Raw genomic sequence first — 56,238 nt, 5'->3', positions numbered from 1 at the left:
CTGCGGGGGAGGCCGCGCGGAGGTCCGTACGGGTGCGCGCGCGGAGGTTCGTGCGCGAGTCTGCGCGGAGGTTCGTGCGGAGGTTCATGCGGGAGCCTGCGCGGAGGTGCGTGCGGAGGTTCATGCGGGGGCCTGCGCGGAGGTGCGTGCGGAGGTCTGCGCGGAGGGCAGCCAGACCGTGAAGAGCGTGCCCGGCCGCTGCGGGCGCACCGAGATCGTGCCGCCGTGCAACTGGGCGTTGGAGCGGGCGATGGAGAGCCCCAGTCCGCTGCCGTCGCCTCTCCGGCCGGCCTTGTAGAAGCGGTTGAACACGTGCGGCAGGTCCGTCGGGGGGATCCCTCCGCCGTGGTCGCGCACCTTCACCTCCAGGCCGTGGGCGGTGGCGCGGGCGGCGACCACGACCGGGGGCTCGCCGTGACGCAGGGCGTTGCCGACCAGGTTGGCGAGGATCACGTCGAAGCGCGGGGGGTCGACGGAGAAGGCGAGTCCCGCCGGGACCTCCACCTCCACCTGCTCCGACCAGCCCCGGATCTCCAGGCAGTCGTGGACCGCCTCGGCGACGCTCACGGTCTCCAGGTTGAGGACGGCCGTGCCCGAGTCGAACCGGCTCGCCTCGATGAGCTGCTCCACGAGGGTGCGGAGCCGTTCGATCTCGCGCAGCACCAGCCGTACGGCCGTGGCGGGTTCGCGGGGCAGCCGCTCGGCCTCCTCGGAGAGCATGTCCGTCACCGCGGTCATCGCGGTCAGCGGGGTCCGCAGCTCGTGGGAGACGTCGGCCACGAACCGGCGGGACATCGCCTCCAGCGCCCGCAGCTCGGACACGCTCCGCTCCAGCGCGGCGGCGGTGTCGTTGAACGTCGCGGTGAGCTCGGCGAGCTCGTCCTGGCCGCGTACGGGGAGCCGGGTGTCCAGGTGCCCGGCGCCGAGCGCGCGGGCGGCCGAGCCGAGCCGCCGGACCGGGAGCAGCACGCGCTGGGCCGAGAGCAGGGCCACGGCGAGCGCGATGGCGAGCATGATGGCGCCCGCCGTGGCGAGCGGCCGGCGCATGCCGCCCAGGAGCTGCTCCTCCTGCGCCAGGGGGACGAACACGAAGACGCTCATGCCGGTGGGCTGGGCGATGTGGATGGGCTCCACCCGCCACACGGGGGTGCCGATCACCAGCCACATGCCGCCCCGCATCTCCTGTCTCTTGGTCACCATGCGGCCGGCGGCCCGGGCGCGCAGGTCGGCGGGGACGTCGGCGAGGCCGAAGTCCCCGTCGGGGTACAGGTAGTCCTCGTAGAGGACCACCACGGCCCGGTTCTGCGCCCGCAGGCTCATCTGCAGGGCGGAGATCTCCAGGTCGGTCGGAGGGCCGTCCCCCGGCCAGAGCGCGCCGATCGGCACCCGGGTGCCCTGGAGGGTCTCGCGCACGTCGGCCACGGCCACCTCCTCGGCGCGTTCGATGACCCGGTTCTTGACGAGCTCGTAACCGATGCCCGCGACCAGCGCGGACGCCGTGACGGCGATCACGGTGAAGGCGATGACCAGCCGCCCGCGCAGCCCGGTGTAGATCCGCTTCACGGCGGGCTGAACCGGTAGCCGAAGCCCCGCACGGTGTGGATGAACACGGGCTCGGCGGGCACGGGCTCGATCTTGGCGCGGATCCGCTGCACGCAGGCGTCCACTAGCCGGGAGTCCGCGGCGTGGGTGTGGTCCCACACGGCCCGGAGCAGATATCTGCGGTTGAGCACCTGGCCGGGGTGGCGGACCAGCTCCAGCAGCAGGCGCAGTTCGGTGGGGGTCAGGTGGATCTCGTGACCGGCGAGTGAGACCTTCAGCGCACCCTTGTCGATGACCAGGTCGCCGAAGGTGACGCGGTCGGAGGAGACGGACTCGGCCCGGCGCAGGACCGCCCGGATCCGGGCGTCCAGCACCCGCGGTTCCACGGGCTTGACCACGTAGTCGTCGGCTCCCGCCTCCAGGCCCACCACCACGTCGAGGTCGTCACCCCGGGCGGTGAGGAGGATCACCGGCAGCTGGTCCATCCTGCGGATCCGGCGGCACACCTCGACGCCGTCGATCCCGGGCAGCATGACGTCCAGGACGGCGATCTCCGGGCGGCGCGACCGGATGTGGTCGAGCGCCTCCTCGCCGGTGGCGTAGGAGGTCACGGAGTGCCCCTGACGGGCCAGGGCCAGTTCGAGACCGGTCCGGACGGAGGGGTCGTCTTCGACGAGGAGTATGCCGGCCACCCGGTCATTATTCTTCCAACACCCCATAAGCCCCTACTTGTCATGAAAATGTGACGTGGTCGGCGAGGGGACGGGAAGGGCCGAGGCGAGGCCGGAGCGGGCGGGGAGCGCCGGGTTCGCGGGGCCGTGGAGGGTGCTGGGGCAGGTTGTCATTTATGTGACCAAAGTCACATCTCTGGCCTTGATATCGGGAAAGTCCCCGGTAATCAGGCAATCGGTAATGAAAAGGTCATGGGACTCTCCGGGGAAAACCATCCGGATCTTCCGTTCCGGTTGCGGACCACCCCCCTGGTCAAGGCAAGCTCATAGGTCGTGAGTCCAGGATCGTCGCAACCCGAGGGAGAGCGCCCGCAGGACACGGGGCGCCAGGCCCGCCGCTCCCGCCGCGCGTCCGGGAGACCGGCCAGGAGCGCGTCCGCCGGCGCCGCGCCGGCCGGCGGCACGTCCGCGGGCGGTGAGCCGCCCAGGAGCGGGAGGCGGGGAGGGCCGGGGCCCGGCGGGAAGCGCGGCGGCCTGACGCCCAAGCGCATCGCCGTCATCGCCGCGGTGACCGTGGTCCTCGTCGGAGGCGGCGCCTACACCGCGCACACCGCGATCCAGAACGCCTCCGCCCCCGCGCAGGAGCCGCTCGCCCTGGACGAACTGGCCAGGGCGCTCGGCGGCGACCCGTTCGGGCCCGACCCCGCGGCCGACGCGCTGAAGGCCCAGGCGGCCCAGGCGCTCAAGGAGGACGCCCTCCGGCGCAAGCGCGAGGGCCGGGAGCCGCTCGACCACATCAAGATCGTCAAAGAGGCGCCGGGCGGCGGCGGGTTCGACCCCAAGCAGCTCCCGGCGGGCACCGCGAACCCGACCGGCAACAAGGCCCTGGGCAAGCAGATGCTGGAGGCCCGCGGCTGGGGCGACCAGTGGGGCTGCCTGGAGAAGCTGTGGATGAAGGAGAGCGGCTGGAACGAGCGGGCGATGAACCGCTCCAGCGGCGCCTACGGCATCCCCCAGTCGCTGCCCGGCCACAAGATGGCCAGCGCCGGCGCCGACTGGCAGACCAACCCCGCCACCCAGATCGAGTGGGGGCTGACCTACATCAAGGGCCGGTACGGCAGTCCCTGTGGAGCGTGGGGCCACTCCCAGGCCAAGGGCTGGTACTGACGCGCGGGACCACTCCCGGGCCAAGGGCCGGTACTGAAACGCCAGAAAGCGGCACGTCTGACCGGCCAGGGGCGGTAAGCACCGCATCCTGGCCGCATGGGTGTGAAGGTCAGCGTGGTGGTGCCGGTCCGCAACCCCGGTGATACCGCCAACGCGTGTATCCACTCGGCGGTCGAGCAGTCGATGTCCCCGGAGGAGTTCGAGGTCATCTTCGCCGACGACGGATCGGACGACGGGACACGGCAGCGCCTGGCCATGGTCGCCGGAGCCTGGCCGAACGTCCGCGTGCTCCACCTGCCGCCCACCGGCTCGCCGATGCGGGGCCGCAACGCCGCCCTGGAGGTCGCCAAGGGCGAGTACGTCTACCTGATGGGCCAGACGGACCGCCTGGAGCGCACGGCCCTGGAGCGGATGTACGAGCGCGCGATGGCGACCGACGCCGACATCCTCGTCGGGCGGCTGGAAGGGGGCGACGGCCCGCCGCCCCGGGCGTTCGACGCCGACCGGGAGCACGCCGACATCCTCACCGACGGGCTGCTCTCCCTGCTCACCCCGCACAAGCTCTACCGCAGGGCGTTCCTCGCGACCGAGCGGCTCACCTTCCCCGAGCCCGGCGGGACCCTGTCGGAGCAGGCCTTCGCCGTCCGGGCCTACCTGCGGGCGGAGAACATCACCGTCATGGCCGGCGAGGTCTGCTGCCACCTGGGGGAGCGGCCGGAGCCGCCGGTCCCCCCGGCCGTCCAGGCGGCGGAGCTGCGCGCGCTGCTCGACGCCGTCGACGAGGCCGTGCCCGACGGGCGCAGGCGCGACCGCATGTACGCGCACTGGTTCCGCACCGCGATCCTGCCGCAGCTCGGCGGGGACGTCTTCAGCCTGTCCTCGCGGGAGCGGTCCGCCGTCTTCACCGCCCTGCGGGAGCTGGTCCTGGCGCGCTTCCCCGAGCGGCTCGACGACCGTCTCCCGGTCCACCTGCGCATGCGCGCGGCGCTGCTGCGCGCCGGGCGGCCCGACCAGCTCGTCATGCTCTCGCAGGCCACCCGCGAGACCCACCTGAAGGCCGACCTGAAGGAGCTCGCCTGGAACGGCGGTGTGCTGGAGCTGGGCATCACGATGGAGCTGATGTGGACCGGCGACACCCCCACCTGCTTCGTGCCGCACGGAGACCGCCTGCTCTGGAAGCCCCCGATCCCGCTGGAGGGGCTCGGTTCCGCGGAACGGGTGACCGACGTCACCGAGGCGGTGGCAGCCGCCGGGTTCGACGCCTACCTCCGGCACCGCGACACCGGGATGGTCCACATGATCCCGGTGACGTCGTCGGTGGTCCTCCTGCCGCACCGCGACCGGATGCGGGTGCAGGTCACCGGGACGGCCTCGTTCGACGTCACCTCCACGTTCCTCGGCCAGCCGCTGCCGTCCGGGTTCTGGGAGATCCACGTCCGCATGCACGGCGGGCCGCACCGGGCCCGCGCCCGGGTGACCGGGGAGCCGTTCGAGCACTCCGGGGCGCTGGCCGACTATCCCGGACGGCCGGTCGTCCCCTGGTGGTGCGACGAGGGGCTGCCCGGCGTCTGCGTGGAGCCCCGGCTGCTGTCCGACGCGATCGCCCTCGTCTCGCAGGACACCACGAGCGTGCGCCGCCGTGACCACGTCTTCTTCGTGGTGCCCGTGCCGTACCTGCCGGAGGGGGGCGGGCCCCCCGGCGAGCTGGTGCTGCGCCGGGCCGGCGGGCGGCGGGAGATCTCCGTCCCGGCCCTGGTCGAGCCGGGCGAGCCCGGCATGATCGGCGGGAGCCTGGTCGCGAAGGTCCCGACCAGGCGGCTGCCCCAGCGCGACCTGCTGGTCCCCGGCCGCTGGACGCCGTTCCTGCGGATGGAGGGGCAGGAGATCGGGCTCCGCTTCCGGGTGCGGATGAACCGCTTCGGCGGGGTGGAGGTCCACCCCGCCGCCGCGGCCCGTCTCCCCGAACGGCGCTACCCGCTGCTGCGGCGCATCGCGACGCGCATCCCGGGGGCCCGCAACATGATGCGGTTCACCCGGACCCTGCAGCGGCGCTACCTGCCCAGCTGACAGCCGTTCGCGAGGTCGCCGCCCGCCGGACGGGGCAGGGTGGCGCTCGGCGGCGGGCTCTGCCGCCGCTCCACCCACCCTTCCAGGGCCTCGAAGGCGCTCCGGAAACACGGCAGGATCGGGCGGATCCGGTCGGGGTACGCCGCGTACAGGCCGTCGACGTGGTTGCCGCCCTCGATCCGGTAGTAGCGGAAGGGCCGGCGCGCGCCGACCATGCCCGCGTAGACGTCCCCGGAGCGGGAGATCGGCAGCAGGGTGTCCAGCGTGCCGTGCAGCGTGATCAGCGGCTTGCCGATCCTGCCGGTCAGCGCGATCTTCCTGACCGCCTCGTACGGCCTGCGCGCGGCGTAGTCGTAGTCCGCGTCGCAGGCCGGGGTGCCCGGGACCCCCGGGGCACAGTACGGCGTGCCCGCCTCGGCGGCGCCGTCGTAGCCCGGATCGATCTCCTCCCGGTAGATCCGCTGGGTGAGGTCCCAGTAGACCTGGTGGTGGTAGGGCCAGAGGAACTCCGAGCCGCGCGCGAACCCGGCGGCGTACATCGCCTCGGCGTCCCCCTGCGGGTAGGCCCGGAGCGCCGGCGGGAGGAAGGTCAGCAGGTTGTCGCCCCTGACCCGCCAGAGCGTGCCCTCCCAGTCGATCCCGCCGTCGTACAGCCACGGCCGGTTCTCCAGCTGCCAGCGGACCAGGTAGCCGCCGTTGGAGACGCCCGCGGCGTAGGTGCGGCGCGGGGCCGTGCCGTACCGCTGCCGGACGGCGGACCCGGCCGCGACGGCGAGCTGCGTGACGCGCTCGTTCCACTCGGCGATCGCGTCCCCCGGCTCGCGCCCGTCCCTGAAGAAGGCGAGACCGGTGTTGCCCTTGTCGGTCGCCGCGTAGGCGTAGCCCCGGGCCAGCGCCCAGTCGGAGATCGTGAAGTCGTTGGCGTACTGCTCGCGGTTGCCCGGCGTGCCCGCGACGACCAGCCCGCCGTTCCAGGCGTCCGGGAGGCGGAGCACGAACTGCGCGTCGTGGTTCCAGCCGTGGTTGGTGTTGGTGGTGGAGGTGTCGGGGAAGTAGCCGTCGATCTGGATGCCGGGCACGCCGGTCGGGCTGACGGCCCCGGCCGGGTGGAGCCCGGCCCAGTCCGCGGGGTCGGTGTGCCCGGTGGCGGTCGTCCCGGCCGTGGTCAGGTCGTCCAGGCAGGCCGCGACCTGGTGCTCGGCCCCGGGAACCTTGATCCGTTCCTGGCGGGCGCAGTGCCTGCCCGCGGGCCTGTCCCCGGGTTCGCCGTCCGCGGACCTGCTCCCGGGTTCGCCCGCGGGCCCGTCCGGTGACGCGTTCGCGGCCGGGGCGGTCAGGGCAGCCGGGGTTGCCGGAGGTTTCGAAGCGGCCGGGGCGGCCGGGGTCGCCTGGGCCGCCGGGGCGGCCGCGGTCAGCGCGGCGGTGGCCGCGGCGGTGACCGCCAGGCCGGAGGCGAGCAGGTGGCGGAGTACGGGACGGAGTCCCGGTCGGAGTCCCATCGGGTGGCCTCTCGTCCGGCTCAGCCGCGGGAGGCGGGCTCGGCGGCGGTTCCGGTGGTTCCGGCGGTGCCGGGGGACCGGGGGGCGTCGCCCAGGGTGGCCAGGTCGCGGCCCCTGGTCTCCTTCGCCGCGAACACGGTGGCCAGGGTGAGCACGGCGGCTCCGGCCACGTAGAGCATGACCGGCAGCGCCGAGCCGTAGGACTGCAGCAGGGCCACCGCGATCAGCGGGGCGAGGCCGCCGGCCACGATCGAGGCGAGCTGGGCGCCGATGGACACGCCCGAGTAGCGCATCCGGGTGGCGAACAGCTCGGAGAAGAACGCCGCCTGCGGGCCGTACATCGCGCCGTGCAGGATCAGGCCGACCGTGACGGCGAGGGTGATCGCGGCGAAGTTCCCGGTGTCGATCAGCGGGAAGAAGGCGAACGCCCACAGGCCGACCCCGGCCGCGCCGAGCAGGTAGACCGGGCGCCGGCCGAGCCGGTCGGAGAGCGCGCCCCACATCGGGATCGACACGAAGTGCACGGCGGAGCCGATCAGCACCGCGTTGAGCACGAAGCCCTTCTCCAGCTCGGCCGCCTCCGTGGCGTAGACCAGGACGAACGCGGTGATCACGTAGTAGGAGACGTTCTCGGCGAAGCGGGCGCCGATGGCGGTGAGCACGTCCCGCCAGTGGTGGCGGAAGACGTCCACGATGGGCATGGTCTTCTTCGGCCCGGCGTGGGCGACGGCCTGCTGGAAGACCGGCGACTCGCTGATGCTCAGCCGGATCCACAGGCCGACCAGGACCAGCACGCCGGAGAGCAGGAACGGCACTCGCCAGCCCCAGCTCGTGAAGGCCTCGTCGGACTGGACCGCGGCCAGCAGCGCGAGCACGGCGGTGGCCAGCAGGTTGCCGCCGGGGGCCCCGGCCTGCGGCCAGGAGGCCCAGAAGCCGCGCCGCCCGGCGTCGCCGTGCTCGGAGACGATGAGCACCGCGCCGCCCCACTCGCCGCCGAGCGCGAAGCCCTGGACGAGCCGGAGCGCGGTCAGCAGCAGCGGGGCCGCCGCGCCGATCGCCGCGTGGGTGGGCAGGCATCCGATCAGGAAGGTCGCACCGCCCATCAGCAGCAGGCTGAGCACCAGCAGCTTCTTGCGGCCGAGCCGGTCGCCGTAGTGACCGAAGACCAGGGCGCCCAGCGGGCGGGCGACGAAGCCGACCGCGTAGGTGAGGAAGGCCAGCAGGGTGCCGGTGAGCGGATCGGACTTGGGGAAGAACAGCGCGGGGAAGACCAGCGCGGCGGCCGAACCGTACAGGAAGAAGTCGTACCACTCGATCGTGGTGCCGATGAGGCTGGCGCCGACGATCTTGCCGATGGGGGTGCGGGTTTTCTCTGCCATCATCTTCACTCACCAGGGAGAGACGCCGTTGGGGGATGTCGGCTCACCGTACGTAGTGACCGGCGTCACTCCTATGGGGCGCGGCACCATACCCCGCGGACGGCCTGTGTGGGTCCCGCTCAGGCGGTGGGGTGGCTGATCCGGTGGAGCCGGAGGGCGAGCTGGAGCTCCAGGGCGCGTTCGGGCTCCTGCCAGCCCGCTCCCAGGAGCCGGCCGATCCGGTCCAGGCGCTGGGTGACGGTGTTGACGTGGATGTGCAGGGCCTCCGCCGTACGCGACAGCGAGCCGCCGGTGCCGAAATAGGCGGTGAGCGTGCCGACCAGCGAGGTGCCCCGGCGGGCGTCGTAGTCGATCACCGGACCGAGGGCCGAGTCGAGGAACGTCCCGATGTCGCGTCCCTCCCCGACCAGCAGGCCGACGAAGCCCAGCTCGGCCGCGCCGGCGCCCTCTCCGGCCCGGCCCAGCGCCCGCAGCGCGTCGGCGCAGCGCCGGGCCTCGCGGTGGGCGGCGGCGACCCCGGCGATGCCGCGCACGGGGCCGCAGGCGCCGGCCGTGGCGGGATGGCCGAGGGAGGCGCTCAGCTCGGCCGCCACCCGCTTGGCCAGCAGCCCGGGATCACCTCCGGGCAGCAGCAGCACCACCTCGTCCCCGCGCTGGGCGGCGAGCCCGTGCTCCAGCGTGGCCCGGGAGGAGGCCCAGAAGGCCGCCCGCTCGCGTCCGCCGTCGTGCCGGACCACGATCACCACGTGGTCGCCGTCCAGGTCCACGCCCACCCGCCGGGCCCGCTCGCCCAGCCCGCCGAGGCCGGGACGGGAGATCAGGTCGTCGAGCAGCTCGCCGCGGACCCGGCCCTCGGCCTCGGCCACCGTACGGCGGAAGAGCAGCAGCAGGGCGGTGACCAGCGCGGCCCGTTCCAGGATGCGGTGGTCGGTGTCGGAGACCTGGCGGCCGGTCCGCAGGACGAGCGTGCACAGCGGCTCGCCGCCGACGTCCACCGAGGCGACGAGCAGGTCGCCCCGCCGGACGGTACGGCCCAGCGTCCGGGACGACTGCGCGGCCTCGGCGATCGCGGCGGCGTCGAGCCGTCCGGGCCCGTCCGCCCGGTCCGCGCCGTCCATCCGGTCCGCATCGCCCGAGGGGGCCGTGCGACCTGCGCTGGCCCGGACGGCGTGCTCGCCGGGCCCGCCGAGGTCGCCGGTGATGGGCCGCCCGGCGTCGTCCAGCACCGCCAGGGAGCCGCCGAGCACCTCGGTGACCACGGCCGCCACGTCCTCCACACCCCCGCCGCGCAGCACCAGCCCGGTCATCCGGTCGTGCGCGAGCGCGGCCCGCTCCACGGCCTCGCTGTGCGCGTTGAGGCGCCGGTTGGCCTCGCTGAGCTCCTCCAGCGCGTTGCGGGTCTCCTGCAGCAGCCGGGCGTTGTCGATGGCCACCGCGGCGTGCGCGGCCAGCGAGCCGAGCAGCACCACCTCGTCCTGGGTGAACGGCCGCACGCTCCGGTTGGCGGCGAACAGCACCCCGATGACCCGCCCGCCGAGCTTGAGCGGGACGCCGAGGATGGCGACCAGCCCCTCCTCCTGCACGGCGTCGTCGATGTCGTGCATGTGGCGGAAGCGCTCGTCGGCGAAGTAGTCGGCCGTGGAGTACGGCGTGGCGGTCTGCGCCACCAGTCCGCCCAGCCCGGCGCCCATGGCCAGCCGGAGCGAGCGGAACTTGGCCGAGACGGAGCCGTCGGTCACCCGCATCCGGGTGTCGCCCCGGTCGGGGTCGTGCAGCGTCATGTAGGCGGCGTCGGTGCCGAGCAGCTGCCGGGCCCGGTGCACGATGGCCTCCAGCACCGCGTCCAGGTCGCGCAGCGCGGCCAGGTCGCCCGCCGTGTCGAACAGCGCCGACAGCTCCGCCTCGCGCCGGGCCCGGCGCCGCAGCAGCGCCCGGACCTTCAGCGCCGCGAGCTTTGCCTCCTCCAGCTCGGCGAGCGTGGCGGCGTCGGCCCCGGCGGTCCTGGCCGCCAGCACGGGCCCCTCGAACTCGACCGCGGAGGCCTCCCTGGCCAGGAGTTCGAGGAAGACCCGCGTGCTCATACCGTTCATTGTCGCGGGGCCGCTCAGCGGGCGGTCCAGCCGCCGTCCACCGGCAGGGAGACCCCCGTCATGAACGAGCCGTGCGGACCGCACAGGTAGGCGACGAGCTCGGCGACCTCCTCCGGCTCGACCAGCCGTTTCACCGCGGCGGGCGCGAGCATGACGCGTTCGACGACCTCGTCCGCGCCGATGCCGTGGGCCTCGGCCTGGGCGGCGATCTGCCGCTCCACCAGCGGGGTGCGCACGTAGCCCGGGCTCACGCAGACGGAGGTCACCCCGTGCTCGGCGCCCTCCAGGGCGATCACCTTCGACAGCCCCTCCAGCGCGTGCTTCGCGGTGACATAGGCGGACTTGTACGGCGAGGCGCGCAGGCCGTGGACCGAGGAGATGTTGACGATCCGGCCCCACCCCCGCCCGTACATGCCGGGCAGGACCGCCCGGGCCAGCAGGAACGGCGCCTCGACCATGACCTTGAGGATCCGGGAGAAGACCTCGGGCGGGAACTCCTCGATGGGCGCCACGTGCTGGAACCCGGCGTTGTTCACCACGACGTCCGCGCCCGCCAGGAGGCCGTCCGGGAACGCCCCGGTGAAGTCCGGCGCCGACAGGTCCGCCGCCACCGGGGTCCCCGACACGTCCGCGGCCGTCTTCTCCGCGGCCTCGGCGTCCACGTCGACCACCACCACGTGCGCTCCGGCGGCGGCGAGCCGCAGCGCGCAGGCGCGCCCGATCCCGCTGCCCGCTCCGGTCACCACGGCCCGCCGCCCCGTCAGGTCAGTCATGTCAGTGAATCTAGGCAATCACCTGGATCCCTCACATGTCCCCCGTCGACATACCGCCCTCGCGGGTTATGTGACGGCCGCACGCGAGCCCTTCCCGGCGCGGATTCGGGTGCGGCGTCCTCCGGGCGGCGGCGTCCCGCGGGCCGAGGGAAGGGATTCCCGGCCGCCGCGGTTCGGAGAAATGTCGTAAGCGCGATCTAGGGTCGGACGGGTCCGAGCCGATCGCTCCCGACGCCCAGGACATCCAGGACACGAGGACACCGAGGACGCCGATGACCGCGAACCCGCTGCGACTGATGGCCGTGCACGCCCACCCCGACGACGAGTCCAGCAAGGCGGCGGCGACGACGGCCCGCTACGTCTCCGAGGGGGTGGACGTGCTGGTCTGCACCTGCACCGGGGGAGAGCGCGGCGACGTGCTCAACCCCGCGATGGACCGCCCCGGCGTGCTGGAGAACATGGCGGAGATCCGTCGCAAGGAGATGGCCGAGGCCGCCGCGATCCTCGGGGTCGGCCACCGCTGGCTCGGCTTCGTCGACTCGGGGCTGCCGGGCGAGGGGGAGCCGCTGCCGGACGGGTGCTTCGCCGTGCAGGACCTGGCGGTGGCGGCGGAGCCGCTGGTGGCGGCGGTCCGGGAGTTCCGGCCGCACGTGATCGTCACCTACGACGAGAGCGGGGGCTACCCGCACCCCGACCACATCATGACCAACCGGGTGGCCGTCGAGGCCTTCGAGGCGGCGGGCGACCCGGACCGCTACCCCGGCACCGGGGAGCCCTGGCAGCCGCTCAAGCTGTACTACATCGCGTCATTCACCCGCGAGTGGTTCACCGCGATCCACGAAGGGCTGCTGGCCCGGGGGCTCCCGTCTCCGCTGGCGGAGATGGTGACCGACGACTGGTTCGAGGGCATGCCGGAGCTGCCGGTGACCACCCGGGTGACCTGCGACGACCACTTCGAGATCCGCGACCGGGCGATGAAGGCCCACGCCACCCAGATCGACCCGGACGGCCCCTGGTTCGCCCACCCCCGCGACCTGGAGCGCGAGGTGTGGCCGACGGAGGACTACCACCTCGCCCGCTCGCTGGTGGAGACGGAGCTGCCCGAGACCGACCTGTTCGCCGGGCTCCGGGGGTGACGGGGCGGTTTCGGACGGCCCCGTTCGCGGAGGTCAGGGGATGACCCGGCGGCCCGGGGCGGAGCGGAGCCTGGCCTGCAGGCCGTCGAGGACGCGTTCCAGGCCGTAGGCGAAGTTCTCCTCACGGACCCGCTCCGGGTCTTCGTACGGCTGGGCGGCGTGCTCCTCGCGCAGGAGGGGGTGCTCCCGCATGGCCCGCTCAGCGGCCGACCGCAGGCCGTCGGCCCATTCCTGCTCGGTCCGGCCGCTGCGGGCGAGCAGCGACAGGTAGGCCGCCTCACTGGTGGCGATGCCGATGACGTAGGCGATGAGCGTGTTCATGGCCCGATCGGCCTCACCCGGGGCGAAGCCCGCGGCCCGGAACAGGGCGATCATGCGTTCCGAGCGGCCCATCAGGTTCGGCCCGAGTGAGGCCAGCCCGGTCTGGCCGAGCACGGAGGCGACCCAGGGGTGGCGCAGGATCATCGCGCGCAGGCTGCGGGCGCACTGGGCGAGGTCCTCCCGCCAGGCGTCCGGGTCGTCGGCGCCGGGCACCCGGACCTCGCCGTAGACCTCGTCCACGACGAGCTCGATCAGCTCGTCCTTGCTGGCCACGTGCCGGTAGAGCGAGGTGGCCCCGGCACCCAGACGGGCGCCGAGGCTGCGCATGCTCAGGGCCTCGACGCCTTCCTCGTCCAGGAGACGGACGGCCTCGGAGACGATCCGGTCCTGGCTCAGCGCCGGCTGCTCCCGCTTCGCCCGCCGACGGGCCCACACCGAGGGGATGGGCGGCTCGTCCGTCTGCATGGGGCCTCCTTTTTCGATCACGTTAGCGCACATCGTGCGCTTCTGCGCACATCTGATCCATCGACTCGCGGCCGCATCGGTTCGTGCGCACAGAATCCTCCGTTGCGCACATCGATCCCTCTGCGTACAGTGTTCGCGTACAGGGCACGCCGTACGCGGCAAATGAGGGCTCCAGGGCGGCGGCGCATTTCCGCCGTTCGTGGCACCGGCCTGTTCCGGGGGTGCCGCGCGCCCGGACGTGAGCCGCCGTCCTCCGAGACCCCGGTTCCGAACCGCACCGCACCGCCCCGACCGCACGCACCATCCGAACGCACGAGGAGAAGACATGACCGAGAAGCAGTACTGGAACGCCGAGGGAGCCTGGAAGGCGGAGGGCGCCCGGGGAACCACGGACTCCACGGGCCGGGGCTTCCCGCTGTCCCGCTGGCAGGCGCGGCTGGACGAGCTGCGCGCCGCCCACCGCGTGCCGGGCGCGTCACTGGCCGTGCTGGTCGACGGTGAGGTGCACGAGCTGGCCAGCGGCGTGTTACACCGCGGTACGGGGGTGGAGGCGACCACCGACTCGGTTTTCCTGTCCGGATCGGTGGCCAAGGTCTACACCGCGACCCTGATCATGCAGTTGGTCGACTCCGGCGCGCTGGACCTGGACGCGCCGGTGGTGAGCGTGCTGCCGGAGTTCGCCACTCCCGACCCCGAGGCCACGAAGGCGATCACGGTCCGGCGGCTGCTGTCGCACACCGGCGGCGTGACCAACGACTTCAACCACGACTCCGGCCGGGGCGACGACTGCCTGGCCGGATATGTCGAGGCCGCACGAGACGTGGCGCTGGACTGCCCGCCGGGGACCGCGCTCTCGTACGGCAGCCTCGGATACGTCGTGCTCGGCCGCGTCGTCGAGGTGCTGACCGGTAAGACCTGGGACCGGGCGCTGAAGGACATGCTTTTCACGCCGCTCGGGCTGGAGCACTCGATGACGCTGCCCGAGGAGGCTCTGCGCTTCCGGGTGGCCATGAGCCACCTGGGCGGTCCGGGTGCCGATCCCGATCCGGCGCCGGCCTGGGACCTGATGCCGCGCTCCGCCGGGCCGGCCGGCCGGGTCATCGTCTCCGCCGGAGACCTCGCCCGCTTCGCCCGCATGCATCTGGCCGGGGGCGCCGCGCCGGACGGCACCCGGGTGCTGTCCGAGGAGGCGGCCGCGGCCATGCAGCGGCACGAGGCCGACAGCCCCGACAAGTGGACCGTCAGTGCCGACGGCTGGGGACTGGGCTGGACCCTGTACGACTGGAACGGGGTCGCCGGTTTCGGCCACGACGGCGCCGCCATCGGCCAGTACGCCTACCTGCGCGTCGTTCCAGGGGCGGGCGTCGCCGTGGCCCTGCTCACCAACGGCGGCAGCGCCCGCCTGCTCTACGCCGACCTGTTCCGCGAACTCCTCACCGAACTCGCCGGGGTGACGATGCCCGCCCCCTTCGGCCCGCCCGCGCAACCGCTCGCCGTCGACATCGCGCCGTTCCTCGGGACCTACCGGCGGGAGGGCGTCGTCATCACCGTCGGCCGGAAGGACGACGGCACGCCGCACCTGCGGTACGAGTTCGTCGACGGCATGAAGGACCTGTCCCCGCCGCTGGAGGCGGATCTGATCCCGGTGTCGGAGACGGTGTTCGCGGCCTCCGGGGCAGGCCCCTCCTTCAGTGAGGACCACATGCCCGTGGTCTTCTCCACCTTGGCCGACGGCACCGCGTGCTGCTACGTCGGCATGCGGGCGACACCGAAGGTCGCGTGAGATGCGCCCGCCGACGGGGACGGGTCACCCGGGACCGGCCCGGGTGCCGGGATCAGACCTTGACCGGGTAGGTCAGCGCCAGCTCGTCGCCGGGGACGCCCCGGATGCCCCAGTTCACCTGGGGCGACTCCAGGATCACGATCTCCAGGTCGTCGGCGGGGAGGCCGAGCGCATCGCCGGTCCAGGCGAAGAGCGTCCGGATCAGCTCGCGCCTGGCCTCCTCCGACCGGCCCTCGAAGCAGACGATCTCCACGATCAGATAGCGATCGCTCCGCTGCGGGCAGACGAGGTCCTCGGCGTCCAGCAGCAGGAACCGGTGGAACCTCTTGTCCTCGGGGAGCTTCCACGCCTGGACCAGGCAGCCGTGCACGAGGTCGGAGAGCTCCTGGCGGAGCGGACCCCAGACGTCGCGGCGGCCGTAGAACTTGATCTGTGCCATGGCGCCGAGTCTCGCAGATCACCTTCCACGGCGCCCGGCCGGGCCGAAAACGCCCCGTCGCCTCTGCCCGCCCGCCCCGCCCACGGAGCCGGTGACGCGGGCGGGGCGGGCGGGCAGATGGGACCCTCAAGCGGGACGGTCAGGCGGGCGGGTCATGGAGAGCACGTCGAGCAGGGCGTCGAGCTGCTCCTCGGTGATGGTGCCGTCCGCGACGTGCCCGCGCTCGACGACGACCTCGCGGATGGTCTTCCGCTCGGCCAGCGACTGCTTGGCGATCTTCGCCGCCTCCTCGTAGCCGACGTACCGGTTGAGCGGGGTGACGATGGACGGCGACGACTCGGCGTACTCCCGCAGGCGCCCGGTGTTGGCGGTGATGCCGTGCACGCAGCGGTCGGCCAGCAGCCGGGAGACGTTGGCCAGCAGCCGGATGGACTCCAGGACGTTGCGGGCGATGACCGGCAGGGCCACGTTGAGCTCGAAGGTGCCCGAGGCGCCGGCGAAGGCGATGGCCGCGTCGTTCCCGATGACCTGCGCGGCGACCATGCACACGGCCTCGGGGATGACGGGGTTGACCTTGCCGGGCATGATCGAGGACCCCGGCTGGAGGTCGGGCAGGTTGATCTCACCGAGCCCCGCGCGCGGTCCCGATCCCATCCAGCGGAGATCGTTCGCGATCTTGTTGAGGGAGACCGCGACCGTCCGGAGCTGCCCGGAGAGCTCCACGACCGCGTCCCGGGCGCTCTGCGCCTCGAAGTGGTCGGGGGCCTCGCAGAAGGGGAGGTCGGTGACGTCGCGGAGCTTCGCGATGACCTTCGTGGCGAAACCCGGCGGGGTGTTGATCCCGGTTCCGACGGCCGTGCCGCCCAGGGGGAGCTGGGCGAGGTGGGGGAGCGCGCTCCGCACCCGGGCGACGGCGTTGTCGATCTGGGTGGCGTACCCCCCGAACTCCTGGCCGAGCGTGACCGGCGTGGCGTCCATCAGGTGCGTACGGCCCGCCTTGACCACCTCGTCGAACTCGATCGACTTCTCGCGCAGCGCGGTGGCCAGGTGCCGCAGGGAGGGGATGAGGTGGTAGGTCACCTCGGTCAGGGCGGCGACGTGGATGGAGGTGGGGAACACGTCGTTGGACGACTGGGAGGCGTTGACGTGGTCGTTGGGATGGACCGGGCGGCCAAGCCGTTCCTCGGCGAGCGTGGCGATGACCTCGTTGGCGTTCATGTTGGAGGAGGTCCCCGAACCCGTCTGGAAGACGTCGACCGGAAACTCCCCGTCCCACTCGTTCTCCGCGATGTCGGTGGCGGCCTCGGCGATCGCCTGGGCCAGCTCCTTGTCGAGCACCCCCAGCTCGGCGTTGACCTCGGCGGCCACCGCCTTGATCAGGCCGAGGGCCGCGATGTGGGGACTCTCCAGGCCGCGCCCCGAGACGGGGAAGTTCTCTATCGCCCGCTGGGTCTGAGCCCGCCACTTCGCGCCCGCCGGAACGTGCACTTCGCCCATCGAGTCATGTTCGATCCGATACTCGCTCATGGACCCAGTCTGCAACGCGAAGGATAAGGCGGATGTTCCAGGCGGGATCCGGCCGTCGTCCGGGCCGGTGCCGGGGCCCGTCCGGGCGGCATCCGCGCCGTCGCGTGGATGCCGCCGTGCGGTCACCGGGCGTAGAGGAGCGCCAGGACGAGGACGATGATGACCACCAGGGCGGCGGTCGCCACGCCCATCAGGAGGAGCGCCCCGGCCCGCTTCTTCTGCTGCTGCGCGACCTGCTGCTCACCCGGTCCGACGATCGAGAACAGCTCGGTCCCCAGGCCGGGTGCGGAGTCGTCGTCACCGGGCCACCTCTGACCGGGCCCCTGCGGGAGCGGGCCCGGCCGGTCTCCCGGTGATCCCGGCCCTCCGGGCCCGCCCGGGCCGTTCGGCCCACCGGGTGCGTCGAATCCGCCCGCTCCCCCGAACGAGCCGGGTCCTCCGGGCCTGCCGGGGCCGTTCGGTCCGCCGGGTCCACCTAACCCGCCGGGGCCCGGGAGCGCCCCGGTCTCCGTCGGAGCGTCACCCGGGGCGAACCCTCCCGGACCCGCCGGCGACGCGCCGTGGAACGGCGGGCCCGGGGGGTTCCACCCTCCGGTGCCCGGTGCTCCGGGGCCCTGCCCGCCGGAGAACCCCGGCGGAGACGCAGGAGGGCCGCCGACCGGCGGACCGCCCGGGCCTGCGGATCCCGGGCCCCCGGATCCGGGACCCGTGGGCGCGGAGGTTCCGGACCCCGGGACCGCCGGGCCACCGGGCCCTCCCCGGCGGTCCGGAGCGGACGGCCCCCGGGCCACCGGGGTGCCCAGGCCGGCGACGACGCCGGAGCCGGCCTCGGGGCGGGGTGCGGGCGGGGCCGGGGGAGTCCGGCCGGCACCGGGGAGGGGGAGCCCGATCGTGGGACGCGCGACCATCATCGTCCGGTTGGCGTCGAACTCCTCGTCCGGCCCCGTGCCGTTCCCGGGACCGCTCCCCGTGCCGTTCCCGGGGCCGCTCCCCGCGCCGTCCCCGGCGCATGCCCCCGCCCGGCCCTCGGAGCCGGGGCCGGCGGCGTGATGGAACGGGGAACCGGCCCCGCCGTCCGCCGCGGGAGCGGGCGCCGGGGGCCGGAACGCCTCAGGGGGCGCCGACGAGGCCAGGGGGGTGTCGGCCACCGCCCGGAGCATGGCGATCGCCTGGGAGGGCGTGAGCCGTACCGTGTGGTCCTTCTCCAGCAGCTGCTCCAGGACCGGGCGGAGCGGGCCCGCCTGGACCGGCGGGTCGACGCTCTCGGTCATCAGCGCGGCGAGCGTCTCGGCCATCGTGGACCGTTCGTACGCCGGACGGCCTTCGACCGCGAAGTACAGCGTGGCCCCGAGCGACCAGAGGTCGGACTCCGGCCCGGTGTGCTCCCCGCGGGCCCGTTCGGGCGCGGTGTACCCCGGGGAGCCGATCACCATGCCGGTCTGGGTGAGGCTCGTGTCCCCCTCGGCCTTGGCGATGCCGAAGTCGGTCAGGACCACCCGGCCGCTCTCGGTGATCAGCACGTTCCCGGGCTTCACGTCGCGGTGGAGCACGCCCTGGGCGTGGGCGGCGCGCAGCGCGTCCAGCAGGTCCACCCCGATCGCGGCCACGAGCCGGGGCGGGAGGGGACCCTCCTCCTCGACCACCTGCTCCAGGGAGCGGGCCTGGACCAGCTCCATGATGATCCACGGGCTGCCGTCCTCGATGATCGCATCGTGGACGGTGGCGACTGAAGGGTGGCTGATGCGGGCGGCCGTACGACCCTCACGGATCATGCGCTCCCGCAGTTCGGCGCGCTGTGCCTCGCTGAGCCCGGGCTCCTGGCGGATCTCCTTGATCGCCACCTCGCGGCCCAGGGAACGGTCGTGGGCACGCCAAACGGTGCCCATCGTCCCCCGGCCGAGCGGGGTGATCAGCTCATAACGGCCAGCGAGCACGCGCGTCTGCTGTTCCGGCATGAGAAGAAGATAAGCGATTACTCCTTGAGGAACGCTTTAGCCTCGCTTGCGGAGTTCCTTGGGCCAGAGACTGCGGGGCAGCATCAGCCGGATGACCGGCGACATGAGGCGGACCAGGGGGCGCGGCGCGGGCCTCGGCGCCAGCGGCGGTTTGCGGTGGTTCCCCTCGGCGGGGCGCCGGTGTCCGCGCGGCGGCGGCACCGGGGTCGCGACCGGCGGCGGAGGCGGAATCGGCGCGGCGCCCGCCCGGTGCAGGCCGCGGTGCTGGGGCCTGCGGTTGAACGAGGGCACGGCGATCGCCGGGGCGGGCCGCGCCGGCTTGCCCGCGGGACGGCTCAGCGGCTCCTCGGCGATCCCGCCGGCCGCCACCCGGGCCAGCATCAGCGAGGCCCGGACCGGGTCGAGCCGGGTGGCCGGGTCGATCGTGAGCAGCCCGCGGAGCACCGGGGCGAGGGGGCCCGCCTTCTCCATCGGGATCGGCTCGCCGCTGGTCAGCGCGGCCAGCGCGGCGGCTGCCGTGCGCCGCCCGTGCAGGCCCCGGCCCTCGACGGCGGTGTAGAGGGTCGCCCCGAGGGACCACAGGTCGGCGGCCGGGCTCGCCTTGGAGCCCAGCACCCGCTCCGGCGCGATGTAGCCGGCGGAGCCGAGCACGATGCCCGCCTGGGTGATCGAGACCTCGCCCTCCAGCGCGGCGAGGCCGAAGTCGGTGAGGACGGCCCGCTCGCCGGTCACCAGGACGTTGCTGGGCTTCACGTCGCGGTGCAGGATGCCCTTGGCGTGTACGGCGCGCAGCGCGCCCAGCACCTGCCGCCCGATCTCGGCGGCCTGGCGCGGGGGCAGCGGCCCCTCCTGCTGGACCAGCTGCTCCAGGGACCTGGCTCTGAGCAGCTCCATGACAATCCAGGGGCGCTCGTCCTCGGTGACGACGTCGAAGACGGTGATCACCGAAGGGTGCGCGACCATCGCGGTCGCCCGCCCCTCGCGCTCGGTCCTCGCACAGAGCTCGGCCCGCAGCTCCTCGTCGAGGACCAGCGGCAGCCGCACCTCCTTGACCGCCACCTCGCGGCCGAGCAACTCGTCGTGCGCTCGCCAAACGGTGCCCATGCCGCCGCGCCCGACCGGCTCGGCAAGCCGGTAGCGCGCGGCAAGAAGGTATCCGGACGGCGCACGCATGATGGGCAGCTTACCGATTTGCGTAGTGCGACCAGTAGAGACAGGGCCGAAAGTTCTTGTCCATTGCGGTCAGATTCTCTCGCAGGTGACAGTCGGGACACGTACGGTCACCGTTTTCACTCCCTCCGCCGGGACCGTGCGGGAGGCCGGAGGCGCGGGACCGCTCGGGAGACCGGGGGTGCGGGGCGGTCCCGGAACCCGGTGCCGGAACCCGGTCCCGGAACCCGAGGCCTAAGGGCGGGGCGGTGTCGGAGCCCGGTGCGGGAGGGCGGGGCCGAGGCGTCAGTGCGCCGTGCGGGCCGTACCGGCCGAGGCGCGGGCCGCGTACGCGGTGGCGGAGTCGGCGATGGTGCGCAGGACGCCCTGGAGCCCGGCGACGGTCTCGCCGTCGATGCCCATGGCCTCGCCGATGGCGTCCGGGATGTGCAGGGTCCGCTCCCGCAGGGCCCGTCCCTCCTCGGTGAGGGTGACGGCGACGGAGCGCTCGTCGTCGGCGCGGCGGCGCCGCGCCAGCAGGCCGTTCGCCTCCAGCCGCTTGAGCAGGGGGGAGACGGTGTTGTAGTCGAGCCGCAGCTCGTCGACGATCGCGCGGACCGTGCTCTCCTCGTGCCGCCAGAGCACGGCCATCACGAGGTACTGCGGATATGTCAGGCCGAGGGGGTCGAGCAGGGTGCGGTAGACGGAGGTGACGCTGCGCGAGGCGGCGTACAGGTCGAAGCAGAGCATCGCGGCCAGCGGCCCGGAGCCGTCGTCCCGCGGGGCGTCCGCCCGGCGGCGGTTCGCGTCCGAATCCATGGACGGAGTCTAGGCGGAAAGAGCGGTGACGACCAGATCGCACGCGATTCGATCGCATGTGATCCAGATCGGCGGCCCGGTCCCCCGGGACATCTCGGAGATCTTGCAACGGAAGCGGCAATCCGCTCCGCTCCGCCGGACCCGGGACGTGCCCGCGACCGTCATCGGCGCGGGAGCGGCCGGGCGCCACCGCGACCCACGTGGAGCCACCGCGACCCACGCGGACCGGTCGCCGCAAGTCATCGGAGTGGCGTAGATCACGTCGCTCTCGACTATCTCGTACGCGATGTAATCGAGTACGGTTCAACCACTTCGAAAAACGACTTCCCCGGAGGATCCGATGGCCCGCTTCGCCCGCCCCCTCACCGCCCTGCTCGCCACGGCCGCCGCGGCCTCCGCGCTCACCACCGCCGCCCCGGCGGCCTCCGCTGCGACCGCGAGCCCGGCCAAGCCCACCATCGTGCTCGTGCACGGCGCGTTCGCCGACGCCTCCAGCTGGAACGGCGTGGCCGAGCGGCTCCAGCGCCGCGGCTACACCGTGATCGCGTCGGCCAACCCGCTGCGCGGCCTGGCCGACGACGCCGCCGCCACCGCCGCCCTGCTCAAGAGCATCAAGGGCCCCGTCGTCCTGGCCGGCCACTCCTACGGCGGTGCGGTCATCACCAACGCGGCCCGGGGCAACGACGAGGTCAAGGCCCTCGTGTACATCGCCGCCTTCATCCCGGAGAAGGGCGAGAGCGCCGCGGACCTGGCCGGCAGACACCCCGGCAGCACCCTCGGCGAGACCCTGCGGGAGGTGCCGCTGCCCGGCGGCGGGACCGACCTCTACGTCCGCCAGGAGAAGTTCCGCAAGCAGTTCGCCCACGACGTCCCCGCCCGCGACGCGAAGCTGATGGCCGCCACCCAGCGCCCCGTCACCGCCGCGGCGCTCAACGAGCCCTCCGGTGCCCCCGCCTGGAAGGACATCGCCTCCTGGGCGCTCGTCCCCACCGGCGACAAGAACATCCCGCCGGCCGCGCTGCGCTTCATGGCGAAGCGTGCCGAGGCCCGCGCCACCGTGGAGATCGAGGGCGCCTCGCACGCGGTCCTGGTCTCCCGCCCCGACGCGGTGGCCGACCTGATCGAGCGCGCCGCCGCCGGCCGCCGCTAGAGGGCCGCCGCTGGAGGGGCCGCCGGACGGCACGTCCGGGGCGGGGGCGAACGGCCCTCCCGATCTTCCGCGGTCGTCGGCGGGCCGCTCCCGGGCCCCGTCCCGTTCACCTCTGCGCAGCACGCGATCCGTACGTTCACCCCAGCAGTGACCTCACACCACGCAAAGGAACGAAAATGGCCTACATCACCGTCGGCACCGAGAACTCCACCTCCATCGAGATCTACTACGAGGACCACGGCGCCGGCCGGCCGGTCGTGCTCATCCACGGCTACCCCCTCGACGGCCACTCCTGGGAGAAGCAGCTCCCCGCCCTGCTGGAGACCGGTCACCGGGTCATCACCTACGACCGGCGCGGTTTCGGCCGCTCCAGCCGGCCCACCACCGGCTACGACTACGACACCTTCGCCACCGACCTCGACGTCCTGATGCGCACCCTCGACCTGCGCGACGCCGTACTCGTCGGGTTCTCCATGGGCAGCGGCGAGGTCGCCCGCTACCTGAGCACCTACGGCACCGAGCGGGTGGGCAAGGCGGCCTTCCTGGCCCTGCTCCAGCCGTTCCTGCTCAAGACCGACGACAACCCCGGCGGCGTCGACCGGTCCGTCTTCGACGGGATCCTCCAGGCCGTCACCGCCGACCGCTACGCCTACTTCGACGCCTTCTACGCCGACTTCTACAACACCGACGAGAACCTCGGCGGGCGCCTCAGCGAGGCGGCCCTGCGGTCCAGCTGGAACGTGGCCGCCGGGGCGTCGGCCCACGCCTCGGCCGCGTGCGTGCCGACCTGGGTCACCGACTTCCGCGCCGACGTCGCCGCCGTCGCCGCCTCCGGGGTGCCCGCGCTGATCCTGCACGGCACCGCCGACCGCATCCTGCCCATCGACGCCACCGCCCGCCTGCTGCGCAAGGCGCTGCCCGAGGCGACCTACGTCGAGATCGAAGGCGCTCCGCACGGCCTGCTGTGGACCCACGCCCAGGAGGTCAACGAGGCGCTCGTCGCGTTCCTCACCGGCTGAGCGCCTCCCCGGAAGGACCACGGGCGCCGGCCGCCCCGCCGCACGGCGGAGCGGCCGGCGCCCGCGGCGGTGGAGCGCGGCTCTCCCGGTCACCGAGTCCCACGCGGGGCTCCTCTCCCCGCCGCGGTCTCCCGCTCCGCCGGCCCCTCCCCGAACCGCGCGGCGACCAGGTCGTCGGCCCAGCGCCGGAGGGCCTGCCCGACCGGCGGCATCCGCAGCCCGATCCGCTCCGCGAAGGCCAGGGCCGGGGCGGTGTCGTAGCGGTCCTTCGAGAGGAACGACAGCGTCTCCGGGTCGACGCCGGTCAGCGCGCGGGGCAGCCGCCGCACCAGCCCGACGGGGACCGACCACCGCGGTGCGGGCACGCCCAGGTGGGCCGCGAGCAGCGCGACCAGCTCCGGGAGCTCGGGCGTCTCGTCGTCGAGCACCCAGTACGCCCTGCCCGCGGTCTCCGGATGCTCGGGCAGGGCGGCCATGAACCGGGCCAGGTAGCCGATGTCGACCACGGGGACGAAGACGCCGGGCCCGCCGGGGAGGACGGGCAGCCGCCGGTGCCGGAGGTCCCGGACGAGCGAGGCGAGGCCGATGAACTGGCCGGGGCCGATCACGGTGGCGGGGTTGACCACGCTCAGCGGGAGGCCGAGCTCGGCGGCCCGGGCGCGCACCGCCGCGTCGCCCTCCTTCTTGGAGGCCTCGTAGGGCCCTTCGCGCCGGTGGTCGGGGCTCCCGCCGCTCACCCGGTAGCCGCTGACGTGGACCAGGCGGCGCAGGCCGGGGCGGGTGGCGGCCCAGTCGGCCGCGTTGAGCGCGCCGGTGACGTTGACCGACCGCGCCTCCTGCACGGTCAGCCCGAAGGCGAACCGGCCGGCGGCGTTGTAGACGTCGCGCACGGCCTCCAGGCCGGCGTTCTCCCGCAGGCCGAGGCCGGGCACGGTGACGTCGCAGGTGACGGCGGTCAACCGGGAGGACTCCACCCCCTGCCCGGCGAGCCAGGCGGTCAGCCGGTCCCCGGAGCCGCGTACGGCGGCGGCGACCGTACGCCCCTGGCGGAGCAGCTCGGCCACCAGGGAGCGGCCGACGAACCCGGTGGCACCGAGGACGAGGGAGTCGGGGGTCATACGATCACTCCTGTTTATAGATCGGTCTACATATTTTCGAGGCGCGAAGAGGTCCCCGGAGGGGAACCGGGGACTCCTACAGCAGTGCGACGATCCGGCGGGTGACGCGGTCCAGCGGCTCCCGACTCCGGTGTGCCCGGGCCAGCAGCAGTGCGCCCTCGACCAGGGCGAGCACGGTGGCCGCGGTGTCGTCCGGCTCGGGGTGGCCGTCGGCGGCCAGGCGCAGGCGGAGCGCCTCCTCCCAGGATCCGTAGACGTCGGAGCAGGCCCGGTGGAGGGGGTCGCTGGTGGCCGCCGTCTCCAGTGCCACGGTCGCCACCGGGCAGCCCTTGCGCCAGCCGGACTCCTCCAGCCGATCGCCCAGCAGCCGGATCACCCCGGCGACCAGGCCGGCCGCGTCGGGCGCGGTCTCCGCCAGCGCGTGCAGCGTCTCGCCGATCTCCCGCCCGGCACGCCGCACGGACTCGGCCACCAGCTGGTCCTTGCCGCCGGGGAAGTGGAAGTAGAGCGAGCCGCGCGGCGCCCCGCTCGCGGCGACCACCTGGTTCAGCCCCGTGCCGAAGTAACCGCCGGTCTCGATCAGGTCCCGCGTCGCGTCGAGCAGGCGGCCGCGGGTCTCCTCGCCTTTCTGGCCCATGAGGAAAAAGTAGACCGGTCTTCCTATTTTTGCAAGGCGGCCGTGGCCCGGGGAAGCGCTCCCCGGGCCACGGCGCGGCCTGCGGTCAGCTCCGGCGGCCGATGGAAAGGGCCGGGCCGGTGCGGTCGGTGAAGAAGTCGTCGCCCTTGTCGTCCACCACGATGAAGGCGGGGAAGTCCTCGACCTCGATCTTCCAGACGGCCTCCATGCCGAGCTCCGGGTACTCCAGGACCTCGACCTTCCGGATGCAGTCCTGGGCCAGGCGGGCGGCCGGGCCGCCGATGGAGCCCAGGTAGAAGCCGCCGTACTTCTGGCACGCCTCGGTGACCTGCCTGGACCGGTTGCCCTTGGCGAGCATCACCATGGAGCCGCCCGCGGCCTGGAAGCGCTCGACGTAGGAGTCCATCCGCCCGGCGGTGGTCGGACCGAAGGAGCCGGAGGCGTAGCCCTCGGGGGTCTTGGCGGGACCGGCGTAGTAGACGGCGTGGTCCTTCATGTACTGCGGCATCTCGCCGCCCGCGTCGAGCAGCTCGCCGATCTTGGCGTGCGCGATGTCGCGGGCGACGACCAGCGGACCGGTCAGCGAGAGGCGGGTCTTGACCGGGTACTTGGTCAGCTCGGCGAGGATCTCCGCCATCGGCCGGTTGAGGTCGATCTTCACGACGTCGTCCGACAGGTGCTCGTCGGTGGTGTCCGGCAGGAAGCGGGCCGGGTCGGTCTCCAGCTTCTCCAGGAAGATCCCCTCAGGAGTGATCTTCGCCAGGGCCTGGCGGTCGGCGCTGCAGGAGACCGCGATGGCGACCGGGCAGGAGGCGCCGTGCCGGGGCAGGCGGATCACCCGGACGTCGTGGCAGAAGTACTTGCCGCCGAACTGGGCGCCGATGCCGAGCTTCTGGGTGAGCTCGAAGACCTTGGCCTCCAGCTCGGTGTCGCGGAAGCCGTGCCCGCTGGGGGAGCCCTCGGTCGGGATCGAGTCCAGGTAACGGGCGCTGGCGTACTTCGCGGTCTTCAGCGCGAACTCGGCCGAGGTGCCGCCCACCACGATCGCCAGGTGGTACGGCGGGCAGGCGGCCGTGCCGAGGGAGCGGATCTTCTCCTCCAGGAAGGCCAGCATGCGCTTCTCGTTGAGGACGGCCTTGGTCTCCTGGTACAGGAACGACTTGTTGGCGCTGCCGCCGCCCTTGGCCATGAACAGCAGCTTGTACTCGTCCGGGTGGCCGTGCGGGTCCTCGGCGTACAGCTCGATCTGGGCGGGGAGGTTGGAGCCGGTGTTCTTCTCCTCCCACATGGTGAGCGGGGCCATCTGGGAGTAGCGCAGGTTCAGCCGGGTGTAGGCGTCGTAGACGCCGCGGGAGATGTGCTCGGCGTCGGCGCCGTCGGTCAGCACGTGCCGGCCGCGCTTGCCCATCACGATGGCGGTGCCGGTGTCCTGGCACATCGGGAGCACGCCGCCGGCCGAGATGGACGCGTTCTTGAGCAGGTCGAGGGCGACGAAGCGGTCGTTGCCGCTGGACTCGGGGTCATCGATGATCTTACGGAGCTGGGCGAGGTGCGACGACCGCAGGTAGTGCGAGATGTCGTGGATCGCGGTCTCGGTGAGCAGCCGCAGCGCCTCGGGGGCGACCTCCAGGAACCTGCGGCCCGCGGCCTCGACCACCCGCACCCCCTCGCTGCTGACCAGGCGGTATTCCGTCTCGTCCGTTCCCAGGGGGAGCAGGTCGGTGTAGTCGAACTCGGGCATCGTCTTCGATCCTCCGTGCCGGGGGCCTTCTGCCGGTTCTCGCCGGTTCCTGCTAGAGGGTACGGCCTCCCGGCGGGCGTTCCGGAAGGCGCCCGCCGTACGGCTCCGCGGGGCAGGGCCGCTTCTTGGGCGAACCGTGGCGCGTCCGGGACGTCCGCTTGCCCGCCGGGCGACGGAGAGACGGGTGAACGCATCCGCTCCGCTTCACGAGGAGGAAGCCATGGAAGCCGCTCAGATCATGATGCTGGGGTTCGGTCTCCTGGTGCTCGCCGGGCTGCTCGTCCCGTTGATCGGGCTCGTGCTGCACGAGCTCGGGCTCCGGGACCAGGAGTGGCCGATCAGCCACCGCTGAGGGCGGCGGGCCGGATCCGGGCGCTCCTCCCCGCGCCCGGCCTCCGCGAGTCCGGGCGCTCGGCGTCCGCGCGTCCGGCGTCCGCGCGTCCGGCCTCCGTGCGCCAGGCCTCCGCCTGCCCGTGCGTCCGGTGTCCGTACGGGCGAAACGCCCTTGACGGGAACATGCGGTTTCCGTGACGTCCCTTGCCCGTGCGGGGGAGGCCGTCGGCGCAGGATGGACATGAGGCCGTACGCACCGGATGACCGGCATCTCAGGGGAAGATCATGGAAATCGGTTCTTATGTGCTGTTCGCCATCGGCTTGCTCATCATCGGCGGGCTCGTGGGGTCGCTGCTCACCATCGTGCTCCACATGGTCGCCGAGGAGAACAAGAACCAGCGTCCGCTGCGCCACTGACGGCGGGGCGACGGCCGGCCGCCACCGGGCGCCGCGCCGTCCCCCGCGGTTCAGGCCGGTTCAGCGGCGGTGACCGCGGCCGCCGGTCGGCCGGGGACACCCTCCCCGCGCCCGGGTCCCGCCGGGTCCGGGACGTCTCTTCCGCGCCCGGGTCCGGCCGTGAGCCCGACGGCGATCCCGGCGATCACCAGCCCGGCCCCGGCCAGGTCGGCGGCGGACGGCGCGCCCAGACCGAGCGCCGCGCCCGTGACCATCGCGCCGACCGGGATCAGCCCGGCGAACAGCCCTGCCGCGGCCGCGCCGAGCCGGGGCAGCGCGTCGTACCAGAGGAAGAACGCCACGGCGGTGACGACGACCGCCTGGTAGCCCAGGCCCGCCGCCTCGGCGCCGGTCGGCACGCGCAGCGCCGCGGACCCGTCGGCCAGCAGCCCGATCACCCCCAGCAGCGGTACGGCCAGCGCGGCGGAGTAGGCCGAGACCCGTAGCGCGCCCAGCCGGGGCAGCAGCGGGATGGCCAGCACCGAGAAGCAGACCTCGCAGGCCAGGGCGCCCAGCGACCACAGCAGCCCGGCCGGGTCGCCGCTGCCCAGGCCGGTGGCCACGGTGGCCCCGGCGACCACGATCGCCGCCGCCGCCAGCATCCGGGGGGAGGGGCGCCCGCCGATCAGGGCGAGCGCCAGCGGGACGGTGCCGAGCACGGTGCCGACCAGTGCGGGGCCCCCGTGCCGGGTGGCCTCGATCACGCACACGTTGAAGATCGCCAGCCCGGTGAGGGCGAGGGCGGCCAGCAGGGCGGCCTCGCGGGGCGACGGCCGGAAGAACCGCAGGCCCGACAGCCGGACGACGGCCAGCAGGATCACCGCGGCCAGCAGGTAGCGCAGCGCCTGCCCGCCGTAGATCGGATAGTCCTCGATCAGCCCGGAGACCCCGGCCAGGGTGCCCACCAGGAACATCGCCCCGGCCGCCTGGACGGGACCGCGGAACCGGGCCGCGCGGGTGGTGACAACATCGCTCATGCCCGGAATGCTAGGGAGACAATGGTTTCCCGGTTCAGTCCAATCACCGAGCAGAACAGAGGACCAATTGGCCGATCTCCATCTGAGCGTCGACCGGGCCGCGGGCGGGATCGCCGGGCAGATCACCCGCGAGCTGCGCGAAGCCGTACGGCAGGGCAGGCTGGCCGCCGGGGTGCGGCTGCCCGCGAGCCGGGAGCTGGCCAGGGATCTCGGTCTGTCGCGGGGCGTCGTCGTCGAGGCGTACGAGCAGCTGGTCGCCGAGGGGTTCCTGGTCGCGAAGGTGGGAGCCGGGACCCGGGTGGCACCCGCCGCGAGCCGCGCTCCCGGCTCCGGCCCCGGCCCTGTCACCGGCCCCGGCCCTGTCACCGGTCCCGGCCCTGTCACCGGCCCCGGCCCTGTCACCGGCCCCCGCTCTGACTCCGGCTCCGGTCCCGCCCCCGGTTCCAGTCTCGGCCCCGGTTCCGGTTCCGGTTCCGGTTCCGGTCCCGGTTCCGGTCTCGGCTCCGGTCCTGGTCCTGGTCCCGGTTCCGCTCCCGTTCCCGGGGCCGACGGTGTCCTCCGCCGGGGTTCTCCGGGTGCGGGAGCGGAGCGCCCCGTTCCCGCGGATGCGGGGACGCCGGTCCACGAGTGCGACTACGGGCGCCGCCCCACCTCCCCCGACCTGCGGACCTTCCCCCGGGAGCGGTGGCTGGCCGCGACCAGGCGGGTGCTCGCGTCCCTCCCCGCCGGAGCCCTGGACTACGGCGATCCCGGCGGCGTCCGGGAGCTGCGCGAGGAACTGGCCGCCTACCTGCGCCGGGTCCGGGGGGCCGACGCGACCGCGGACGAACTGGTGATCGTGGGCGGGGTCGCCCAGGGGCTCAGCCTCACCGTCCAGGTGCTCGCCGGGCGCTTCCCCGAGCCGGGGGAGCACCCCGGCCGCGACCTCGGCTGGTTCACCGGCCGGGCCGCGCACCCGGCGGACCGCGAGCGCGGCCTGCGGCTCGCGGTGGAGGACCCGACCGGCCTGCGCCAGCTGCCGCTGCTGCGGGCCGCGGGCGCCGACCTGGTCGCGGTCCCGGCCGACGAGGAGGGCATCGACGTGGCGGCGCTGGCCGCGGCGGAGGTCCGGGCGGTGCTGCTCACCCCGGCCCACCACTACCCGACCGGGGTCGTGCTCTCCCCTCGCCGCCGCGCGGAGCTGACCGAGTGGGCCGCGGCGACGGGCGCGGTGGTCCTGGAGGACGACTACGACGCGGAGTTCCGGTTCGACCGTGACCCGGTGGGCTGCCTGCAGGGGCTCGCCCCGGGCCGGGTGGTCCTCGCCGGGAGCGTCAGCAAGTCCCTGGCCCCGGGGCTCCGGCTCGGCTGGGTGGTGGCCCCGCCGCACATCGCCGGGGCGGTACGGCGGGCACGGGCGGAGCAGGACATGGGATCGCCGGTGCTGGAGCAGCACGTGCTGGCGGACCTCCTGCGGACCGGAGCCTACGACCGGCACCTGCGGCGGATGCGCCGGGAGTACCGTGCCCGGCGGGACGCCCTCGTGCGAGCCCTGGCCGAGCACCTCCCCGAGGTCGCCGTGTGGGGCGTCTCCGCCGGGCTGCACCTGTTCGCCGAGCTGCCCGGCGGCTGGGACGAGCGGGCCGTCGCGGCGGCGGCCCGGGCCCGGGGCCTGGCGGTCGAGCCGGTGGCTCCGATGCGCCATCGGCCTGGTCCGCCCGCCCTGGTCATGGGGTTCGCCCGGCTCCCCGCCCAGCGCGCGGGGGAGATCGTCGCCGCGGTCGCCGGTGACCTCGCCCGCTGACGGCCGCCGTCCGGAGGAGCCCCGTCCCGGACGTCGTGAGCCGTCCGAGCCGATCCTCCCGTCCCGTGTCTCCCGCGTCGGGCTCCGCCCCGTCGGTCCCGGCCCCAGGGCCGGGACCGGGGGAGGTCAGGAGACCGCCGGAGCGGGCGCGGTCCTCGGCCGGAACCCCCCGGCCAGCGGCACGATCAGGGCGATCAGCACCACCGCGGGCACGAACGCCGCCCGCACGTCCACGGTGTCGTTGATCGTGCCGACCACGGCGGCGCCGACGACGAACCCGACGTAGTTGAACAGGTTGACCCGCGCGATCGCCGTCTCGGCCCCGGCGCCGAGCCGCCCCGCCGCCGAGAACGACTGCGGGGCGATGACGGACAGGCCCACCCCGACCAGGCCGAACGCCAGCACGGCCACGACCGGGCCGGGCGCGGCGACGACGCCGATCGCGCCCAGCGCCCCGACCACCGCGCCCGCGCGGACCACGGGGGCCGGACCGTGGCGGCGGACGGCGAGGTCGCCGGGGACCCGCGCCAGGAGCATGGCGGCCTGGTAGGCGAAGTAGGCCATCGGCACCAGCCATCCGCTCGCGGCCAGCGCCTTCTCCATGTAGACCGTGCTGTAGTTGGAGACCGCCGCGTCGCCGACGTAGAGGAACGCCATCGCCAGGCAGAGCGGGACGACCGGCCGCCACGGCACCCGGGCGGGCGCCGTCCCGTCCCGCGGGGGCGACCCGGCCGGCGCGTCCGCCCCCGGGTGCTCTCCGGCGTCCTCCGCGGTGCTCCCCGCGGCCTTACCCGCCGCGTGCTCCGCGGCCTTACCCGCCGCGTGCTCCGCGGCCGCCCGCTGCGGGAACCGCTCCTCGGCGGCGCCGTACAGGCGGGGGAGCAGGGCCAGCGAGACGAGCGCGCCGAACACCACCGGGACGGAGAACGCCCAGACCAGATCCACCTCCAGGGCGCTGAAGGCGGAGTTGAGTCCGGCGCCCAGCATCGAGCCGACGCTCCAGACCGCGTGGAAGCCGGTCAGCACGCTCATGCCGTACCGGCGCTCGACCGCGACCGCCTGCATGTTCATCGCCGCGTCGACCGCCCCGACGAAGAGCCCGAAGGCGGCGCTGAGCACGTAGAGCCCGGCGAGCTGGCCGTTCCAGCCCATCAGGACCACGACGGCGCAGACGGCGAGCTGGGAGAGCCTCAGGACCGGGGCGCTGCCGTACCGCGCGGCCAGGGGGGCGGCGGCGACGCTCCCGACGCCCGCGATCAGCGGCACCAGCAGCAGGACCAGCGTGAGGTCGCCGTCGCTCAGCCCGAACGCGCGCTGCAGGTCGGCCACGTGGGTGAGCAGGGTGGCGAAGCACAGGCCCTGGACGAAGAAGGCGGCCCAGGTCGCCACCCGTGCCTGCCGGTCACGCGGGGTCGGCATCGCGACCTCCAGAGAACATGAGGGGGGTTCAAGTTCTCGTCAGGCTAGGCGCGTCTCCCCTCCGGGTCAACGGTCGTCCGCGGGCCGGGCGCATCCGGGTCCGGCAGGGATTATCGTCGAGGCGTGGACGATTCCAGGCCCCCCGCGACGCCGGCCGTGCCGCCTCCGGTGCGTCCCCCCGCGACCAGGGGGAGAGCGCCGGAACCGCGCCCCGGCGACCTGAGGGCGGGCGACTCCGACCGGGAGCGGGTGGCCGCGGTCCTGGGCGACGCGCTCGCCGACGGCAGGCTGGCCCACGACGAGCACGAGGAGCGGCTGGAGGCGGTCTACCGCGCCCGCACGCTGGGCGAGCTCGCCGCGATCACCGCCGATCTGCTCCCGCCCGAGGCCCAGCCGCTGCGCACCGACGTCCGGCCCGTGACGGCCTTCTTCGGCTCGGAGGAGCGCTCGGGCCGCTGGGTGGTGCCCACCCGCTTCTCCGCCACCGCCGTCTGCGCCAACGTCACCCTCGACCTCTGCGAGGCGCTGCTGCAGTCCAGCCACGTGACCCTCCAGGTCACCGTGATCGGCGGGACGCTCACACTGATCGTCCCGGAGGGCGTGCGGATCGAGATGCCCGCCTCGCTCTTCCTGGGCGGGAAGAAGAACCAGGTCCGGCCCGCCCCCGACGGCCCGGTCATCGAGGTCACCGGCCTCGTCTCGATGGGCAGCGTGATCGCCAAGTCGCCCAAGCGGCCCCGCCGCTCCTGGTTCCGTCGCTGACATGCGGGGCCTTCCCTCCGGCGGTCCGCCGTACGACCTCCGGCGACCCGACGTAGAGCCCTCGCGGTGCCCGGAGGGTCCCGGGCGGCTCCCGGGCGGCTCCTGGGCGGCGGGGACCGCACCGCCGCGTGCCGCGTCCCGGCCGTTCGCCGGGACGCGGCGCGGACCCTAGCTGGCGCTGTCGAAGTTGATCGCGCTGTAGGCGCGGAGCTTCCAGAGCTGGTGCTCCGACTCGATCTTGCGGATCGTGCCGGAACGGCCGCGCATCACCAGCGAGCTGGTCACGGCCCGGCCGCCCCGGTAGCGCACGCCCTGCATGATCTCGCCGTCGGTGATGCCGGAGGCCGCGAAGAACACGTCGTCGGACTTGACCAGGTCGTCGGTGGTCAGCGTGGCGTCCAGGTCGAGGCCCGCGTCCAGGGCCTTGCGGCGCTCGGCGTCGTCCCGCGGCCACAGCCTGCCCTGGATCACCCCGCCCAGGCACTTGAGCGCGCAGGCCGCGATGATGCCCTCGGGCGTGCCGCCGATGCCGAGCATCAGGTCGATGCCGGTGCCCGTGCGCGCCGCCATGATCGCGCCGGCCACGTCGCCGTCGGTGATGAGCTTGATCCGCGCGCCGGTCTCCCGGATCTCGGCGATGATCTTCTCGTGCCGGGGCCGGTCGAGGACGACCACGGTCACGTCCGAGGACTCGCACCCCTTGGCGCGGGCCACCGCGGCGATGTTGTCGGCCACCGGCGCGTTGATGTCCACCGAGGAGGCGGCCTCCGGGCCGGTCACCAGCTTGTCCATGTAGAAGACGGCGGACGGGTCGTACATCGAGCCGCGCTCGCTGACCGCGATCACCGAGATGGCGTTGGGCATGCCCAGCGCGGTGAGCCGGGTGCCGTCGATCGGGTCCACGGCCACGTCGCACTCCGCGCCGGTGCCGTCGCCCACGGACTCGCCGTTGTAGAGCATCGGCGCGTTGTCCTTCTCGCCCTCGCCGATCACGACCACGCCGTTCATCGACACGGTGTTGATCAGCTGCCGCATCGCGTTGACGGCCGCGCCGTCGGCGCCGTTCTTGTCGCCCCGCCCCACCCAGCGGGCGGCGGCCATCGCGGCGGCCTCGGTCACCCGGACCAGTTCCAGGGCGAGGTTGCGATCGGGCGCGTGCGCGCCCGTGGCGAGGGCGGCGGGAACGGACGTCTGCTCGGACATGGCGGAAGGCCCCTCTCGTGGATTACTGCAACGATCGTAGTTGTCCCCCTCTTGCCTGGCCGGGAAGGGATAACCTGCCGACCATGAGCAGCGACACGGATCGGTCGGCGACGGGCGTGACCGCACGGACCTCGGAGCGGGGCGCCGCCACGCGCGTCGCGCTCCTGGCGGCGGCCAGGGAGGTCTTCGTCACGAGCGGCTTCGCCGACGCCGGGGTCACCGAGGTGGTCGCGCGCGCGGGGGCGAGCGTGGGCAGCCTCTACCACCACTTCTCCGGCAAGGCCGATCTCTATCTGACGCTCTTCGAGGAGTTCCAGGCCCGGCAGACCCAGCGCACCAAGCAGGCGCTCCAGTCGGCCAGGGCCGAGGGCGAGACCGACCCGATGCGGCTGTTCATCGCCGGGGCCCGCGCCTACCTGGAGGGCTGCCTGGCCGAGCGCGAGCTCGCCGCGCTGTTCCTGCGCGGTGACGGCCCGCCCGGTTTCGAGCTCGTCATGCGCGACCGGCTGCGCCAGTGGGCCAAGCGCAACGCCGCGCTGTTCGAGGGCGACGAGGGCGCGCTGGTCGTGGTCGTCACCGGGGCGCTGGCCGCCGCCGTCTCCGAGATCGTCCTGTCGCCGGACGAGGACGCCTCCCGCCGGCTCGCCGAGGACGTGCTCGCCATCATCGGGCGGATCCCCGGCCCGCAGGCCGCCGGGTGACACCGCGTCCGGCCGCACCTGCAGGCCGGACCGCGCTCCCGGACGGGTAGTCTCGCCACTCGTGCAACGGTTCACTGAGGGTTTCCGCGGCTACGTCGCCGCGATGCTGATCTGCCTTCTCGGCGTCTTCGTCTTCCTGTTGGTCACGCCGCAGAGCAGGGAAGAGCACATCCCCAGGATCGACTACTCGATCGACGTCGCCAACATGCGGCGCGACGCGCCGTACCAGGTCTGGACGCCCGAGCCGGTGCCCGCCGACTGGATCCCCACCAGCTCCCGGAAGACCGCGCAGCGGGGCGTGGTGACCTGGCGGCTCGGCTTCGCCACGGCCAAGGGCGCCGACGGCGAGCGCGAGCACGTGATGCTCGCGCAGAGCGACGAGAAGCCCGCCGCCGGGTTCGCCGACCGGATGGCCAACAGCAACCGGTCCGTCGGCACCGTCCAGATCGCCGGCGCGGCCTGGGAGAAGCGCCAGCGGGAGGACAAGGACCAGCGCTCGCTGGTGCGGATCCTGCCCGGCTCCGTGATCGTCGTCACCGGCACCGCCGGATGGGACGAGCTGACCGCCTTCGCCGGCTCGCTGAAGCAGCAGCCGAAGGCCGCGTCCTAGCAGGGTCCTGGTCGGGGGCCCGGCGCGGTCTCGGCCGGACGCCTAGAAGGGCTGGTCCCCGCCGGGGTCGGGCTGCCTGCGCTGCGCCATGGCCGCGGCGAGCTTCACCCGGGCGCCCTGCAGCCACTCCTCGCAGAGCGCGGCCAGCCTCTCGCCGCGCTCCCACAGCTCGATCGACTCCTCCAGGGTGAGCCCGCCCGCCTCCAGGCGGCGGACCACCTCGGTCAGCTCCTCGCGTGCCTGCTCGTACGACGGTGTCTTCTCCTCGGCCACGCACCCACCCTAGTGGTGCTCCGCCGGACGGTCCGGTCGCGGCCGTACCCGCGTGCCCTGGCGCAGGTGCCCGGGGCGGGTGTCCGGGGCTCACCGGTTCGCGATCGTCCCCTGCGTCGGCATGTGGGTGCCCGGGGCGGGGCCGTCCCGGGTCCGGTGAGGAGGAGGACTTCCGAGTCGGCGTGCGGGGGATTGCCATCCTCTGTTGTATCTGTTAGATATCTCTGAAAGAGATAAGGAGGTGCCGATGGCACGGCGAAGCCAGACGGAGACGGCGGTGCTGGGGGCGTTGAGCATGCACCCGATGACGGCCTACGCGCTCCGGGAGGCCATCCGGGACGTGCTCGGGCACTTCTGGAGCGAGAGCTTCGGACAGATCTACCCGACGCTCGGCGCCCTCGAACAGCAGGGCCACGTGGAACGCCGCGAGGGGCCGCGCTCCGGCTCGTCGACCTTCGCCATCACCGACTCCGGCACCGCCCGCCTGCGCGAGCTGCTGAGCGAGCCGATCGCGGCGACGCCGCCGCGGAGCGGGCTCCTGCTGCGGCTGTTCTTCGGCCGGACCCTGGGCGTGCGCAAATGCCGGGAGCTGCTGCTGGAGGCCAGGGCGGACGCCGAGCGGAGCCTGGCCGAGTACGACCGCCTGGCCCGCACGATCTCCGCCGAGGAGGCGGGCTCTCCGGACCTGCCCTACGTCCTGACGACCATATCCGCCGGCCGGCACAACGCCGAAGCCGCCATCACCTGGGCCGACGAGGCCCTCGCCCTGCTCGAGGACGTCCCCGGGGACGAACCCCCCGCGAACGGCCCCCCTGCGAACGGAGATTCCTGATGACCGTCTCGGCCGATCCCGTGAACGTCGCGCAACTGCGCCGCCCCATCTCGCGGCTGCGCGCCCGGATCAACTTCGCCGTCTTCGCGGCCGTCACCGTCGGCGGCACGAACGGGCAGGGACTGTGGATCGCCGTCCCGGCGCTGACCGCGCTCGCCCTGTACTTCCTCAACCGGGACGGCGCGGGACGCCTGGGGCTCACGCTGCGGTTCGCGGGCCGGGCCCGCTGGTTCGCGTTCGCGGCGGTGTTCTCCCCGGCCGTGGCCGCCGTCGCGGTGGCGGCGGCCACGGCCTCCGGCGCCGCGACGTTCTCCGCCGCCCCGCGCGCCGGCGAGCAGCCCCTCCTCGCCGCCTTCGCCACCGCGCTCGGCTTCCTGGTGGTCAAGAACCTGCTGGAGGAGTTCATCTTCCGCGGGTACGGCACGCGCACCGCGATGGCGCTCGGCCTGCGCGGCGTCGCCCCGCACGTCCTCGTCGGGCTGGTCTGGGGGCTGTGGCACCTCCCGCTGTACACCGTCTGGATGTCCCAGGCGGACTTCCGCCAGAGCACGACGCTGCCGTGGGCGTGGTACCTGCCGACCTTCCTCGCGGGCATCGTGGCGATGGCCGTCCTCTACGGCGAGATGCGCGTGCGGACCGGCTCGATCTGGCCCGGCGTGGTGCTCCACACGGTCAGCAACGCCCTCACGACCCCGCTCCTGATCAACGGCCACGTGCGCTACGAGGACCACGGCGACGTGGTGTTCGGCCTCGCCGGCAACTCGGTCGTCTCGGTCCTCCTCTTCGGAGGGGCGGGACTCCTCCTCCTGCGCCGCCGGAACCGGGGCGTCGGGAACTCGGACGGTGAGCCCGCGGGCCCTGCCTGACGGCCCGGTCTGACGGCCCGGGGTGGGGCCGATCCGGCCGGCCCGGCGGAGCACCGCCGGACGGCTGGAAGACTGGCGGGGTGAGTGTGCGCGACGCGACCCCCGGCGACATCCCCGAGCTGGTCCGCCTGCGGGAGATCCTGACCGAGCGGATGGCCCTGGACGGGACCTACCCGCTCTCCGAGCACTGGCAGGAGGCCTACGCCGAGAGCCTCGCCGAGCGGATCGGCACCCCCGACACGGCCGTCTACGTGGTGGACGCCCCCGGGGGAGGGCTCGCCTCCTGCGGGATCGGCCTGGTCTTCAACCGCTTCCCCGGACCGTCCCTCCCCGACGGCAGGTACGGCTACATCCAGGGGATGACCACCGATCCCCGGCACCGGCGCAGGGGACACGGCCGGGCCGTCCTGGGCGCGCTCCTGGACTGGTACCGGGCGGGCGGCGTCCGCAAGGTCGATCTGCACGCGACCTCGGACGGGGAGCCCCTCTACCGCGAGCTCGGCTTCGTCGAGGACGGCTACCCCTCGCTCACCTGGCGGGATCTCTCCTGACCCGTCCGTTCACCTGGCGGGACCTCTCCTGACCCGTCCGTTCACCTGGCGGGACCTCTCCTGATCCGACCGCTCACCCCGATGAGACCCCTCCCGGCCCGTCCGCCCACCCGGCGGGACCCCTCCCGGCCCCGGTCCGGGCGCGCGCCCACCCGGCGGGATCCGGCCGCCCGCCCGTTCACGCGGTGGGATCCCTCCTGGCGGTGACGACCGTGATCCGGTCGTCGGGGAAGCGGACCGTCAGCTCGTCGCCTCCGGTCACGTCGGCCGCCCGCCGTACGACCTCGCCGGAGGGGCGCTGCACGATCGCGTAGCCGCGCTCCAGGGTGGCGGCGGGGGAGAGGGCGACCAGGCGGGCGCGCAGGTGGCCGAGGGAGTCCTGGGCGCGGTCCAGGGAGCCGGTGAGCGCGCGCCGGGCCCGGTCCCGCAACTGCTCGGCCTGCTCGGCCCGGCGCTCGATCTCGCGGACCGGGTCGGACAGGGACGGCCGGGAGCGGACCGCGGCCAGCCAGGCCGTCTCGCGGTCCAGCCAGCCGCCGGCCACCCGGCGGCCCCGGTCGCGCAGCTGCCGGACGAGCGTGAGCTGCTCGCCGACGTCCGGCACGACCTTCTTGGCCGCGTCGGTCGGGGTGGAGGCCCGCACGTCGGCGACCAGGTCGAGCAGCGGGCTGTCCTGCTCGTGGCCGATCGCGCTGACCACCGGCGTCAGGCACGCCGCCACCGCGCGGACCAGCGCCTCGTCGGAGAAGGGCAGCAGGTCCTCCATCGACCCGCCGCCCCTGGCGATCACGATGACCTCGACCTCGCCGTCCGCGTCGAGCCTGCGCAGCGCCTCGGTGACCTCGCCCACGGCGTACGGTCCCTGCACGGCGGCCTGCTCGACCTTGAAGCGGACCGCGGGCCAGCGGCGCCGCGCGTTCTCCAGCACGTCGCGCTCGGCCGCCGAGTCACGGCCGCAGATCAGCCCGACCGTGCCGGGCAGGAACGGCAGGCGGCGCTTGCGGTCGGCGGCGAAGAGCCCTTCGGCGGCGAGCACCTGGCGCAGCCGCTCCAGCCGGGCCAGCAGCTCGCCGACCCCGACCGGGCGCATCTCCAGCGCGGTGAACGCGAAGGAGCCCCGGTTGACCCAGAAGTCGGGCTTCAGGTTCATCACGACCCGGGCGCCGTCCACCGGGCGGGGGACGGTCGCCTCGTAGACCCCGCGGGGGCAGGTCACCTTGGTGGACACGTTCGCCACCGGGTCGCGCAGCGTCAGGAACACCGTGCCGCCCCGCGCGGTCAGCTCGGTGATCTGCCCCTCGACCCAGACGGTGCCGAGCTTGCCGATCCAGCCGCCGACCATCTGCAGGACGGTGCGGACCGGCAGCGGCTGCTCCGGAGTGGTCTTCGACGTCATGCGGGAAGCCTAGGGGCGGGCGCGGCTACTCGGCGGCCTCCAGCTTCGCGAGGCGGTTCTCGTACATCCGCACGACCTCGGCGCGGGCCGCGGTCGCCTGCTCGTAGGCGATCATGTCCTTGATCTGCTGGGCGCTCTTGCCGCGCATGCGGGCGCGCAGCGAGGCGACGGTCAGGCCGGAGTAACCGGGCAGCGGCTCGGCGAGCGCGCCCTCCCCGGCCTCGGCGGGCGCGGCGGCGGGCTTGGCGGTCTTCGCGGCCTTGGAGGTCCGGGCGGCCTTCGCGGGGGCGGGGCTCGCGGCCTCCTGCTGGACCTTGGCCTTCGCGGCCTTCGCCCGGGTGGTCTTGGACTTGGCGAGCTCGGGCTCGGCGGGCTTGGTCTTCACGACCTCGACCTCCGCCTCGACCGGGACGGCGCCGAGGGCGTCGGGCTTCTCGACCTCGACCTCCACCTCGGCCACCTCGACCTTCACCGCGGGCGGCACGGCGATCACGGGCTCGGGCGCGGGCTCGGCGGCCGTGGGCGCGGAGGCGAAGACGACCGGCTCGGGCCGGGTCCTGCCACCGTTGGAACCGGCCTCGGGCCGGACGGGCTCCGCGGTCGAGTCCTTCGCGGCGGCCCCGGCCCGGGCGGGCTTCGCGGGCTCGGCGGCGGGCTCGACGGTCTCCGGTCCGGCCGGGGCGCCCGGGGCCTCCGGGGCGGCCTTCGCGGCGGTCTCCGCGCTGGTCTCCGTGCCGGTCTCCACGCTGGTCTCGGGAGCGGAGGCGGACGCGGGCGTGGCGGCGGGCTCGGCCTTGGGCTTCGCGGGGGCGAAGATGACCGGCTCGCGGCGGGCGGGCCGCTCCTCCGCGGTCCCGGCCGCCCCGGCCTGCTCGTCGACGGCGGTGGCCTGCTCGGACGCCGACGGGCGCCCCTCGTCGAGGTCGCCGTCACCACCGGCCATGCGCTTGATCCTGCTGCGGACCCGGTCGCCGAGCATCAGCGCCTGGCCGACTCCGCTCAGGGTGGTCTGCAGCACGTAGAGCGGTAGTTCCTTCGCCTTCCCGGCGACGTTGCGGAAGAGATCAGGGACTGACATTTCGTCTCCTGGAGAACGGTATCGGACAACTGATTGCGGCAATAAGGTGCTTTGTGAGGTCAAGAGGCACGTGAACGGGCCCCATGGATACTCCACGTAGCATAAGAACATGACTTCAAAGACCCGCGCGACTCGACGCGTCCTTGTGGCGAAGCCCCGTGGTTACTGCGCCGGGGTCGACCGTGCGGTCCAGGCCGTGGAGCGGGCCCTGGAGCAGTACGGCGCGCCGATCTACGTGCGCAAGCAGATCGTGCACAACACCCACGTGGTCAAGACGCTCGAGGCGCGGGGAGCCGTCTTCGTCGAGGAGACCGAGGAGGTCCCCGAGGGGGCCATCGTGGTCTTCTCCGCCCACGGAGTCTCGCCCGCCGTGCACCGGGAGGCCGCCCAGCGCCGCCTGAAGACGATCGACGCCACCTGCCCGCTCGTCACCAAGGTGCACAACGAGGCCAAGCGCTTCGCCTCCCAGGACTACGACATCCTGCTCATCGGCCACGAGGGCCACGAGGAGGTCGAGGGCACCGCGGGTGAGGCGCCGGAGCACATCCAGCTCGTGGACGGCCTCGACTCGGTCGGCTCCGTCCGGGTGAAGGACCCCGACCGGCTGGTGTGGCTCTCCCAGACCACGCTCTCGGTGGACGAGACGACCGAGACGGTCGCCCGGCTCAAGGAGCGCTTCCCCAACCTGATCGACCCGCCGAGCGACGACATCTGCTACGCCACCCAGAACCGCCAGGTCGCGGTGAAGGAGATCGCCGCCGAGGCCGAGCTGGTCATCGTCGTCGGCTCGGAGAACTCCTCCAACTCCAAGCGGCTGGTCGAGGTCGCCCTCGACCACGGGGCCGACGCCTCCTACCTGGTCGACAACGCCTCCTTCATCCGGGACGAGTGGCTGCAGGGCGTCACCACGGTCGGCGTGACCAGCGGCGCCTCGGTGCCCGAGGAGCTCGTCGCCGAGGTCCTGGCCCGCCTGGCGGCGCACGGCTTCGAGGACGTCGAGGAGGTCGAGTCCGTCGAGGAGAGCGTGCGCTTCGCCCTCCCGCACGAGCTCCGCAAGGACCTGCGCGCCGAGGTCTGAGCCGGAGAGCGCCGAGGTCCGGGCCGGAGCGGGTCCGGGCTCGTCCTCCCGCATGGAGGGGCCCGGAGTCCGGGCTCCTTCTCCCGCGGGGGCTACTGGCCCTCGCGGGGCGAGCCGTACACCCGGGGCTCGAAGTAGCCCTCGGGCTCGGGGGCGAATCCCGCCGCCGCTCCGGCGGCCCCGCCCGCGCGCGGCCGGGGGACGGCGGGACCGGAGGCGCGCAGTTCGTCACGCAGGTCGCGGACGCAGCGGTTCAGGCCGCGCCGCCAGGCGATGAGCAGCACCAGCGCCGAGCCGGCGAAGAGCCAGGGGGCGCCCCGCGACAGCGAGCTGTAGATCCCCAGGCCGAAGGCCGCCGCCGGCGAGGGCGCGGTCAGGGACCGCACCGCCTCGGCGAGCAGCACGGCGGCGAAGAAGGCCAGCGGCGGGGAGACCACGAGCGAGAGCAGGTCGCGCGGGTTCACCAGGGAGACGGCGGCGACGCAGCCGCCCACGAACGCCAGGCCGACCACGGCCGGCAGCCCGAGCACGGTGTTCAGCACGCTGCCCAGCAGTGTGAACACCAGCACGGACGCCACCGCGCCCCGCGCGGTCAGCCGGATGCCGGATGCCGGGTTCCGTTCACTCATGCGATCACCTCGCCCGTCCCCCCTCACGCCTGCTCCTGCACGGCTCCAGTGTGGGGCTCCCCCCGGTTTCAGGAAACGGCTTTCAAAGCAGGTCTTCGGCCAACTTACCGTTCAGGCGGGAGACGGGGGACGCGCTTGGCGCCTCTTCTTCCAGTAGTTCGGGCGAGGCCAGCGTGCGCGGCAGGTCCTCGACCATCTGCGGCCGGTCGAGGTCGGCGTCGACCAGGCCCAGGTCGTTCAGCTTGCGCGCGCTCACCAGGACCCTGGTCTCCAGGGAGCCCACGGCCCGGTTGTAGGACTCCACGGCCCGGCTCAGCGAGCGGCCCAGGGTGTCCAGGTTCCGCCCCATGCTGCCCAGCCGCTCGTAGAGCTCCTTGCCGAGCTCGAAGACCGCGCGGGCGTTCTCGCTGAGCGCGGCCTGCTGCCAGGCGTACTGCGCGGTGCGCAGCATGGTGACCAGCGTGGTGGGGGTGGCGATGTGGACCCGCTTGCGCATGGCGTACTCCAGCAGGCCGGGGTCGCGCTCCAGCGCGGGGGCCAGGAACGCCTCCCCCGGGATGAAGAGCACCATGAACTCCGGCGCGGGGCTGAACGCCTGCCAGTAGGCCTTGGCCGCCAGCCGGTCCACGTGGTCGCGCACGTGCCGGGCGTGGGCGTCGAGCCGGGCGGAGCGCTGGTCGGGGTCACCGGTCTCGGCGGCCTCCAGGTAGGCGGCCAGGGAGACCTTCGAGTCGACCACGATGTTCTTGCCGCCGGCCAGCCGTACCACCATGTCCGGCCGGAGGGCGCCGTCGGCGGTGGTCGCGTTCGCCTGCTCCTCGAAGTCGCAGAACCGCTGCATGCCGGCGATCTCGGCGACCCTGCGCAGCTGCAGCTCCCCCCACCGGCCTCCGGCCTCGGGCCGCTGCAGGGCGCGCACCAGGGCGTTCGTCTGGTCGCGGAGGCGGTCGTTGCTCTCCCTGACGATCTCGATGTGCCGGGCCAGCTCGGCGTGGGCGGCCCGCTGGCCCGACTGGGTGTCGCGCAGCTGGGCCTCGACGCGGGCCAGCGTGTCCTTCAGTGGCTCGATCAGGTGCTCGACCGCCTGCTTGCGCTGCTCCAGCTCCCCGGCGGCCTCGGCGCGGCCGGCGGCCATCCGGGTCTCGGCCAGCTCCAGGAAACGCAGGTTGTTGACATCGAGCGCGCGGGCCGACAGGGCCTGGAAGCGCTCGGCGAGCTGCTCCTCGACGTAGGCGACCTTCTCCTCGGCGGCTCTGGCCCGGGCCTCGGCGTCGGCCAGGCGGGCGACGGCGTCGGCGGCGCCGGCCGAGGCCCGGGCCCGGCCCAGCAGGAACCCGATCGCGAGCCCCGCCGCGAGTCCCACGGCGAGCTGGAAGGCGAGTGCCATGACGTTCATGCCCGCAGATGATCCCAGGTCCGGCGGCTCCGGCCCGGGCCGACACGCCTAGCGGACCGGCCGGGCCGTTCCGCTTGTGCGCACGCCCTCCATCACTCAAAGTTTCATTGTGAACACGTAAAGTAGGGGGAGTTCGTGAGTACACGTGCCTTACGTCCGAAGACGGCGCCGGTGCTGGGGGCCGTGCTCGTCATCGTCGCCACCGCCGGAGCCGCGGCGATCGGGCTCATCGCCGGCCAGGGGGGCGGGGGGCCGGACACGGCGGCCGCGGGCGTCGGCGCGGAGTCTCCGGCCGCGCTCGCCTGGGGCCGGGGGGCCTGCGTCGACCGGCAGGACGCCAGGTTCGACCTCGTCCCCTGCGCGGCCGCCGACGGCAGGGTCATCTCCGTGGTGGGCGCCCGCGCGCCCGAGTGCCCGGCCGAGACGGACGAGCTGGTCATGATCTCCGGCGCCCCGGCCGCGCCGGGGACGGCGGGGGAGCCTGGGGAGGTGGCCCCGCAGAGCCTGCGGGCGGGCCGTACGGCGTGCGTGCGCAGCCTGCGGGGACCGCACGCCGGAGATCCGGGGCGGGGCGGCGGGGTGCTGCGCCCGGGCGACTGCCTGGCGCTGCGCGGCGGGGAGCTGCCCTGCTCGGCACGGGGCTGGTACGGCAGGGTGCTGGCGGTGGTCGGCGCGAAGGAGACCTGCCCGAGCGGGGCGCTCGACGCGCTGGCCGTCGGCGGCCGGGCGGTCGTCTGCCTGGGCGAGGGCGGCGGCGTGCTCTCCGTGGGCGACTGCGTGGTGCGGCCCGGGGAGCGGCTGGTCAGCCGCCGGGCGCTCACCAGGGCGCCGTGCGGTTCCCCGGAGGCCTGGGCCCGGGTGACGGCCAGGGCCGGCTCCAACGACGGCTGCCCGGCCGGTTCGGACCGCTATCTGCGGGTGCGCGGGCCGGGGATTCCCCGTCCTGTGACCTGCCTGCGGCGAGTGGCACTGCACGGCTCCCCGTAGACTCGGGTCACGTGAGCCTGAGCATCGGCATCGTCGGACTGCCCAACGTCGGCAAGTCCACGCTTTTCAACGCGCTGACCAAGACCGCCAACGCCCTGGCGGCGAACTACCCGTTCGCCACCATCGAGCCCAACGTGGGCATCGTCGGCGTGCCCGACCCGCGTCTGGAGAAGCTGGCCGAGATCTTCGGCTCCGCCAGGATCCTGCCCGCGAAGGTCGAGTTCGTCGACATCGCCGGCCTGGTCAAGGGCGCCTCCGAAGGACAGGGCCGGGGCAACCAGTTCCTCGCCAACATCCGGGAGACCGACGCGATCTGCCAGGTCATCCGGGTCTTCAGCGACCCGGACGTGACCCACGTGGACGGGGCGGTCGCCCCCGAGCGCGACATCGAGACCATCAACACCGAGCTGATCCTGGCCGACCTGCAGACGCTGGAGAAGGCGATCCCGCGGCTGCAGAAGGAGGCGAGGACCAACAAGGACCGCAAGCCCGTGCTGGAGGCGGCCGAGGCCGCGGTCAAGCTCCTGGACGGCGGCACGACCCTGTACGCCGGGGCCAAGGGCGCCGGGATCGACCCGGCGGACCTGCGGGACCTGCACCTGCTGACCGGCAAGCCGTTCCTCTACGTCTTCAACCTCGACGCCGACGAACTGGTCGACACGGAGCTGCGCGACCGGCTCTCGGCCCTCGTCGCGCCGGCCGAGGCCGTCTTCCTGGACGCCAAGATCGAGTCCGAGCTGGTCGAGCTCTCCGACGAGGAGGCGCTGGAGCTGCTGCAGTCCGTCGGCCAGGAGGAGTCGGGCCTGGCGCAGCTCGCCCGGGTCGGCTTCGAGACCCTCGGCCTGCAGACCTACCTGACGGCGGGTCCCAAGGAGACGCGGGCCTGGACGATCCCCCGGGGCGCGACCGCGCCCGAGGCCGCCGGCGTCATCCACACGGACTTCCAGCGCGGTTTCATCAAGGCGGAGGTCGTCTCCTTCGACGATCTGGTGGAGGCCGGCTCCATCGCCGCGGCACGCCAGGCGGGCAAGGCCCGCATCGAGGGCAAGGACTACGTGATGCGCGACGGCGACGTCGTGGAGTTCCGCTTCAACGTCTGAGCTTCCCCTCCGCGCCCCCTCCGGGGCGCCCGGGCATCCGCGGGGCGGGTGCGGTCCGGCAGGACCGCGCCCGCCCTGTGCTTTGTCACGCTCCGTGAGATTCTGTCCGGCAAATGCGCAGGTCGGGACAGTGGGCACGCCTTTTGGATAGCAAGGGGTGGCGTTTGGGTAACCGGGATGGGCTCTGGCCAGGAGGAACGCGCTTTGTCCGCCATGCGGGGGAGGACGGGGGAGTACGAACGGTTCCAGACCCGGTTTGCTCAGTCCATACGATGACTGCAGCATGGGCGTGGTTTTCCTGGAAGAATCGGCGAGGCAGCTAAGGTAATCGCTTCACCATGGCTCACGGGGTCAGGAGTAATACGACACCGCGCCGGCCGGGGGGATCGGCGCGAGCGGAGGCGTGATGGCTCGAAGGTCAATCGTCCAGCAGGATCCTCGGACCGCTGGTGACCCTGAGCTTTCGGCGTACCCTGGGGCGTCCGACGACCTCGACCTCGATTCCGCCCCGGCCCGGGGACGGGGCGTGCCGCGCCGCGGCCGCTGGTCCGGAGGGGGTGGTCGCTGGCTGGTGTGGACCGGCCGGGTCATCCTCTGGGCGCTGATCGTGGTCATCCTGGTGAACGGCGTCCGCGCGCCTTTCGAGCGGTTCACCGGCGGCAACACGAGCACGGGTGCGGCGCCCGTCCCCGTCGACTCGGGATTCCCGACCACGAAGGCCACCTCCTTCGCCAGCCAGTTCGCGGCGGTCTACCTGAACTTCGACGCCGTGCGCACGGCGGAGCGGGCCGGGCGGCTGGCGCCCTTCCTGCCCGACGGGGCCGAGCCCCAGTTCGGCTGGGACGGCCTCGGGCGGATGAGCGCCGGGGCGATCCAGCCCTACGGCATAGAGGTCGCCGACGCGGAGAACGCCGTCGTGACGCTGGCGTTCCAGTCGGACGACCGCCGGCAGCTGCTGTCGGTCCCGGTCTTCCACGACAGGGAGACCGGGAGGTTCGTGGTCTCCGGGCGTCCGGGCATCCTGCCCGCGCCGGTGCCGGCGGTCCTCCCGCCCGTGGCCGAGCCCGACCGCGACGAGGCCGCGGAGCAGGAGCTGCGCACGCCCATGGCCAACTTCTTCAAGGCCTACGCCGCCAGCGACACCGCCTCCCTGCAGCAGTACGCCGCGGAGGGGACCGTGCTCCGGGGGTTCGGCGGGTCCTTCGCCTTCCTGGAGCTCAAGGACCTGCTCGTGCCGCTGACCACCGGCGCCACCAGGGAGGTGACCGCGACGGTGGTCTGGGGGGTGCCCGCGGGCGCGGGCCCGTCCGCCGGTCCCACGCCGAGCGACCCGGGGGGCGTGAGCGGCAGGCTGGAGCAGGCCTACGTCCTCACCGTGGTCAAGCAGGGCGACAAATGGTTCGTCCAGAGCATCCGGGGCGCCGGACGGTCCGTGGGGTGACGCATGATCGAATGGTGGCAGTCCGCAGTGAACAGACCCCCCCTGGCCGACGAGCCGGTGGCGGGGCGGGCGGCGCGCACGCGCCGCGGCCCCACGTCCGCCCGGCGCGTGCGACCGTGAGCACGGAGGACGCGAAGTGACTCTGAAGACCATCCTGCTGAGCGTGATCGATCTCGCTCAGCAGCCGACCGGCCAGCCGACCGCTCCTCCGGCGGGCGTGAACACCGAGGGCCTGGCGGACTTCCTCCGCCGGTTCTTCGCCCCGCTCTTCCTCGTCATCGTCTCCGTGGTGGCCCTGTTCTTCCTGTTCACCCGTGAGATCACCAGGTTCGTCCAGTTCATCATCCTCGCCATCGCCATCGGCGTGATCTTCTACGTGCCCAACATCATCGAGGTGACGGCCAAGGCGATCGCGGGCGCTCTGGGCATCACGGGGAGCTGAGACCGCTCGGCGGCGGCCGGACGACGAGAGGCGGAGAGGAGGAGCGCATGGACCTGCCCACTTATACCAATATCTGGCGGATCGAGAAGCGGCTCTACAAGCTGTACGACCTACGGCTGCCGATGCCGCTTCCGATCGTCTGGATCGGTGTGTTCGTGGGGGTGACGGCTCCCTGGTCGTTCCTGCTCGCGATGCTCGGCCTGCCCTTCGACGCCCCCTGGCACGTGGTCTACCTGGTGCCGCCGGGGGTGGTGACGTGGCTGTCCACCCGCCCGGTGATCGAGGGCAAGCGGCTCACCGAGCTGCTCCAGTCGCAGTCGCGCTATCTGGGGGAGCCGCGGACCTGGTGCCGGATGGCCCCCGCGGCGGAGCCCTCGGAGATCACCCTCGTCGGCCGGGTCTGGCGGACGCTTCCCCAGCAGGCCGCGCCGGTCCGGGTCAAGGTCGCGCGCAGGGCCCGTCACGCCGCGCCGTCCAGGCGCGCCGCCGAGGCCTCCCGTACGGTCCGTCCCGCGGTGGCCGCCGCTGCCGCCGCCGCGGCGACCGCGCCGGTCACCGGTGACCGTGTCGCCTGGGGTACGGTCGCCGCCCCTCGCCGGGGCACCGCTCCCGCCCTCGGCCACCCCGTCCCGTCCACCGGAACGGTCCCCGCCGCCGTGCCGACGGAGTCCGCGTCCTCCGCACCGGCTGTGTCGCCTGCGCCGCCCGCCCCTTCCCCGCCGGCCGAGGCGCCCGCACGGCCCGTGGCGGCCGCGCCTTCCGCGGCTTCCGTGTCCTCCTCGCCGTCCGTGCCGACTGCGTCGCCCGCATCGTCTACTCCGTCCGAGGCGCCCGCGGTCCCTGCGGTGCCCGCATCCCCCCGGACGCCCGCCGTCTTCGGTGAGAAGCCGGCCGGGACCGCGCGACCGGGGACGCCCACGGCCGTTCCGGAGCGGGATCAGGCCGAGGCACCCGCGGCCGTTCCGGAGCCGGAGCCGGAGCAGGCCCCGGCCACCCCGATCGACACCGAGGCGCTGCGGCGCCTGCGCAGACTCGCCGCCTCCGCGGAGGCCGAGCGGGCCGAGCCCGCGGCGCCGCCCGGGCCGGTCCCGTCCACCGCTTCCGGCCTGCCCGCTCCGCCCGCCGGGCCCGTTGAGAACCGGGAGAGGCCGTCCGTCCCGCGCATCATGCCGCGGTTCGTCGGGCCCGCGCAGGTCGCGGGCCCCGGGGGCGTGCGGCCCGGAGAGGCCGGGGAGGCGCAGGCCCGCAGGGTCCGGGCCGTACCGGAGCGGGCCGAAGACGCGCGGGCCGGGGACGTGCGGGCCGTACCGGAGCCGACCGAAGACGCACGGGCCGGGGACGTGCGGGCCGTACCGGAGCCGACCGAAGACGCACGGGGCCGGCGTTCCGGGGGGGAGCCGCGGGAGGGCGGCCGCCGGTCCGGGGACGAGTGGAAGTCCTGGCCGCAGGAGCGGCCGGCGATCGTGCCGGGAGGGGTCTCGATCCGGGCCGTGCCCGCCGGGCCCGCCGCCCAGGCCACCCCCGCGGCGCCGGTTCCCGCCGCCCCCGCGGCGTCGCCGGGGCAGGCCGAGCCCAGGGTCCGCCGGGTGGAGTCGGTCATCGGCCGCGACTCCGAGGGCGGCTGGCGGCGGCTGGCCCAGGTGGTGATGGGCCCGGGGAGCGGGAGCCGTACGGACGGGTCGGAGGTCGACGAGGCGCGCGCCAGGGGGGTCTTCGGCGGCAGCCGCCGGGTGGTGGTGCTGGGCTGCACCGGCGGCGCGGGGCAGACCACGACGGTGCTCATGCTCGGCCACACGCTCGCCCGTCTCCGCGACGACCGGGTGCTGGCCGTCGACGCCAGCACCGGCGCGCACGCCCTGTCCGGCCGGATCCAGGGGGAGTCGCCCGAGACGCTGAGCTCCCTGCTGGCGGGCCTGGACGGGGTCCAGGGATACCTGGGCATGCGCGCCTACACCAGCCGCTGCGCCTCCGGGCTGGAGGTCCTCGGGAGCGACACCGACGCGGGCGCCGAGCAGCGCCTGTCGGACCGGGGGCTCTTCTCCGACCGGCGGCTCGGCCAGGCGATGGACCTGCTGGACCGCCACTACAAGCTGGTCGTCGTGGACCCGGCCGCGGCGCTGGCCGCGCGCGTCCTGCCCTACGCCGACCAGCTGATCCTGGTGGCCCCCGCCAGCGAGGACGGGGCCGACGCGGTCGCGATGACGTACGAATGGCTCGACGGGCACGGCTGCACGGACCTCCGGCGCAGGGCGATCATGGTCGTCAACGGGGTGAGCCGCCGCAGCATGGCCGACGTGGAGCAGGCCGAGGCGGTCGCGCGCGGCAGGTGCCGGGCGATCGTGCGGGTGCCCTGGGAGGACGAGCTGGCCCCCGGCAGGTCCGAGCGGGTGGAGCCGTCCCATCTGCGGGCGCCGGGCCGCCGGGCCTACCTCGCCCTGGCCGGGGTCGTGGTGGCCGGACTGGGAGCGGTGCGGACGAACCGAACGAGCGAGGAGGAGCTGGCCCAGTGAGACCCGGCGCGGGAGAAGACGTGATGTTCCTGTGAGGGAACGGTTCGTACGGACGGCGGAGGGCGCCGCGGGCGGGCACGGCGGCCCGCGCCCCGCGCGATCGGGGAAGGGGGCCGCATGAGCCGCGCGTCGCGGGCCCGCAGCCGCCTGGCCGTCCGGTACTTCGACGACCGGATCCTGCTGACCGACTCCTCGGCGTGGGCCTACTTCCGCCTGCCGACCGTGAGCTACGAGTTCATCACCCCAGAGGAGCGCGAGGCGCTGGCCACCAACATCACGATCGCGCTGGCCGCGATCCGGATGCCGGACGCCGAGGTGCACCTGCGGGTGGCCCACCGCACCTACCCCGCCGCCGAGTGGGCGCTGGCGCTCAACACCACCTCCGACGAGGGCCCCGGCTGGCGCGACTACCTCGAGGAGCTGTACCGGCACGTCTGGGCCAAGGACTTCTGGACCAAGGAGGTCTACCTCGGCGTACGGCTCGGCCCGCGCGGCGCGCAGCTGGGCGACGGGGTGTTCTCCCAGCTCTTCGGCTTCTACCAGCGCGGGGAGAAGGCCCTGGGCCTGGAGGACGACCACGTCCCCAAGGCCGAGGTCGCCAAGTGGACCGGGCACGCCGAACGGCTCGGCCGGGCGCTGGCCGCCAGCGCCCTCTACGCCCGGCACGCCACCTCCACCGAGATCGCCTGGCTCTTCCAGCACGCCGCGACCGGCTCCCTCGGCGACCCGCCACCCTCGGCCAGCCCGAAGCGGCGGTGGGGCAGGGGCGAGATCGAGTCCCTGGTCGAGGGGCAGATCCACAACGGCAGGTCGCTGCTGAGGGTCGAGCAACCGCACGGCGAGTCCTACGTCGCCCACCTGTCCTTCGCCCGGTTCCCCGACCTGATGCCGTTCCCCGACGGCGAGCCGTGGATGCACTTCGCCGACCAGCTGCCCTTCCCGGTCGAGATCAGCTCCAGGATGCGGCTGATCTCCCCGGTCAAGGCCAGCAAGGACGTCGCGCGCAAGCTCGCCCACGCCCGCGACATGGACATCCACATCCGGGAGGCGGGCGCGGAGGCGCCGCTGGCCCTGGCCGAGCAGATCGACGCGGCCCGGATGCTGGAGCACGGCATCACCAAGGAGCGCCTGCCCTTCGTGTACGGCTGGCACCGGCTGATCGTGTCCGCGCCGACCGAGGAGATCTGCGTGCAGCGGGTCGAGGCGGTCGTCGAGCACTACCGCGACATGGGCATCGACATCGTCAACTCCACCGGCGACCAGTTCTCGCTGTTCTGCGAGGCGCTGCCCGGCGAGCGGGTCCGGGTCAACGCCTACGCCCAGCGGCAGCCGCTGCGCACCATCGCGGGCGGCATGGCCACGGCCACCGTGGACCTCGGCGACCGGATGGACGAGACGAACGCCGGCTGGATGGGACCGTACATCGGCGAGACCCTGGGCCGGGCCCGCAGCATCGTGCACTTCGACCCGCTGGTGGCGGCGGCGCGCAACCGGCCGACGGCCATCGCGATCACCGGCGAGCCGGGCGGCGGCAAGACGACGCTGGCGCTGCTGATGATCTACCAGATGGCGCTGCGCGGGGTCACGGTCGCGGTGATCGACCCCAAGGGCGACGCCGACTCCCTGGTCCGGCTCCTGCAGGAGCGGGGCAGGAAGGCACGCATCATCCCGCTCGGCTCGGCCGCGCCCGGACTGCTCGACCCGTTCTCGTTCGGCGACGACCTCGCGGCCAAGAAGACGATGGCCACCGAGACCCTGCGGCTGCTGCTGCCGCGCATGTCGGAGGAGCGCGAGTCGGCGATGATCCAGGCGGTCGCGGCGGTCTCCAACGGGCCGGACCCCTCGCTCGGCAAGGTCGTCGACTTCCTGGAGCAGGCCGGGGACGCCGCCTCCAAGAACCTGGGCGCGGTGCTCCGCTCGATGTCGGAGATGCACCTGGCCCGGCTCTGCTTCGACCCCTCCGGCGGCGACCAGATCGACACCGAGGGCTGGACCACGGTCTTCACCCTCGGCGGGCTGACCCTGCCGGACGCCGCCACCGGCCGTGACGACTACTCCTACGAGCAGCGGCTCTCGGTGGCCCTGCTGTACCTCGTCGCGCAGTTCGCCCGGGGGCTGATGAACGGACTCGACCGGCGGACGCCCAAGGCGATCTTCCTGGACGAGGCCTGGGCGATCACCTCCACCCCGGAGGGCGCCAAGCTGGTGCCCGAGGTGAGCCGGATGGGCCGCTCGCGCAACACCGCGCTCGTTCTGGTCTCGCAGAACGCCGGCGACCTGCTGAACGAGCAGGTGACGAACTGCCTGTCGTCCGTCTTCGCCTTCCGCTCCACCGAGCGGATCGAGGTGGAGAACGTGATGGCGCTGCTCGGGGTGGACCCCTCCGAGGAGCACAAGGCGGTGCTGCGCTCCCTGGGCAACGGCGAGTGCGTCTTCCGCGACCTGGACGGCCGGGCGGGCCGGATCGGGGTGGACCTCGTCTCCGGTGAGCTGCTGCGACGGCTCGACACCAATCCCACCCATGACAAGCCCGACGACAACGTGCACCATCTGTCGGAGGGCGGCTCGGAAGGCGACAGGGTCGGCAGGCCGGGGACTACGGCGCTGGAGGCGAGGTCATGAAGGACTCCGACGAGAGACCTGGGCGTTCCGCGAGGGGACGGCGGGCGGACCTGGCGGCGCGGCGGACCGGGGGCACCGGGAGGGGCGGGGGCGCCGGGCGGCGCGGGCGGCGGCTGGTCCGGCGGCTCGCCGTCGCGCTGGTCGCGTTCGTGGCGCTCACCGCGCTGCCGCTGGCGTTCCCGGCCGGCGGCTCGATCGCCGCGGCGGCGGCGCCCTGCGACCTCTCCCCGGACCTGGCGCCCGAGGTGGTGGGCGGCGGAGTGGACGGCCTGGTCAAGCCGCCGCCTCCGGACGCGGCCGCCGGGACCACCGGGGCCAACGGGGCCGCCGGGACCACCGCGCCGCCCCCGGCCGTCCAGACGAACTACGCCACCTACGGCATGAGCGGCCTGTTCTGGCACACCCACGAACTGGGCTGCGACGACGTCGCCGCGGTGCTCGGCAACGCCTGGGCCAACACGGTCTTCTCCTGGGCCAAGGCGCTGGACCGGCTGACCATCACGACCTACCAGGCGGCGGCCAGCGAGGGCCCGCTGGAGGCGATCAAGGACGTCGTCGACGACATCGTGATCCGGCTCTCCGACGCGATGTACTGGCCCTTCCTGCGGCCGGTGGTGATCCTCGGCGCGATCTGGCTGGCGTGGTACGGGCTGATCCGCAAGCGCGCGACCACGACCGCCGAGGGCGTCATCTGGATGGTCCTCGCGGTCACCGTCGCGGTCTGGTTCTTCAGCCGCCCCGGCGACTTCACCGGGCTGGGCAAGACCGTCACCGACAAGACCGGGGAGGTCGTCAACTCGGCCTTCTCCGGCCTGCCCGGCGCGGGCGGGGCCTCGTGCCTGCCCGCCAAGGGGGAGACGGCCCCGCAGGCGCAGCCCGGGGGCTACGGCCGGACCGGCACGCCGAGCGTGGACCAGAACGCCGACGCGCTCTGGTCGACCCTCGTCTGCAAGCCTTGGCTGATGGGCATGTTCGGCACCGCCGACCCCGAGGCTCCCGTGGTGAAGACCTTCGGCGCGAAGGCGCTGGACATCCAGGCCCTCGACCTGACCGAGCAGAAGGCCGCCCAGACGCCGAACACGAGCGCCCACCAGGCCCGCTACGTGGAGGAGATGGCCAAATACCTGGAGAGCACCCCGATCTACTTCCTCTTCCAGGGCAAGGACTGGACGAACCGGCTGGGCATCGCGATCGGCGCGCTCCTGGCCGCGATGGTCGCCGGGACGCTGATCTTCCTGGTGGCGGTCTCCCTGCTGGCGCTCAAGGTCGGTTTCCTGCTCCTGCTCATCATGGCCCCGGTCTTCCTGCTGATCGGCGTGCATCCGGGCTCCGGCCGGATCATCGCGATGCGCTGGGTGGAGATGCTGGTCGGCACGCTGCTCCGGCAGGCGGTGCTGGCCCTCGTACTGGGCGTGCTGGTGTACGGCTACGCGCTGATCATCTCCACGGCGATGCCCTGGGGCATGCAGGTCATGTTCATGGCGCTGCTGACGATCGCCGTCTTCTTCTACCGGCGGCCGTTCCAGCACCTGTTCGCCTCCATGGACGGGCACACCCTCACCACCCGCATGCTGGGCGACGCGGCCAGCGCGCCGACCCTGCAGCGCGCGGCGGGCGTGCTCCCGCCGGTCGCGGCGGCCAGGGCGGGCCGGTGGGGCATGCGCAAGGCCGAACCCCTGCTGCAGGCGGCCGCGGTCGCCGGCGGGGCGGGCGCGGGCGCGGCGGCGGCGGTCGCCCAGGGCGCCCAGGGCAGGGTCCGGGGCCGGGAGGACGCGGCGGGCACCCCCTCCGGCGCCAGGGTCCCCGTCACCGCGCAGCCCGCGCCGCTGGACACCGAGGCCAAGACGGGCGGGCGGCGGGCCGCCGCGGGCCGCCCGGTCACCACGGCCCGCCCCGGCGCGGCGCCTCCGCTCAACCTCTCCGCGAACCGTACGGCGGGCGGCGCACCTCCCACGCGTTCGGGCGGCTCCGGCGCGTCCGGCGGAGGCGGCGGCTGGTTCGGCGGGCGGGCCGGAGGCTGGGCCCCGCGGGGCGGCTCGGGTTCCGGCGGGGGGACCGCTCCGGCGCCGTCGGGCGGCGGCCGGTCCTCCTCCGGAGGCGGCGGCCGGTCCGGCGGGAGCATCTTCGGCGGCGGGTCCCGGGGCTCCTCCGGCTCGGGCTCGCGGGGCTCCTCGGGCGGCTCGCGGAACGGCGGGTCCCGGAGCTCCTCGGGATCCGGCGGGAGCATCTTCGGCGGGTCCCGCGGCTCTTCGGGCTCGCGCGGCTCGTCCGGGTCGGGCGGGAGCATCTTCGGCGGCGGGTCCCGGGGCTCCTCCGGCGGCGCGCCGAGGAGCGGCGGCGCGGACAGGTCGTCCGAGGCGCCCCCGCTCTGGCTGCCGAGCCGGTCGGACCGCGGCCGGCAGGCGGACGAGGCCCCCACACCGTTCTGGCTGCGCCCCTCCGGATCGGACAGGGACTGACGGACGATGGCCGAGATCGGTGGCCGCCGGGGGATCGTCTTCGCGGTCCTCGTCGGGCTCCTGGCGGCGGTGGGGATCTACCTGACCATGTGGGAGAGCGGGACGGGCGGCGGGCAGGCGCAGGCCGGCCCGGTGGGCGTCGGCCGTACCGGGACGGAGCCGGGGGCGGGGCGGCAGGTCGCCGCCGAGCCGCCGCGCCCGGCGGCGACGGCCAGCGACGCGCCGTTCGACGTCTACTCCTACCTGCCGATGACCAAGCAGGAGCTGGCCGCGGCCGCCGACTACGCCGAGCGGTTCACGGCCGAGTACGGCACCTACGCCCATGACGAGGACCCGGCGGCCTACGGGGACCGGCTGAGGGGCTACGCCACGACGGAGTTCGCCGAGGTCCTGGTGCGGGCCCGCACGTCGCCGGGGTTCGTCGAGGCGAACCGCGCCGACGAGGTGGTCTCCACCGCTTCGGCGAAGGTGCGGCAGATCCGGCAGGTCCAGGACTCCTCGGTGGTGTTCGTGGTCGCCTGCACCGAGCGGATCACCGCGAAGAGCGGCGCGACGGAGCGCGTCGACGAGTACGCCGTCACGCTCGTCCCCGTCGGCGCCGACTGGCGGGTCCACGACCTGCAGCCCGCCGACGAGGGCCAGGAGGGGGACGAGCGGCCCTCCGGGACCGGCGGATGAACGACGACGGCAGGAAGGTGCGGATCGGGGCGGTCCTCGCCGTGGTGGGGCTCTGCCTGGTCGGGCTGATCATGGCTCCGATGATGATGGTGAGCACCTTCCCGTCGTTCACCGGCGGCGGGCTGCCCGACTGCGAGGAGACCGCGGGCCGGGCGGACGGCGAGTCGGAGACGGCGGTGTCCGACATCCCGCCGGAGTACCTGGAGCTCTACCGCGAGCACGGTGAGAAGGTCGGCGTGCAGTGGAACGTGCTCGCCGGCGTCGGCAAGCGCGAGACCGACCACGGGCGCTCCACGCTCCCGGGCGTGCGCAGCGGCACCAACAGCGCCGGGGCCGCCGGGCCGATGCAGTTCCTGATCAGCACCTGGGGCGGGAAGGCGAAGATCAAGATCCCGTCGGAGTTCAACGGCTACGCCTCCGACGGCGACGGCGACGGCTGGGCCGACGTCTACAACCCGGCCGACGCGATCCTCGGCGCGGCGAAGATGCTCAAGCGCAACGGCGCGCCGGAGAACGTGCGGCGCTCGCTGTTCGTCTACAACCGGGCCTGGTGGTACGTCGACCAGGTCATGGAGATCGCCGGGAAGTACGCCGAGGACGGCGCGGTCAGCGTCCCGCCCGAGGCCGAACCGGCCTGCGACGAGCCGCTGGTCGAGGCGGCTCCGGACGACGTGGTCGCGCAGATCCTCGAGTACGCCCTGGCCCAGCGGGGCAAGCCGTACCTGTGGGGCGGCACCGGGCCGGACGCGTTCGACTGCTCGGGGATCATCTACATGGCCTACCGGAGCGCGGGCCTGTCCATCCCGCGCACCACGTTCGGCCAGTGGCCGTTCGGCGTGGAGGTCCCCGAGGGCGAGGAGCAGGCGGGCGACCTGGTCTTCTTCAACTCCGGCCCCGGCACCGGACCGGACCGGCCCGGGCACGTCGGCATGGTGGTCTCACCCGGCAAGATGATCGAGGCCCGGTGCCGCCTGTGCGGCCCGATCAAGGTCACCTCCTACCGCGGGCGGGCGGGCATCGTCGGCTTCACCCGGCCCCTGCAGAACCCCGCGGTCCAGGAGCAGCTCAGACTGAAGGCCCAGGGCTGAGGATCTCCCGAGCGACGTACGGCCCGCGAGGGGGCTCCGTCGTCTGGACTGAGGAGCGCGCGCAGCCCGCGAGGGGGCTCCGTCGTCTGGACTGAGGAGCGCGCGCAGCGAAGCGAGCACG

General features: G+C 73.7%; 49 protein-coding genes (1 of these 49 only partly in view). 25 read left to right on the top strand and 24 right to left on the bottom strand.

The features are described from left to right. The 3 genes in view from HS048_RS00235 to HS048_RS00225 are tightly spaced (at most 32 nt apart) and all read right to left on the bottom strand, a layout consistent with a single transcriptional unit that may run on beyond the window. A protein-coding gene (locus HS048_RS00235; RefSeq protein ID WP_196465768.1) for a hypothetical protein crosses the window boundary here: on the bottom strand, positions 1-88 show its beginning. Its footprint begins 593 nt before the window's first position; only the first 88 of its 681 coding nucleotides appear in the window; the start codon lies at positions 86-88; its stop codon lies beyond the left edge, outside the window. 32 nt (positions 89-120) lie between these two features. Next, positions 121-1,563 carry a sensor histidine kinase gene (locus HS048_RS00230; protein ID WP_196465767.1) on the bottom strand — a complete coding sequence of 481 codons (1,443 nt, stop codon included), beginning with the start codon at positions 1,561-1,563 and terminating at the stop codon, positions 121-123. Continuing rightward, entirely contained in the window at positions 1,560-2,234 is a 675-nt protein-coding gene (locus HS048_RS00225) for a response regulator transcription factor (RefSeq protein WP_084008798.1), read from the bottom strand. The genes HS048_RS00230 and HS048_RS00225 overlap by 4 nt, the downstream gene beginning before the upstream one ends. 312 nt (positions 2,235-2,546) lie before the next feature. Between HS048_RS00225 and HS048_RS36605 the strand changes: the two genes are divergently transcribed. After that, positions 2,547-3,380: a transglycosylase SLT domain-containing protein gene (locus HS048_RS36605; RefSeq protein ID WP_307832324.1), complete on the top strand. Its 834-nt coding sequence runs from the start codon at positions 2,547-2,549 to the stop codon at positions 3,378-3,380. 96 nt (positions 3,381-3,476) lie between these two features. Further along, entirely contained in the window at positions 3,477-5,447 is a 1,971-nt protein-coding gene (locus tag HS048_RS00215) for a glycosyltransferase family 2 protein (protein ID WP_196465766.1), read from the top strand. Here the strand turns inward: HS048_RS00215 and HS048_RS00210 are convergent. From HS048_RS00210 to HS048_RS00195, 4 genes are all read right to left on the bottom strand, one after another. Next, positions 5,432-6,946 carry a tannase/feruloyl esterase family alpha/beta hydrolase gene (locus HS048_RS00210; protein WP_196465765.1) on the bottom strand — a complete coding sequence of 505 codons (1,515 nt, stop codon included), beginning with the start codon at positions 6,944-6,946 and terminating at the stop codon, positions 5,432-5,434. The two genes, HS048_RS00215 and HS048_RS00210, sit on opposite strands and share 16 nt — an antisense overlap. 20 nt (positions 6,947-6,966) lie before the next feature. Next, a complete protein-coding gene (locus tag HS048_RS00205) occupies positions 6,967-8,325 on the bottom strand; it encodes an MFS transporter (protein ID WP_084008818.1) in 1,359 nt (452 codons plus the stop codon). 119 nt (positions 8,326-8,444) lie between these two features. After that, positions 8,445-10,406 carry a helix-turn-helix domain-containing protein gene (locus tag HS048_RS00200; protein ID WP_230880668.1) on the bottom strand — a complete coding sequence of 654 codons (1,962 nt, stop codon included), beginning with the start codon at positions 10,404-10,406 and terminating at the stop codon, positions 8,445-8,447. A 23-nt stretch (positions 10,407-10,429) separates the two neighbouring features. Beyond that, positions 10,430-11,188 (bottom strand): 3-hydroxybutyrate dehydrogenase, encoded by a 759-nt coding sequence (locus HS048_RS00195; protein WP_068901215.1) that lies wholly within the window; start codon positions 11,186-11,188, stop codon positions 10,430-10,432. A gap of 272 nt (positions 11,189-11,460) precedes the next feature. On the opposite strand from HS048_RS00195, the gene mca reads away from it, so the two are divergent. After that, complete coding sequence (mca, locus tag HS048_RS00190; RefSeq protein ID WP_068901217.1) at positions 11,461-12,324, top strand: mycothiol conjugate amidase Mca; 864 nt, start codon at positions 11,461-11,463, stop codon at positions 12,322-12,324. Between the two features lie 33 nt (positions 12,325-12,357). Here mca and HS048_RS00185 read toward each other — a convergent pair whose 3' ends face one another. Continuing rightward, positions 12,358-13,110: a TetR/AcrR family transcriptional regulator gene (locus HS048_RS00185; RefSeq protein WP_196465763.1), complete on the bottom strand. Its 753-nt coding sequence runs from the start codon at positions 13,108-13,110 to the stop codon at positions 12,358-12,360. 325 nt (positions 13,111-13,435) lie between these two features. Between HS048_RS00185 and HS048_RS00180 the strand changes: the two genes are divergently transcribed. Then, positions 13,436-14,893 carry a serine hydrolase gene (locus HS048_RS00180; RefSeq protein ID WP_068901219.1) on the top strand — a complete coding sequence of 486 codons (1,458 nt, stop codon included), beginning with the start codon at positions 13,436-13,438 and terminating at the stop codon, positions 14,891-14,893. Between the two features lie 52 nt (positions 14,894-14,945). Here the strand turns inward: HS048_RS00180 and HS048_RS00175 are convergent, their stop codons facing one another. The 5 genes from HS048_RS00175 to HS048_RS00155 form a co-directional block, all read right to left on the bottom strand. Next, on the bottom strand, positions 14,946-15,332 hold the full coding sequence (locus tag HS048_RS00175) for a tautomerase family protein (RefSeq protein ID WP_068901220.1): 387 nt from the start codon (positions 15,330-15,332) through the stop codon (positions 14,946-14,948). A gap of 126 nt (positions 15,333-15,458) precedes the next feature. Then, a complete protein-coding gene (locus tag HS048_RS00170) occupies positions 15,459-16,859 on the bottom strand; it encodes an aspartate ammonia-lyase (protein ID WP_068901222.1) in 1,401 nt (466 codons plus the stop codon). Positions 16,860-16,981: 122 nt separating this feature from the next. Continuing rightward, positions 16,982-18,814, bottom strand: coding sequence for a serine/threonine-protein kinase (locus HS048_RS38420; RefSeq protein WP_304609645.1), 1,833 nt, complete (start codon positions 18,812-18,814; stop codon positions 16,982-16,984). 36 nt (positions 18,815-18,850) lie between these two features. Further along, on the bottom strand, positions 18,851-19,987 hold the full coding sequence (locus HS048_RS00160) for a serine/threonine-protein kinase (RefSeq protein WP_196465762.1): 1,137 nt from the start codon (positions 19,985-19,987) through the stop codon (positions 18,851-18,853). Positions 19,988-20,269: 282 nt separating this feature from the next. Then, the gene (locus HS048_RS00155; RefSeq protein ID WP_068901228.1) at positions 20,270-20,782 is read right to left on the bottom strand and encodes a MarR family winged helix-turn-helix transcriptional regulator; all 513 of its coding nucleotides are present in this window, start codon (positions 20,780-20,782) and stop codon (positions 20,270-20,272) included. Between the two features lie 340 nt (positions 20,783-21,122). Between HS048_RS00155 and HS048_RS00150 the strand changes: the two genes are divergently transcribed. Next, positions 21,123-21,932, top strand: a complete 810-nt coding sequence (locus HS048_RS00150) for an alpha/beta fold hydrolase (protein ID WP_068901232.1) — start codon at positions 21,123-21,125, stop codon at positions 21,930-21,932. Between the two features lie 176 nt (positions 21,933-22,108). Next, positions 22,109-22,951 (top strand): alpha/beta fold hydrolase, encoded by an 843-nt coding sequence (locus HS048_RS00145; RefSeq protein WP_196465761.1) that lies wholly within the window; start codon positions 22,109-22,111, stop codon positions 22,949-22,951. Positions 22,952-23,040: 89 nt separating this feature from the next. Here the strand turns inward: HS048_RS00145 and HS048_RS00140 are convergent, their stop codons facing one another. The 3 genes from HS048_RS00140 to HS048_RS00130 form a co-directional block, all read right to left on the bottom strand. Beyond that, the gene (locus tag HS048_RS00140) at positions 23,041-24,069 is read right to left on the bottom strand and encodes an SDR family oxidoreductase (RefSeq protein WP_196465760.1); all 1,029 of its coding nucleotides are present in this window, start codon (positions 24,067-24,069) and stop codon (positions 23,041-23,043) included. 76 nt (positions 24,070-24,145) lie between these two features. After that, positions 24,146-24,706, bottom strand: a complete 561-nt coding sequence (locus HS048_RS00135) for a TetR/AcrR family transcriptional regulator (protein WP_196465759.1) — start codon at positions 24,704-24,706, stop codon at positions 24,146-24,148. 85 nt (positions 24,707-24,791) lie between these two features. Beyond that, positions 24,792-26,447 carry a fumarate hydratase gene (locus HS048_RS00130; RefSeq protein WP_068901237.1) on the bottom strand — a complete coding sequence of 552 codons (1,656 nt, stop codon included), beginning with the start codon at positions 26,445-26,447 and terminating at the stop codon, positions 24,792-24,794. A gap of 220 nt (positions 26,448-26,667) precedes the next feature. On the opposite strand from HS048_RS00130, the gene HS048_RS37965 reads away from it, so the two are divergent. Together HS048_RS37965 and HS048_RS37960 are read left to right on the top strand one after the other, a co-directional pair. After that, positions 26,668-26,799 (top strand): hypothetical protein, encoded by a 132-nt coding sequence (locus tag HS048_RS37965; RefSeq protein WP_255529559.1) that lies wholly within the window; start codon positions 26,668-26,670, stop codon positions 26,797-26,799. A gap of 266 nt (positions 26,800-27,065) precedes the next feature. Further along, complete coding sequence (locus HS048_RS37960) at positions 27,066-27,197, top strand: hypothetical protein (RefSeq protein WP_255529558.1); 132 nt, start codon at positions 27,066-27,068, stop codon at positions 27,195-27,197. Positions 27,198-27,247: 50 nt separating this feature from the next. On the opposite strand, the gene HS048_RS00125 is transcribed toward HS048_RS37960, so the two are convergent. Continuing rightward, on the bottom strand, positions 27,248-28,213 hold the full coding sequence (locus HS048_RS00125; protein WP_196465758.1) for a DMT family transporter: 966 nt from the start codon (positions 28,211-28,213) through the stop codon (positions 27,248-27,250). 67 nt (positions 28,214-28,280) lie between these two features. Between HS048_RS00125 and HS048_RS00120 the strand changes: the two genes are divergently transcribed. Next, positions 28,281-29,996: a PLP-dependent aminotransferase family protein gene (locus tag HS048_RS00120; RefSeq protein ID WP_230880667.1), complete on the top strand. Its 1,716-nt coding sequence runs from the start codon at positions 28,281-28,283 to the stop codon at positions 29,994-29,996. A 126-nt stretch (positions 29,997-30,122) separates the two neighbouring features. Here the strand turns inward: HS048_RS00120 and HS048_RS00115 are convergent, their stop codons facing one another. Further along, positions 30,123-31,415: an MFS transporter gene (locus HS048_RS00115; RefSeq protein ID WP_196465757.1), complete on the bottom strand. Its 1,293-nt coding sequence runs from the start codon at positions 31,413-31,415 to the stop codon at positions 30,123-30,125. Positions 31,416-31,538: 123 nt separating this feature from the next. On the opposite strand from HS048_RS00115, the gene HS048_RS00110 reads away from it, so the two are divergent. Then, positions 31,539-32,177 (top strand): DUF1707 domain-containing protein, encoded by a 639-nt coding sequence (locus tag HS048_RS00110; protein WP_084008801.1) that lies wholly within the window; start codon positions 31,539-31,541, stop codon positions 32,175-32,177. Between the two features lie 168 nt (positions 32,178-32,345). Here the strand turns inward: HS048_RS00110 and glpX are convergent, their stop codons facing one another. Then, complete coding sequence (glpX, locus tag HS048_RS00105) at positions 32,346-33,380, bottom strand: class II fructose-bisphosphatase (protein ID WP_068901239.1); 1,035 nt, start codon at positions 33,378-33,380, stop codon at positions 32,346-32,348. Between the two features lie 83 nt (positions 33,381-33,463). Between glpX and HS048_RS00100 the strand changes: the two genes are divergently transcribed. Then, a complete protein-coding gene (locus HS048_RS00100; protein ID WP_068901241.1) occupies positions 33,464-34,081 on the top strand; it encodes a TetR/AcrR family transcriptional regulator in 618 nt (205 codons plus the stop codon). 61 nt (positions 34,082-34,142) lie between these two features. Then, the gene (locus HS048_RS00095; RefSeq protein ID WP_068901242.1) at positions 34,143-34,691 is read left to right on the top strand and encodes a DUF4245 domain-containing protein; all 549 of its coding nucleotides are present in this window, start codon (positions 34,143-34,145) and stop codon (positions 34,689-34,691) included. Positions 34,692-34,733: 42 nt separating this feature from the next. On the opposite strand, the gene HS048_RS00090 is transcribed toward HS048_RS00095, so the two are convergent. After that, a complete protein-coding gene (locus HS048_RS00090) occupies positions 34,734-34,964 on the bottom strand; it encodes an exodeoxyribonuclease VII small subunit (RefSeq protein ID WP_068901243.1) in 231 nt (76 codons plus the stop codon). Positions 34,965-35,211: 247 nt separating this feature from the next. On the opposite strand from HS048_RS00090, the gene HS048_RS00085 reads away from it, so the two are divergent. The 3 genes from HS048_RS00085 to HS048_RS00075 all read left to right on the top strand — a co-directional run bounded on the left by HS048_RS00085 (position 35,212) and on the right by HS048_RS00075 (position 37,213). Continuing rightward, positions 35,212-35,796 carry a PadR family transcriptional regulator gene (locus HS048_RS00085; protein ID WP_196465756.1) on the top strand — a complete coding sequence of 195 codons (585 nt, stop codon included), beginning with the start codon at positions 35,212-35,214 and terminating at the stop codon, positions 35,794-35,796. Beyond that, on the top strand, positions 35,796-36,662 hold the full coding sequence (locus HS048_RS00080) for a CPBP family intramembrane glutamic endopeptidase (protein ID WP_196465755.1): 867 nt from the start codon (positions 35,796-35,798) through the stop codon (positions 36,660-36,662). The genes HS048_RS00085 and HS048_RS00080 overlap by 1 nt, the downstream gene beginning before the upstream one ends. An 80-nt stretch (positions 36,663-36,742) precedes the next feature. After that, entirely contained in the window at positions 36,743-37,213 is a 471-nt protein-coding gene (locus tag HS048_RS00075) for a GNAT family N-acetyltransferase (RefSeq protein ID WP_196465754.1), read from the top strand. Positions 37,214-37,391: 178 nt separating this feature from the next. Here the strand turns inward: HS048_RS00075 and xseA are convergent, their stop codons facing one another. Both xseA and HS048_RS00065 read right to left on the bottom strand, forming a co-directional pair. Continuing rightward, complete coding sequence (gene xseA, locus HS048_RS00070; protein WP_068901247.1) at positions 37,392-38,609, bottom strand: exodeoxyribonuclease VII large subunit; 1,218 nt, start codon at positions 38,607-38,609, stop codon at positions 37,392-37,394. Positions 38,610-38,634: 25 nt separating this feature from the next. Beyond that, a complete protein-coding gene (locus tag HS048_RS00065; RefSeq protein ID WP_196465753.1) occupies positions 38,635-39,687 on the bottom strand; it encodes a hypothetical protein in 1,053 nt (350 codons plus the stop codon). Between the two features lie 109 nt (positions 39,688-39,796). Between HS048_RS00065 and HS048_RS00060 the strand changes: the two genes are divergently transcribed. After that, on the top strand, positions 39,797-40,765 hold the full coding sequence (locus HS048_RS00060; protein WP_068901250.1) for a 4-hydroxy-3-methylbut-2-enyl diphosphate reductase: 969 nt from the start codon (positions 39,797-39,799) through the stop codon (positions 40,763-40,765). A gap of 92 nt (positions 40,766-40,857) precedes the next feature. Here HS048_RS00060 and HS048_RS00055 read toward each other — a convergent pair whose 3' ends face one another. Together HS048_RS00055 and HS048_RS00050 are read right to left on the bottom strand one after the other, a co-directional pair. Beyond that, positions 40,858-41,394: a DUF6542 domain-containing protein gene (locus HS048_RS00055; protein ID WP_068901251.1), complete on the bottom strand. Its 537-nt coding sequence runs from the start codon at positions 41,392-41,394 to the stop codon at positions 40,858-40,860. An 82-nt stretch (positions 41,395-41,476) separates the two neighbouring features. Continuing rightward, positions 41,477-42,790: a DNA recombination protein RmuC gene (locus HS048_RS00050; protein ID WP_189235523.1), complete on the bottom strand. Its 1,314-nt coding sequence runs from the start codon at positions 42,788-42,790 to the stop codon at positions 41,477-41,479. Between the two features lie 135 nt (positions 42,791-42,925). Between HS048_RS00050 and HS048_RS00045 the strand changes: the two genes are divergently transcribed. The 9 genes from HS048_RS00045 (at position 42,926) to HS048_RS00005 (ending at position 56,117) form a co-directional block, all read left to right on the top strand. Further along, entirely contained in the window at positions 42,926-43,777 is an 852-nt protein-coding gene (locus HS048_RS00045; RefSeq protein ID WP_196465752.1) for a hypothetical protein, read from the top strand. A gap of 11 nt (positions 43,778-43,788) precedes the next feature. Next, positions 43,789-44,877 (top strand): redox-regulated ATPase YchF, encoded by a 1,089-nt coding sequence (gene ychF, locus HS048_RS00040; RefSeq protein WP_068901253.1) that lies wholly within the window; start codon positions 43,789-43,791, stop codon positions 44,875-44,877. 526 nt (positions 44,878-45,403) lie between these two features. Further along, positions 45,404-46,318, top strand: coding sequence for a conjugal transfer protein (locus HS048_RS00035; RefSeq protein WP_231647531.1), 915 nt, complete (start codon positions 45,404-45,406; stop codon positions 46,316-46,318). Between the two features lie 163 nt (positions 46,319-46,481). Continuing rightward, complete coding sequence (locus HS048_RS00030) at positions 46,482-46,760, top strand: hypothetical protein (RefSeq protein WP_229797818.1); 279 nt, start codon at positions 46,482-46,484, stop codon at positions 46,758-46,760. Between the two features lie 47 nt (positions 46,761-46,807). Further along, positions 46,808-49,270, top strand: a complete 2,463-nt coding sequence (locus HS048_RS00025) for a TcpE family conjugal transfer membrane protein (RefSeq protein ID WP_196465751.1) — start codon at positions 46,808-46,810, stop codon at positions 49,268-49,270. A 117-nt stretch (positions 49,271-49,387) separates the two neighbouring features. Then, positions 49,388-51,892: an ATP-binding protein gene (locus HS048_RS00020; protein WP_068901257.1), complete on the top strand. Its 2,505-nt coding sequence runs from the start codon at positions 49,388-49,390 to the stop codon at positions 51,890-51,892. Beyond that, the gene (locus HS048_RS00015) at positions 51,889-54,351 is read left to right on the top strand and encodes a type IV secretion system protein (RefSeq protein ID WP_196465750.1); all 2,463 of its coding nucleotides are present in this window, start codon (positions 51,889-51,891) and stop codon (positions 54,349-54,351) included. The genes HS048_RS00020 and HS048_RS00015 overlap by 4 nt, the downstream gene beginning before the upstream one ends. A 6-nt stretch (positions 54,352-54,357) precedes the next feature. Further along, positions 54,358-55,029, top strand: a complete 672-nt coding sequence (locus tag HS048_RS00010) for a hypothetical protein (RefSeq protein ID WP_068901258.1) — start codon at positions 54,358-54,360, stop codon at positions 55,027-55,029. Then, positions 55,026-56,117 carry a bifunctional lytic transglycosylase/C40 family peptidase gene (locus HS048_RS00005; protein ID WP_196465749.1) on the top strand — a complete coding sequence of 364 codons (1,092 nt, stop codon included), beginning with the start codon at positions 55,026-55,028 and terminating at the stop codon, positions 56,115-56,117. Before HS048_RS00010 ends, HS048_RS00005 begins: the two co-directional genes overlap by 4 nt. Positions 56,118-56,238: the final 121 nt, after the last annotated feature.

The organism is Planomonospora sp. ID91781 (assembly GCF_015711595.1).
In the GTDB taxonomy this organism is placed as follows: domain Bacteria; phylum Actinomycetota; class Actinomycetes; order Streptosporangiales; family Streptosporangiaceae; genus Planomonospora; species Planomonospora parontospora.
Note: the sequence above shows the minus strand (reverse complement) of the source record. Positions and strands in the feature narration are given on the sequence as shown.

Excerpts from the sequence above, each read along its gene's own strand:
- HS048_RS37960 (WP_255529558.1), top strand. The coding sequence starts at position 27,066 with ATGGAAATCGGTTCTTATGTGCTGTTCGCCATCGGCTTGCTCATCATC.
- HS048_RS00050 (WP_189235523.1), bottom strand. The coding sequence starts at position 42,790 with ATGAACGTCATGGCACTCGCCTTCCAGCTCGCCGTGGGACTCGCGGCG.
- HS048_RS00135 (WP_196465759.1), bottom strand. The coding sequence starts at position 24,706 with ATGGGCCAGAAAGGCGAGGAGACCCGCGGCCGCCTGCTCGACGCGACG.
- HS048_RS00060 (WP_068901250.1), top strand. The coding sequence starts at position 39,797 with ATGACTTCAAAGACCCGCGCGACTCGACGCGTCCTTGTGGCGAAGCCC.
- HS048_RS00195 (WP_068901215.1), bottom strand. The coding sequence starts at position 11,188 with ATGACTGACCTGACGGGGCGGCGGGCCGTGGTGACCGGAGCGGGCAGC.
- HS048_RS00175 (WP_068901220.1), bottom strand. The coding sequence starts at position 15,332 with ATGGCACAGATCAAGTTCTACGGCCGCCGCGACGTCTGGGGTCCGCTC.
- HS048_RS00155 (WP_068901228.1), bottom strand. The coding sequence starts at position 20,782 with ATGGATTCGGACGCGAACCGCCGCCGGGCGGACGCCCCGCGGGACGAC.
- HS048_RS00140 (WP_196465760.1), bottom strand. The coding sequence starts at position 24,069 with ATGACCCCCGACTCCCTCGTCCTCGGTGCCACCGGGTTCGTCGGCCGC.
- xseA (WP_068901247.1), bottom strand. The coding sequence starts at position 38,609 with ATGACGTCGAAGACCACTCCGGAGCAGCCGCTGCCGGTCCGCACCGTC.
- HS048_RS00130 (WP_068901237.1), bottom strand. The coding sequence starts at position 26,447 with ATGCCCGAGTTCGACTACACCGACCTGCTCCCCCTGGGAACGGACGAG.
- HS048_RS00015 (WP_196465750.1), top strand. The coding sequence starts at position 51,889 with ATGAAGGACTCCGACGAGAGACCTGGGCGTTCCGCGAGGGGACGGCGG.
- HS048_RS00150 (WP_068901232.1), top strand. The coding sequence starts at position 21,123 with ATGGCCCGCTTCGCCCGCCCCCTCACCGCCCTGCTCGCCACGGCCGCC.
- HS048_RS00115 (WP_196465757.1), bottom strand. The coding sequence starts at position 31,415 with ATGCCGACCCCGCGTGACCGGCAGGCACGGGTGGCGACCTGGGCCGCC.
- HS048_RS38420 (WP_304609645.1), bottom strand. The coding sequence starts at position 18,814 with ATGCCGGAACAGCAGACGCGCGTGCTCGCTGGCCGTTATGAGCTGATC.
- HS048_RS00025 (WP_196465751.1), top strand. The coding sequence starts at position 46,808 with ATGGACCTGCCCACTTATACCAATATCTGGCGGATCGAGAAGCGGCTC.
- HS048_RS00005 (WP_196465749.1), top strand. The coding sequence starts at position 55,026 with ATGAACGACGACGGCAGGAAGGTGCGGATCGGGGCGGTCCTCGCCGTG.
- HS048_RS00085 (WP_196465756.1), top strand. The coding sequence starts at position 35,212 with ATGGCACGGCGAAGCCAGACGGAGACGGCGGTGCTGGGGGCGTTGAGC.
- HS048_RS00145 (WP_196465761.1), top strand. The coding sequence starts at position 22,109 with ATGGCCTACATCACCGTCGGCACCGAGAACTCCACCTCCATCGAGATC.
- HS048_RS00185 (WP_196465763.1), bottom strand. The coding sequence starts at position 13,110 with ATGCAGACGGACGAGCCGCCCATCCCCTCGGTGTGGGCCCGTCGGCGG.
- HS048_RS00180 (WP_068901219.1), top strand. The coding sequence starts at position 13,436 with ATGACCGAGAAGCAGTACTGGAACGCCGAGGGAGCCTGGAAGGCGGAG.
- HS048_RS00200 (WP_230880668.1), bottom strand. The coding sequence starts at position 10,406 with ATGAGCACGCGGGTCTTCCTCGAACTCCTGGCCAGGGAGGCCTCCGCG.
- HS048_RS00160 (WP_196465762.1), bottom strand. The coding sequence starts at position 19,987 with ATGCGTGCGCCGTCCGGATACCTTCTTGCCGCGCGCTACCGGCTTGCC.
- HS048_RS00055 (WP_068901251.1), bottom strand. The coding sequence starts at position 41,394 with ATGAGTGAACGGAACCCGGCATCCGGCATCCGGCTGACCGCGCGGGGC.
- HS048_RS00080 (WP_196465755.1), top strand. The coding sequence starts at position 35,796 with ATGACCGTCTCGGCCGATCCCGTGAACGTCGCGCAACTGCGCCGCCCC.
- HS048_RS00205 (WP_084008818.1), bottom strand. The coding sequence starts at position 8,325 with ATGGCAGAGAAAACCCGCACCCCCATCGGCAAGATCGTCGGCGCCAGC.
- HS048_RS00100 (WP_068901241.1), top strand. The coding sequence starts at position 33,464 with ATGAGCAGCGACACGGATCGGTCGGCGACGGGCGTGACCGCACGGACC.
- HS048_RS37965 (WP_255529559.1), top strand. The coding sequence starts at position 26,668 with ATGGAAGCCGCTCAGATCATGATGCTGGGGTTCGGTCTCCTGGTGCTC.
- HS048_RS00020 (WP_068901257.1), top strand. The coding sequence starts at position 49,388 with ATGAGCCGCGCGTCGCGGGCCCGCAGCCGCCTGGCCGTCCGGTACTTC.
- HS048_RS00010 (WP_068901258.1), top strand. The coding sequence starts at position 54,358 with ATGGCCGAGATCGGTGGCCGCCGGGGGATCGTCTTCGCGGTCCTCGTC.
- HS048_RS00215 (WP_196465766.1), top strand. The coding sequence starts at position 3,477 with ATGGGTGTGAAGGTCAGCGTGGTGGTGCCGGTCCGCAACCCCGGTGAT.
- glpX (WP_068901239.1), bottom strand. The coding sequence starts at position 33,380 with ATGTCCGAGCAGACGTCCGTTCCCGCCGCCCTCGCCACGGGCGCGCAC.
- HS048_RS00125 (WP_196465758.1), bottom strand. The coding sequence starts at position 28,213 with ATGAGCGATGTTGTCACCACCCGCGCGGCCCGGTTCCGCGGTCCCGTC.
- HS048_RS00210 (WP_196465765.1), bottom strand. The coding sequence starts at position 6,946 with ATGGGACTCCGACCGGGACTCCGTCCCGTACTCCGCCACCTGCTCGCC.
- mca (WP_068901217.1), top strand. The coding sequence starts at position 11,461 with ATGACCGCGAACCCGCTGCGACTGATGGCCGTGCACGCCCACCCCGAC.
- HS048_RS00170 (WP_068901222.1), bottom strand. The coding sequence starts at position 16,859 with ATGAGCGAGTATCGGATCGAACATGACTCGATGGGCGAAGTGCACGTT.
- HS048_RS00065 (WP_196465753.1), bottom strand. The coding sequence starts at position 39,687 with ATGTCAGTCCCTGATCTCTTCCGCAACGTCGCCGGGAAGGCGAAGGAA.